Origin of the sequence: Lentzea fradiae, from assembly GCF_900100955.1 — a bacterium.
GTDB classification, from domain to species: Bacteria; Actinomycetota; Actinomycetes; order Mycobacteriales; family Pseudonocardiaceae; genus Lentzea; species Lentzea fradiae.
Map to the genome: position 1 here is coordinate 169,668 of NZ_FNCC01000001.1, position 57,671 is coordinate 227,338.

General features: G+C 72.2%; 47 protein-coding genes and 1 tRNA gene (2 of these 48 cut by a window edge). 20 read left to right on the forward strand and 28 right to left on the reverse strand.

What is annotated here, in order from left to right; translation table 11 throughout:
* The 3 genes from BLT23_RS00800 to BLT23_RS00810 form a co-directional block, all read left to right on the forward strand.
* A protein-coding gene (locus tag BLT23_RS00800) for a TetR/AcrR family transcriptional regulator C-terminal domain-containing protein (RefSeq protein ID WP_090044489.1) crosses the window boundary here: on the forward strand, positions 1 to 640 show its 3' portion. Its footprint begins 134 nt before the window's first position; 640 of the gene's 774 nt are visible here — the last part of the coding sequence; the start codon falls outside the window, past its left edge; its stop codon occupies positions 638 to 640.
* A gap of 45 nt (positions 641 to 685) precedes the next feature.
* A complete protein-coding gene (locus BLT23_RS00805) occupies positions 686 to 1,105 on the forward strand; it encodes a hypothetical protein (RefSeq protein WP_143035770.1) in 420 nt (139 codons plus the stop codon).
* A 73-nt stretch (positions 1,106 to 1,178) separates the two neighbouring features.
* Positions 1,179 to 2,726, forward strand: a complete 1,548-nt coding sequence (locus BLT23_RS00810) for an outer membrane protein assembly factor BamB family protein (RefSeq protein WP_090044492.1) — start codon at positions 1,179 to 1,181, stop codon at positions 2,724 to 2,726.
* Here the strand turns inward: BLT23_RS00810 and BLT23_RS00815 are convergent.
* Positions 2,706 to 5,312, reverse strand: a complete 2,607-nt coding sequence (locus BLT23_RS00815; RefSeq protein ID WP_143035771.1) for an AfsR/SARP family transcriptional regulator — start codon at positions 5,310 to 5,312, stop codon at positions 2,706 to 2,708. The two genes, BLT23_RS00810 and BLT23_RS00815, sit on opposite strands and share 21 nt — an antisense overlap.
* A 31-nt stretch (positions 5,313 to 5,343) precedes the next feature.
* Positions 5,344 to 6,420, reverse strand: a complete 1,077-nt coding sequence (locus tag BLT23_RS00820; RefSeq protein WP_090044494.1) for an epoxide hydrolase family protein — start codon at positions 6,418 to 6,420, stop codon at positions 5,344 to 5,346.
* Positions 6,421 to 6,463: 43 nt separating this feature from the next.
* Between BLT23_RS00820 and BLT23_RS00825 the strand changes: the two genes are divergently transcribed.
* Positions 6,464 to 7,402 carry a helix-turn-helix transcriptional regulator gene (locus BLT23_RS00825; protein WP_090044495.1) on the forward strand — a complete coding sequence of 313 codons (939 nt, stop codon included), beginning with the start codon at positions 6,464 to 6,466 and terminating at the stop codon, positions 7,400 to 7,402.
* Positions 7,403 to 7,471: 69 nt separating this feature from the next.
* Positions 7,472 to 8,116, forward strand: a complete 645-nt coding sequence (locus BLT23_RS00830) for a PP2C family protein-serine/threonine phosphatase (protein WP_245743402.1) — start codon at positions 7,472 to 7,474, stop codon at positions 8,114 to 8,116.
* Between the two features lies 1 nt (position 8,117).
* Here BLT23_RS00830 and ku read toward each other — a convergent pair whose 3' ends face one another.
* A complete protein-coding gene (ku, locus tag BLT23_RS00835) occupies positions 8,118 to 8,888 on the reverse strand; it encodes a non-homologous end joining protein Ku (RefSeq protein WP_425434335.1) in 771 nt (256 codons plus the stop codon).
* A 102-nt stretch (positions 8,889 to 8,990) separates the two neighbouring features.
* On the opposite strand from ku, the gene BLT23_RS00840 reads away from it, so the two are divergent.
* Positions 8,991 to 9,512 carry a metallophosphoesterase family protein gene (locus tag BLT23_RS00840; protein ID WP_090044499.1) on the forward strand — a complete coding sequence of 174 codons (522 nt, stop codon included), beginning with the start codon at positions 8,991 to 8,993 and terminating at the stop codon, positions 9,510 to 9,512.
* On the opposite strand, the gene BLT23_RS00845 is transcribed toward BLT23_RS00840, so the two are convergent.
* The 4 genes from BLT23_RS00845 to BLT23_RS00860 all read right to left on the reverse strand — a co-directional run bounded on the left by BLT23_RS00845 (position 9,404) and on the right by BLT23_RS00860 (position 16,351).
* Complete coding sequence (locus BLT23_RS00845) at positions 9,404 to 10,198, reverse strand: esterase/lipase family protein (protein WP_245743404.1); 795 nt, start codon at positions 10,196 to 10,198, stop codon at positions 9,404 to 9,406. The two genes, BLT23_RS00840 and BLT23_RS00845, sit on opposite strands and share 109 nt — an antisense overlap.
* 16 nt (positions 10,199 to 10,214) lie before the next feature.
* Positions 10,215 to 13,094, reverse strand: coding sequence for a discoidin domain-containing protein (locus tag BLT23_RS00850; protein ID WP_218133591.1), 2,880 nt, complete (start codon positions 13,092 to 13,094; stop codon positions 10,215 to 10,217).
* The gene (locus tag BLT23_RS00855; protein WP_090044502.1) at positions 13,088 to 15,640 is read right to left on the reverse strand and encodes an NPCBM/NEW2 domain-containing protein; all 2,553 of its coding nucleotides are present in this window, start codon (positions 15,638 to 15,640) and stop codon (positions 13,088 to 13,090) included. The genes BLT23_RS00850 and BLT23_RS00855 overlap by 7 nt, the downstream gene beginning before the upstream one ends.
* A 96-nt stretch (positions 15,641 to 15,736) precedes the next feature.
* Positions 15,737 to 16,351: a hypothetical protein gene (locus tag BLT23_RS00860; protein ID WP_090044503.1), complete on the reverse strand. Its 615-nt coding sequence runs from the start codon at positions 16,349 to 16,351 to the stop codon at positions 15,737 to 15,739.
* Between the two features lie 19 nt (positions 16,352 to 16,370).
* Between BLT23_RS00860 and BLT23_RS40430 the strand changes: the two genes are divergently transcribed.
* The 3 genes from BLT23_RS40430 to BLT23_RS00870 all read left to right on the forward strand — a co-directional run bounded on the left by BLT23_RS40430 (position 16,371) and on the right by BLT23_RS00870 (position 18,412).
* A complete protein-coding gene (locus tag BLT23_RS40430; RefSeq protein ID WP_176946531.1) occupies positions 16,371 to 16,529 on the forward strand; it encodes a hypothetical protein in 159 nt (52 codons plus the stop codon).
* 244 nt (positions 16,530 to 16,773) lie between these two features.
* Entirely contained in the window at positions 16,774 to 17,694 is a 921-nt protein-coding gene (locus BLT23_RS00865) for an ArsR/SmtB family transcription factor (RefSeq protein WP_090044505.1), read from the forward strand.
* A gap of 10 nt (positions 17,695 to 17,704) precedes the next feature.
* A complete protein-coding gene (locus tag BLT23_RS00870) occupies positions 17,705 to 18,412 on the forward strand; it encodes a hypothetical protein (protein ID WP_090044507.1) in 708 nt (235 codons plus the stop codon).
* Between the two features lie 785 nt (positions 18,413 to 19,197).
* Here the strand turns inward: BLT23_RS00870 and BLT23_RS00875 are convergent.
* The 9 genes from BLT23_RS00875 to BLT23_RS39800 all read right to left on the reverse strand — a co-directional run bounded on the left by BLT23_RS00875 (position 19,198) and on the right by BLT23_RS39800 (position 34,884).
* Positions 19,198 to 21,000 carry a hypothetical protein gene (locus tag BLT23_RS00875; RefSeq protein WP_218133592.1) on the reverse strand — a complete coding sequence of 601 codons (1,803 nt, stop codon included), beginning with the start codon at positions 20,998 to 21,000 and terminating at the stop codon, positions 19,198 to 19,200.
* On the reverse strand, positions 20,997 to 22,103 hold the full coding sequence (locus BLT23_RS00880) for a VWA domain-containing protein (protein ID WP_090044508.1): 1,107 nt from the start codon (positions 22,101 to 22,103) through the stop codon (positions 20,997 to 20,999). Before BLT23_RS00880 ends, BLT23_RS00875 begins: the two co-directional genes overlap by 4 nt.
* Positions 22,100 to 24,544 (reverse strand): DUF5682 family protein, encoded by a 2,445-nt coding sequence (locus tag BLT23_RS00885; RefSeq protein ID WP_090044510.1) that lies wholly within the window; start codon positions 24,542 to 24,544, stop codon positions 22,100 to 22,102. The genes BLT23_RS00880 and BLT23_RS00885 overlap by 4 nt, the downstream gene beginning before the upstream one ends.
* On the reverse strand, positions 24,544 to 25,614 hold the full coding sequence (locus tag BLT23_RS00890; protein WP_218133593.1) for an ATP-binding protein: 1,071 nt from the start codon (positions 25,612 to 25,614) through the stop codon (positions 24,544 to 24,546). Before BLT23_RS00890 ends, BLT23_RS00885 begins: the two co-directional genes overlap by 1 nt.
* On the reverse strand, positions 25,611 to 25,778 hold the full coding sequence (locus BLT23_RS40435; RefSeq protein WP_176946532.1) for a hypothetical protein: 168 nt from the start codon (positions 25,776 to 25,778) through the stop codon (positions 25,611 to 25,613). The genes BLT23_RS00890 and BLT23_RS40435 overlap by 4 nt, the downstream gene beginning before the upstream one ends.
* A 90-nt stretch (positions 25,779 to 25,868) precedes the next feature.
* Positions 25,869 to 29,441, reverse strand: coding sequence for a DUF4132 domain-containing protein (locus BLT23_RS00895; RefSeq protein WP_090044512.1), 3,573 nt, complete (start codon positions 29,439 to 29,441; stop codon positions 25,869 to 25,871).
* Positions 29,442 to 29,533: 92 nt separating this feature from the next.
* Positions 29,534 to 33,040, reverse strand: coding sequence for a DUF4132 domain-containing protein (locus tag BLT23_RS00900; protein ID WP_090044513.1), 3,507 nt, complete (start codon positions 33,038 to 33,040; stop codon positions 29,534 to 29,536).
* Between the two features lie 92 nt (positions 33,041 to 33,132).
* Positions 33,133 to 34,674, reverse strand: a complete 1,542-nt coding sequence (locus BLT23_RS00905) for a glycoside hydrolase family 13 protein (protein ID WP_090045644.1) — start codon at positions 34,672 to 34,674, stop codon at positions 33,133 to 33,135.
* 24 nt (positions 34,675 to 34,698) lie between these two features.
* Positions 34,699 to 34,884: a hypothetical protein gene (locus BLT23_RS39800; RefSeq protein WP_143035772.1), complete on the reverse strand. Its 186-nt coding sequence runs from the start codon at positions 34,882 to 34,884 to the stop codon at positions 34,699 to 34,701.
* 82 nt (positions 34,885 to 34,966) lie between these two features.
* Here BLT23_RS39800 and BLT23_RS00910 point away from each other — a divergent pair.
* A tRNA-Gln gene (locus tag BLT23_RS00910) sits at positions 34,967 to 35,039 on the forward strand.
* Positions 35,040 to 35,147: 108 nt separating this feature from the next.
* On the opposite strand, the gene BLT23_RS00915 is transcribed toward BLT23_RS00910, so the two are convergent.
* Positions 35,148 to 35,885 carry an inositol monophosphatase family protein gene (locus BLT23_RS00915; RefSeq protein ID WP_090044515.1) on the reverse strand — a complete coding sequence of 246 codons (738 nt, stop codon included), beginning with the start codon at positions 35,883 to 35,885 and terminating at the stop codon, positions 35,148 to 35,150.
* Positions 35,886 to 35,941: 56 nt separating this feature from the next.
* On the opposite strand from BLT23_RS00915, the gene BLT23_RS00920 reads away from it, so the two are divergent.
* Together BLT23_RS00920 and BLT23_RS00925 are read left to right on the forward strand one after the other, a co-directional pair.
* Entirely contained in the window at positions 35,942 to 36,916 is a 975-nt protein-coding gene (locus tag BLT23_RS00920; RefSeq protein WP_090044517.1) for an ArsR/SmtB family transcription factor, read from the forward strand.
* A complete protein-coding gene (locus BLT23_RS00925; protein WP_090044518.1) occupies positions 36,913 to 37,659 on the forward strand; it encodes a DUF1684 domain-containing protein in 747 nt (248 codons plus the stop codon). The genes BLT23_RS00920 and BLT23_RS00925 overlap by 4 nt, the downstream gene beginning before the upstream one ends.
* Before the next feature lie 6 nt (positions 37,660 to 37,665).
* On the opposite strand, the gene BLT23_RS41240 is transcribed toward BLT23_RS00925, so the two are convergent.
* From BLT23_RS41240 to BLT23_RS00950, 5 genes are all read right to left on the reverse strand, one after another.
* On the reverse strand, positions 37,666 to 38,571 hold the full coding sequence (locus BLT23_RS41240) for a hypothetical protein (protein ID WP_090044520.1): 906 nt from the start codon (positions 38,569 to 38,571) through the stop codon (positions 37,666 to 37,668).
* Between the two features lie 142 nt (positions 38,572 to 38,713).
* Entirely contained in the window at positions 38,714 to 39,730 is a 1,017-nt protein-coding gene (locus tag BLT23_RS00935) for a LacI family DNA-binding transcriptional regulator (RefSeq protein WP_090044522.1), read from the reverse strand.
* Positions 39,731 to 39,886: 156 nt separating this feature from the next.
* A complete protein-coding gene (locus BLT23_RS00940) occupies positions 39,887 to 41,380 on the reverse strand; it encodes a sigma-70 family RNA polymerase sigma factor (RefSeq protein ID WP_176946533.1) in 1,494 nt (497 codons plus the stop codon).
* 397 nt (positions 41,381 to 41,777) lie between these two features.
* Positions 41,778 to 42,662 carry a trypsin-like serine peptidase gene (locus tag BLT23_RS00945; protein ID WP_090044525.1) on the reverse strand — a complete coding sequence of 295 codons (885 nt, stop codon included), beginning with the start codon at positions 42,660 to 42,662 and terminating at the stop codon, positions 41,778 to 41,780.
* 67 nt (positions 42,663 to 42,729) lie between these two features.
* Positions 42,730 to 43,392, reverse strand: a complete 663-nt coding sequence (locus tag BLT23_RS00950) for a GntR family transcriptional regulator (RefSeq protein WP_218133594.1) — start codon at positions 43,390 to 43,392, stop codon at positions 42,730 to 42,732.
* A gap of 75 nt (positions 43,393 to 43,467) precedes the next feature.
* On the opposite strand from BLT23_RS00950, the gene BLT23_RS00955 reads away from it, so the two are divergent.
* The 3 genes from BLT23_RS00955 (at position 43,468) to BLT23_RS00965 (ending at position 46,479) form a co-directional block, all read left to right on the forward strand.
* Entirely contained in the window at positions 43,468 to 43,986 is a 519-nt protein-coding gene (locus BLT23_RS00955) for a YbhB/YbcL family Raf kinase inhibitor-like protein (protein ID WP_090044527.1), read from the forward strand.
* A 74-nt stretch (positions 43,987 to 44,060) separates the two neighbouring features.
* Complete coding sequence (locus BLT23_RS00960) at positions 44,061 to 45,239, forward strand: mannosyltransferase (protein WP_090044529.1); 1,179 nt, start codon at positions 44,061 to 44,063, stop codon at positions 45,237 to 45,239.
* Between the two features lie 22 nt (positions 45,240 to 45,261).
* A complete protein-coding gene (locus BLT23_RS00965) occupies positions 45,262 to 46,479 on the forward strand; it encodes a glycosyltransferase 87 family protein (protein ID WP_245743407.1) in 1,218 nt (405 codons plus the stop codon).
* On the opposite strand, the gene BLT23_RS00970 is transcribed toward BLT23_RS00965, so the two are convergent.
* Together BLT23_RS00970 and BLT23_RS00975 are read right to left on the reverse strand one after the other, a co-directional pair.
* Positions 46,454 to 47,218 (reverse strand): MHYT domain-containing protein, encoded by a 765-nt coding sequence (locus BLT23_RS00970; RefSeq protein ID WP_245743409.1) that lies wholly within the window; start codon positions 47,216 to 47,218, stop codon positions 46,454 to 46,456. The two genes, BLT23_RS00965 and BLT23_RS00970, sit on opposite strands and share 26 nt — an antisense overlap.
* Before the next feature lie 35 nt (positions 47,219 to 47,253).
* Positions 47,254 to 48,336, reverse strand: coding sequence for a VanZ family protein (locus BLT23_RS00975; RefSeq protein WP_090044532.1), 1,083 nt, complete (start codon positions 48,334 to 48,336; stop codon positions 47,254 to 47,256).
* Between the two features lie 189 nt (positions 48,337 to 48,525).
* Here BLT23_RS00975 and BLT23_RS00980 point away from each other — a divergent pair, with 189 nt between their 5' ends.
* Positions 48,526 to 51,537, forward strand: coding sequence for an AfsR/SARP family transcriptional regulator (locus BLT23_RS00980; protein ID WP_245743411.1), 3,012 nt, complete (start codon positions 48,526 to 48,528; stop codon positions 51,535 to 51,537).
* Here BLT23_RS00980 and BLT23_RS00985 read toward each other — a convergent pair.
* The gene (locus BLT23_RS00985; protein WP_090044534.1) at positions 51,527 to 51,967 is read right to left on the reverse strand and encodes a hypothetical protein; all 441 of its coding nucleotides are present in this window, start codon (positions 51,965 to 51,967) and stop codon (positions 51,527 to 51,529) included. The two genes, BLT23_RS00980 and BLT23_RS00985, sit on opposite strands and share 11 nt — an antisense overlap.
* Before the next feature lie 155 nt (positions 51,968 to 52,122).
* On the opposite strand from BLT23_RS00985, the gene BLT23_RS00990 reads away from it, so the two are divergent.
* The 3 genes from BLT23_RS00990 (at position 52,123) to BLT23_RS01000 (ending at position 54,862) form a co-directional block, all read left to right on the forward strand.
* Positions 52,123 to 52,983 carry a DUF4394 domain-containing protein gene (locus BLT23_RS00990; protein ID WP_090044535.1) on the forward strand — a complete coding sequence of 287 codons (861 nt, stop codon included), beginning with the start codon at positions 52,123 to 52,125 and terminating at the stop codon, positions 52,981 to 52,983.
* Between the two features lie 89 nt (positions 52,984 to 53,072).
* Positions 53,073 to 53,936, forward strand: coding sequence for a DUF4394 domain-containing protein (locus BLT23_RS00995; protein WP_090044536.1), 864 nt, complete (start codon positions 53,073 to 53,075; stop codon positions 53,934 to 53,936).
* A gap of 335 nt (positions 53,937 to 54,271) precedes the next feature.
* Positions 54,272 to 54,862 (forward strand): NPCBM/NEW2 domain-containing protein, encoded by a 591-nt coding sequence (locus BLT23_RS01000; protein ID WP_176946534.1) that lies wholly within the window; start codon positions 54,272 to 54,274, stop codon positions 54,860 to 54,862.
* Here BLT23_RS01000 and BLT23_RS01005 read toward each other — a convergent pair.
* A complete protein-coding gene (locus BLT23_RS01005) occupies positions 54,857 to 56,035 on the reverse strand; it encodes an FAD-dependent monooxygenase (protein WP_090044539.1) in 1,179 nt (392 codons plus the stop codon). The two genes, BLT23_RS01000 and BLT23_RS01005, sit on opposite strands and share 6 nt — an antisense overlap.
* 111 nt (positions 56,036 to 56,146) lie before the next feature.
* Between BLT23_RS01005 and BLT23_RS01010 the strand changes: the two genes are divergently transcribed.
* Positions 56,147 to 56,611 carry a MarR family winged helix-turn-helix transcriptional regulator gene (locus BLT23_RS01010; protein WP_090044541.1) on the forward strand — a complete coding sequence of 155 codons (465 nt, stop codon included), beginning with the start codon at positions 56,147 to 56,149 and terminating at the stop codon, positions 56,609 to 56,611.
* Positions 56,612 to 56,681: 70 nt separating this feature from the next.
* On the opposite strand, the gene BLT23_RS01015 is transcribed toward BLT23_RS01010, so the two are convergent.
* The gene (locus BLT23_RS01015; RefSeq protein ID WP_090044542.1) at positions 56,682 to 57,548 is read right to left on the reverse strand and encodes an HpcH/HpaI aldolase/citrate lyase family protein; all 867 of its coding nucleotides are present in this window, start codon (positions 57,546 to 57,548) and stop codon (positions 56,682 to 56,684) included.
* 39 nt (positions 57,549 to 57,587) lie between these two features.
* A protein-coding gene (locus BLT23_RS01020) for an IclR family transcriptional regulator (protein WP_090044544.1) crosses the window boundary here: on the reverse strand, positions 57,588 to 57,671 show its end. The gene runs 666 nt beyond the window's last position; the window shows 84 of its 750 coding nt (coding positions 667-750); its start codon lies beyond the right edge, outside the window — the gene reads right to left on this strand; the stop codon is at positions 57,588 to 57,590.

Consider the following 57,671-nt stretch of genomic DNA (forward strand, 5'->3'; position numbering starts at 1 on the left):
CGCCGACGAGCAGGGCCTCGCGTTCTCGATGCGGGCGGTCGGCGAACGGCTCGGCCGCACCGCCATGGCCCTCTACACGTACGTGCCGGGCAAGAACGAGCTGGTCGATCTCATGTACGACCGCGCGCTGGCCGGGCTGCCCGGCTCCTACTCCCTGGACGAGGGCTGGCGTGCGGCCGTCACGCGGTGGGCACACGACACGTGGGAGTGCTACGTCCGGCACCCGTGGGTGTTGCAGGTGTCCCAGGCGCGACCGGTGCTCGGCCCGCACGAGTTCGCCACCACCGAGGCCCTCGCGGCGATCCTGGTGTCGACCGGCCTGCCCGGACGCAGGCTGCGCGGCATCGCGGGCGCCCTGCACTACTTCGTGCGCGGAGCCGCCCAGACCGTCGCCGAGGCGCGGGCCGCGAGCGGTGCGACCGGGGAGGCCGACGAGGAGTGGTGGTACGCGCGGTCCGCCGTGCTCGTGGAGCTCGAACCGGACCTGGAGAAGAAGTACCCCATGCTGCACGTGCTGGAGCACGACCGGGAACCCGCCGACCCCGAGCTGCCGTACCTGGAGAACGACGCGATGGAGAACTTCCGCGTCGGGCTGCGCGTGCTCCTCGACGGTGTCGAGGCGGCTGTGACACAACCGTGACACAGTGCGGACGTTCAGAGCACATGGACTCGATGAGATCGAGGCATGGCAATCCGCTCCACAGGAGTCGGGGGAATCCTTGCGGTCGCCCTGTTCTCGATGCTGCTGACCTCACCGCTCACCGCGGCCACCACGCCGCCGCACACCGGCTACCGGCCCGCTGTGACGAGGATGGCGTACGAGACCGGTGACCTGGCCGCGGTGGTCCACTCGCCGCGCACGCTCGTCGGCGTGCGGCAGGTCGTGTTCAGCTTCCGCGGCAACGACGCGTACGCGGAGGAGCTGGCGCGGCAGGGGTACGTGGTGGTGCTGCCGAGCGACCGGCTGGTCGCGGACGCGCACCGCGACCTGTGGCGCGCGCTCGCCAGGGGCGAAGGCCCGCTGGCACAGCGGTTCGGCGGGTTCGCGGGCCACGTGACCCTCGCGGAGGTCCGGTCACCCGAGCCGCATCAACCGATCGGCTGACTTTGTCGAGACGTTGAGGGGAAGAGCCGGGGGTGCCTCCGCTACCAGAATCGCCGGTGGAAGGGGGCTACTCATGCTGAAAACGACGGCGCTGCTGACCGCGGCGCTGACAGTGCTGACAGCGGGACCGGTGACGGCCCGCGCGAACGGCGACTGGAACGGGTGGCAGAAGGACCTCGACGGATCGCGGCACAACGCCGCCGAGTGGCGCATCGACCGCGGCAACGCGGGCAAGCTGAAGCTCAAGTGGGCGTTCACCTATCCCAGGGGCGAGGTCAACGGTGTCCGCAGCCAGCCGGCGGTCGTGGGGGACACCGTCTACTTCGGGGGCCCCGACGGGAAGTTCCGGGCCCGTGACGCGCGCCGCGGCGGAGCCGGGTGGGAGTTCACGCTCCCGCCCGCCGAGCGGCACGTGTCCGTCTCCGACAGCCCGGTCGTCTCCGGTGGCAAGGTGTTCTTCGGCGACAGCGTGAGCCGGTTCTACGCGCTCGACCAGCGCACCGGGCGGCTGAGGTGGCAGGTGCGGCTCGACGACGGCATCGCCTCCACCACGACCAGCTCGCCGATCGTCCACAACGGACTCGTGTACGTGGGCGTGTCCAGCGCTGAGAACACGCTGCCGATCTCGCACGACTGCTGCACGTTCCGCGGCCACGTCGACGCCTACGACGTCGACAACGGCGCGCTGGTGTGGCGCCACCACACGGTGCCGGAGCCGGTCGAGGTCGGGACGTGGCCCAACGGCGCCAAGCGGTTCGAGCCGTCCGGCGCCGGGGTGTGGAGCTCACCGGTGATCGACAGGAGGACGGGCACCCTCTACGTCGGCACGGGCCAGAACTACACGGGCAAGGGCGGCGAGTTCGACTCGCTGCTCGCGCTCGACGCCCGCACCGGCGCCGTGCGGTGGACCCACCAGGTCACCGACGCCGACACGTGGCGCGACGCCTGCAACACCCCGGACGCCGAGGGCTACTGCCCCGGGCTGAAGGACGGGACCAACCTCGACTACGACATCGGCGCCACGCCGAACCTGTTCACCGCCGGCGGCAGGCGGCTCGTCGGCGTGGGGCAGAAGTCCGGTGTGTACCACGTGTTCGACGCCGCGACGGGCCAGGTCGTGTGGCGGCGCCAGCTCGGCGTGCCGCTGCCCAGCGGCGGCATCTCCGGCATCCAGTGGGGATCGAGCTACGACGGCAAGCGGCTCTACATCGCCACCTACTACGCGGGCCCCGGCACGTTGTTCGCGCTGGACCCCGCCACCGGCGAGGTGCTGTGGCAGACCCCGGCGCCCGAGGACGGCTGCTCCACGGGCGGCGCGGCCGGTCAGCCCGTCTGCGAGCGGGCGCACGGGCTCCCGGTGTCGAGCTCACCGGGTGTGGTGTGGCTCGGCGCGGCCGACGGCAAGTTCCGCGCGTACGACGCGAGGAACGGCCGGATCATCTGGTCGCACGACACGATCCAGGACGTCCGGGGCGTGAACGGGCTGACCGGGCGTGGCGGCACCATGTCGGGGCCGGGCACCGGGGCCGTGGTGGCGAACGGGATGGTGTTCGTGAACTCGGGCTACTACCCGGAGTACGAGAGCCCGCACGGGCACGTGCTACTGGCCTTCGGTCTGTAGCTTGCGGCGCACCGGGCCGGTCGGCAGACCGGCCTCGGTGCGCACCTCGACCGCCAGGAGCCAGGCCCTGCGGGCGGCTTCGCCGTCTCCCGCCGCCGCGTGGGCGTCGCCGAGCCGTTCGCGGGCGGCGGCTTCGAGGGCCCGGTCTCCGCCAGCCCGGAAGTGCTCGACGGACCGGGTGAACGCCTCGACGGCCTCGGCGGGCCTGCCCAGGCCGAGGTGGGCGGAGCCGAGGTTGTCCCACGTCTCGCCCTCGCCCATGACGTGGCCCAGCGCCCGCCACATCGGCATCACGCGCTCGGCGTACTCGATCGCCTTCGCGTACTCGCCGAGCCTGACGTGGCTCCAGGCGAGCCCGGTCAGCGCGTTCGCCTGGCCGTAGCGGTCGCCGCACTCCTCGAACAGCGCGAGGCCGCGCCGCGTGTGCTCCACCGCCTCGCCGATCCGGTCGTCCGGGCACAGCATCGCGATGTTGAGCAGCACCCCCGCCTGTCCCGCCGGATTTCCTTCATAGGCTTCGAAAGCGCGTTCCAGCGCGGCCTGGGCGTCCTCCCGCCGTCCCACCCGGTCGAACGCGCGGCCCAGGTTGATCAGGGCACGCCCCAGCTCGGCCGCGTCGCCGAGCTGCCCGGCCGCGGCGACCGCGAGCTGTTGCGCGGTCAGCAGGTCCGCGTAGTGGGCCCGGCGGTCGAGGACGTCGGCGAGCGCCCAGCCGATCAGCCACGTCTGCACCGGGGTGGCGTGCGGCAGCGCGGACATCAGCGCCGGGTGCTCGGCCGTCAGCCACGCCAGTGCTTCCTCGTGCGTGCCGAACGACGTGACCACCACGCCCGGAGCCGGGTCCGGTGTGCGCGGGCGATGCCGGGTCGGGGTGAACGCCACGCCCGCCGCCACGCCCGTCAGCGCGAGGTGGTCGAGCAACCGGTGCAGTGCCTCGTCCCGTTCGTCCGCGGGCGCCAGCTCGGCCGCGTAGCCGCGCAGCAGGTCGTGGCAGGTGAACCGGCCGGGCTCCGGCTCGTCGAGCAGGTTCGCCCTGGCGAGCTCCGCCAGCAGCGCCTCCGTCTCGGCCAGGTCCAGCCCGGCGAGCGAGGCGGCGCCCGCCAGGCCGATGTCCGAGCCCGGTGTCAGGCCGAGCAGACCGAACAACCGCAGCGCGGCCGGGCTCAACGCCTTGCAGGAGTGGGAGAACACCGACCGCAGGTCCGCCGTGACGTCATCGTCGTCGGCGAACGCGTCGAGGTCGGCGAGCTCGTCCGCCAGCGCCGCCAGCGGGAACTCCGGCTGCGTCGCCGCCCGCGCCCCGGCCACCGCGAGCGCCAGCGGGAGCCGCGCGCAGCGGCGCACCACCTCGTCGACCGCCTCGGGCTCGGCCCGCGCGCGGTCGTGGCCGATCCGCGACGCCAGCAGCGCGCGGGCCTCGTCGGGCGGCAACAGGCCCAGCGGCAACGAGTGCGCGTCCGGAGGCTTCAGCGCGGTGCGGCTGGTGATCACGACGTGCGTGTGCGGCGTGTGCGGCAGCAGCGGCTCGATCTGGTCGGTGTCCGTGGCGTTGTCGAGCACCATCAGCACCCGCTTGTCCGCCAGCGCGTCGCGCAGCAGCTCCGACTGGCCCGCCAGGTCGTGCGGCACCTTCGCCCGCGGCACGTCGAGCGCGGACAGGAACCGCAGCAACGCCTCACCGGGGCTGACCGCCGCGCCGCTCGGGCCGAACCCGTGCAGGTTCACGTAGAGCTGGCCGTCCGGGAACCGTTCCGCGGCCTGGTGCGCCCAGTGCACGGCCAGCGAGGTCTTGCCGACCCCACCGGTGCCGGTGATCACGACGACGCCGCGCGGCGCCTGGTCGAGCGCCGCCAGCTCGACCGCCCTGCCGGTGAACGGCTTGGGCGGGGCCGGCAGCTGCCGCGGCGCCGACGTCGGCCGCAGCCGCCGGTACAGCGAGGACAGCGCCCGCGACGGTTCGGCGCCCAGCTCGTCGGCCAGCCTGCCCCGCACCCGCAGGAAGTGCTCGACCGCCTCGGTCGTGCGGCCGCAGCCGTGCAGCGCCCTGATGAGCTGGGCGGCCACGCGTTCGTCCAGCGGACGCCGGTCGGCGAGCGCGCGCAGCTCCGGCACCAGCTCGGCGTGCACGCCCTCGTCGAGGCGCGCGTCGAGGTGGTCGAGCCGCGCGGTGAGCAGCTCCTGCGCGAACTCCGCGCGTTGCCGCACCGCCCACGGCGTGTTCAGCCCGGCCAGCAGGTCGTCGCCGGCGAGGGCCAGCGCCGCCGCCGTCCTGCCGGTGCGCACCAGGTGCCGGAACAGGTGCAGGTCGACCTCCAGCGGGTCGACCCGCACCACGTACCCGCCGGTGTCGCGTCCGACCAGGCCGGGCAGCGTCTGCCGCAGCCTGGTCAGCCACGTCTGGGTCATCGCGCGGGCGCGGGGCGGTGGCGTGTCGCCCAGGACGCGCTCGACCAGCTCGTCGGCGCTCACCACGCGACCGGCGTCCACGAGCAGGACCCCCAGCAGGGCGCCCAGCCGCGTCGCGCCGAACTCGGTCACGCCGTCGTCCGTCCGCGCCGAGACACCGCCGAACACCGTGAACCGCACGATGATCACCGTATCCGGTCGGGACGGGCGCTCACACGCCGAACGACTCCCGCAGTTCGGCCACCACCAGCTCCGGCACCTCCATCGGAGCGAAGTGGCCACCGCGCGGCATCTCGGTCCACCGCACGATGTCGTGGTTGCGCTCGGCCATGCGCCGGATCGGTACCCCCACGTCGTGCGGGTACACGGCCACCGACGTCGGCGTGTCCGAGTCCGGTTCCAGCTCTCCCCACGTCTCGTCCCCCTCCTGGTAGTACCGCGCCGACGAGCCCGCGGTCCTGGTGAACCAGAAGATCGACGCGGTGGTCAGCAGCGCATCGACGGGTACCCCGATCCCGGGGTCGCTCCACGTGTGGAACGCCCATTCGATCCACTCCAGCTGTGCCACCGGTGAGTCGGTGAGCGCGTAGGCGACCGACTGCGGGCGGGTGCTTTGCATCGACACGTACCCGAACTGCTCGAACTCGTACTTGTACGCCTTCTCCACGCAGCGGCGTTCGGCCTCGACCTCCATGTCGGCGGTCTCCGCCGTGACGGTCGCGGAGAAGATCTGGTTGACGTGGATCGCGCGGACCTCGTCGCGCATCCCGAGCTGCCGGGTGAGCTTGGCGCCGAAGTCGTACCCGTGCGCCACGTAGCGGTCGTAGCCCAGGCGCCGCATGAGCTCCGCGAACACGTCGGCGACGCGCGGGATGGTCCAGCCGAGCTCCGGGGTGGGGCCGGAGAACCCGAAACCGGGCACCGACGGCACCACCAGGTGGAAGTCGCGGCTCAGCGGTTCGAGCACGTCCTGGAACGCGAAGCAGGTCGACGGCCAGCCGTGCGTGAGCAGCAACGGCTCCGCGTCCGGCTTCGGGCTCCGCACGTGCAGGAAGTGCACCCTGGTCCCGTCGATCTCGGTGATGAACTGCGGGATCTTGTTGAGCCGCCGTTCCTGCTCGCGCCAGTCGAAGTCGCGCCACCGCCGCACGAGGCCGCGGAGGTGGTCGGAGGGCGTGCCCTGGGCCCAGCCCGCGCCGCGCGGCGAGTCGGGCCAGCGGGTCTGGTCGAGGCGGCGGTGCAGGTCGTCGAGCTCGTGCTGGGGAATGGAGATGTCGAACGGCTTCATGCGGGCGACGCTATGAAGACTGTAGGACAGATATGGTCCTACAGTGTCGTCGAGTCGGTTGTTGAAGTTGCTCGGCCTGCTCCAGTCGCGGCGGGAGTGGTCCGGTGTGGAGCTGGCGGAGCGGTTGGGCGTCACCACGCGCACGGTTCGCCGTGATATCGAGAAGCTGCGCACGCTCGAATACCCCGTTCACGCCTCGATGGGGACGTCCGGAGGTGGCTACCGGCTGGGTCCGGGCGCACAGCTGCCGCCGTTGCTGCTGGACGACGACGAGGCCGTCGCGGTGGCGGTCGGGCTGCGCACGGTCAGCGGCATCGAGAACATCGGGGAGACGGCCGTGCGCGCGTTGCTGAAGGTCGAGCAGGTGTTGCCGTCGGCGTTGAGGCACCGCGTGGCGGCGTTGGACGTCTCGACGGTGCCGCACACCGGCACGGCGCCCGTGGTGGACGCCGCCGTGCTGACCACGGTCGGAACGGCGTGCCGTGACCGGCAGCGGCTGCGGTTCTCGTACGTCAGCCACGCGGGGGAGGAGTCCGAGCGGGAGGCCGAACCGCACCGGTTGGTGACGTGGGGCCGGCGCTGGTACCTGGTCGCGTGGGACGTGCGAAGGGATGACTGGCGCACCTTTCGACTCGATCGTATGACCGTGCGCACCCCGTTCGGGGCCCGGTTCACGCCGCGTGAGATCCCTGGTGGGGACCCTGGGGCGTTCGTGGCGGCACGAGTAGCCGATCGGTGGCCGGTGCAGGCCGTTGTGCGACTCGCCGTGCCCGCTTCCGAGGCGACGGAGTGGCACAGCTACGGCGAGGTCGTGGCGCTCGACGCCGAATCGTGTCATGTTCGTGTCGGTGGCGAGACCATGGACGCCGTGGTGTTCATGCTCGCGGGCACCACCGCGGAGTTCGAGGTCGTCTCGCCACCGGAACTGGCCACCGCGCTCGTCCGTGCGGCGGACCGGTTCCGCCGGGCGGCGAAACTCTAGAGCTCTTCTCAGGTTCCTGACAGCACACTCCCAGGTACGCCCGGCTCAGTGGAGGTCAGGAGGTCCGCCATGCTGATCGATCGCACCATGCCGCTGGGCACCGCGCTCACCGCCACCTACGCGTCGGAGCGGGGCCCGCGCACGTACAACGCCGACGCGTACGCCAACGGCCGCCGCACGTTCGTCGTCGCCGACGGCGTGGGCGACTCACCGGCCGCCGCCGAAGCGGCGCACGCCGCCGCCCAGGCCGCAGCCCTGCTCACCGACCCGGTCACCGCGGTGCTGGCCGCCCGCGCCGCTCTCCAGGTCCACTCCGGTGACGCGGTCATCGTCGTGGCCACCGCGCGTCCGGACGGCGGCTTCGACGTGGCGTGGGCGGGCGACGCGCGCGCGTACGCCACGGACGGCGAGGAGTTCGTGCAGCTCACCACCGACCACACGGTCGGCGAGTACTTCCGCGAGCGTGGAATCGTGGCGGAGCCGCGCATGGACCACGTCGTCACGAACACGGTCCGCAACGCGACCGCCGAGAACATCGGCCGTGCCGCGACCAGGGCCGCCCGGCTCGTCCTCGTGTCCGACGGCGTGTACGGGCCGTTGGGGCACAACGGGATCGAGGCGATCCTGTCCGGTCAGGCTTCGGCCGAGCGGCTGGTGCGAGCGGCCCTGTACGCGGGCGGAACGGACAACGCGACCGCCGTCGTGGTGAGCTGATCTAGCCGGCCTTCTTCTTGCCGCCGCCGCGCTTCTTCTTGCTCGCCTCGACGCTGCGCTGCAACGCCTCCATGAGGTCCACGACGTCCGTGGCGGCGGACGGCTCCTCCTCCACCACGATCTCGCGGCCCTTCTGCTTGTCCTCGATCAGCTTGTTGACGCGCTCGGTGTAGGTGTCGCGGTAGTCCTTCGGGCGCCAGTCGTCGGCCATCGACTCGACCAGCGACATCGCCATGTCGAGCTCCTTGCCGCGCGGCGCACGTCCCTCCGGCGTCACGTCGAGGACGTCCTCGGGCTTGCGGATCTCGTCGGCGAAGAACAGCGTGTGGACGGCCAGGATGCCGTTGTCCTCCTTCAACGCCGTGAGGTACTGCTTGCCGCGCATGACGAACATCGCGATGCCCGCGCGGTTCGTCTTCTTCATCGCCTGCGCGAGCAGCAGGTACGGCCGGGAGAACTCGGCCTTCGCCGGTCCCAGCCAGTAGGTCTTCTGGAAGTACACGGGGTCGATCTCGTCGAGGTCGACGAACGCCTCGATGTCGAGCGTGCGCGAACGGCCGGGCGCGATCTCGTCCAGCTCCTCGGGCTCCACGACGACGTACTCGCCGCTCTCGACCTCGTGCCCTTTCACGATCTTGTCGTAGGGCACCTCACGCCCGGTCCGCTCGTTGACGCGCTTGTACCGGATGCGGTCCGACGTGCCGCGCTGGAACTGGTTGAAGTGCACCGTGTGGTCCGTGGTGGCGCTGTACAGCTCCACCGGGATCGTCACCAGGCCGAAACTGATCGACCCGCTCCAGATAGCCCGTGCCATGAGGTGGACGTACCCGCTCCGTGCCGCGCCGAACCACCCGGCGGGTTACGGTCCCCGATCGTGAGAGTCGTCGTGCTGTCCGACACCCACGCGCCGCGGTTCTGGAAGCGGTGCCCACCGGCCGTGGCCGAACACCTGCGGCCGGCCGACCTGATCCTGCACGCCGGTGACGTCTGCGTCGCGCCGGTGCTGGACGAGCTGGCCCGGTACGCGCCGGTCATCGCCGTGAGCGGCAACAACGACGGGCCGGACGTCGCCGCGTGGGGCGCACGCGAGACCGCCGAGTTCGAGATCGACGGCCTGCCGGTCGCGATGATCCACGACAGCGGCCAGAAGACCGGGCGGTGGGCCAGGATGCGCCGCCGCTTCCCGGCGGCGCGCCTCGTCGTGTTCGGGCACTCGCACATCCCCTGGGACGAGGAACGCGACGGGTTGCGCGTGTTCAACCCCGGCTCACCCACGGACAAGCGCCGTCAGCCGCACGCCACCGTCGGGCTGCTGGAGGTGTCCGGCGGTGAGCTGCTGGACGCGCGCATCGTGCCGCTCGCCCACCCGGCGAGCAGGGGGCCGAGCAGCTCGTAGACGTGCGGGTCGAAGCCCATGCCGGTGTGCGTGCTGTGCACCTCGACGCAGTCCGCGCACGGGTCCTGGCACAGCTCCCACGGCACGACGCCGTCGGACCGCGAGAAGATCGAGACCGCCGGGACCCGCAACGGTTCCGCGAGGTGCTGGATGTGCTCGTCGAAGCACGGTCCGCGCAGGCAGTCGTCGTCGAGCAGGCCGGGGACGCCCGCGGCGGCGAGCCTGGTCAGGAACCGCACTATGCGCATGACGTTGGGATGCGCGCCGAGCGGGTCCAGGATCGGGCTGCCCAGCATGACGAGCCCGTGCACCAGGTCGGGCCGCCGGGCGGCGACCATGCGCGCGAGGCCGCCGCCGCGGCTCTGGCCGAGCAGCACCACGGGGCGGCCGGTGCGCTCGGCGTGCTCCTCGGTGCTGCGCAGGAGCGTGGACAACAGCTGCGCGGTGCAGCCGACGGTCAGCCCGACCCCCGAGCCCACCGGCCGGTAACCGCGGGCGCGCAGCCACCAGCCCGCGGGCCAGAGGCTGAACCCTCCCGCGCCGAATCCGGGCACGAGGACGACACCGAGGCCGCCTCCCTCGTCGGGATCGGCGTTGTGCCACACCGGGTGGCGCAGCAACCGCGGTACGTCCCACAACGCCCTGAACGCGCTTTCCCGCGCCACAGAACGCAATCCGTCGAACATGCCTGAGGTTTGCCGGTCAGCCGGGAGCTAAACCGAGATTCCGCAGCGAGGCGTGTCCCGGACGCCAGTGCGTCGACACTGCCACATATCTCGCGGTCGTTGCGGCACCGTAAGTCCTGCCGTCGACGCTGAACGTGACGGTGTGCGGCGGCGGCACGCCTTCGGTCCACTTCAGACGGACGGAACCGATCACGTGCGGCGCGCCGAGGTCGACGACCATGCGTCCGTCCCTGCCCGGCGTCCACGCGGTCCGCTCCGACCCGTCGACCGCGGCGGCCGGGTCGCTCATGCCGGGCGGCAGCACCGAGTGCGGGAAGGTCACGCGGCCCAGCGCGAGGTCGTCGAACGGGAACGCCTTCGCGCCGGGCACGGTCACCGTCCGGCTGCCCTTCCGGAGCACGACCCGCAGCGAGAAGCCGTCGCGGTGGGTCAGCGTGAACCGGGCGGGACCGCCGCGGAACGTGACGCGCCGGGCGTCGTGCACGACCGCCGTGACGCCCGGCGGGAGGCCCTGGGTGGTGAACCACGGCGCCTCCACCCGTGCCGTCGCGGCGGGTAGCGAGAGCGTGTAGGCGATGCCGGTGTCCGTGGTGACCTGCGTGCCGCGGTACAGGCGGGTGCCGTGCAGGTGGACCGTGCCGCTGACGTCGGCGTCCGAGAGGTTGAAAAGTGTCAGGAAACCGTCCGCGGTGCTCGCCCGCACGCTGTCGGGGGTCCGCGGTACCGGGTTCGCCGCAATCTTCCGCAGGTCGGCGCGGACATGGCCCTCGATCACCCCGGCGGGGAGCGTGATCGTGTCCCCGTGCACGGTGATCGGCTCGTCCGAACGCGCGACGAACCCCGCCCGTCCGTCCACGTCCAGCCATCCGGGGGTGCTGAGGTCGGGCCTCGGGTACTCGGCGACCGTCGTCCATTCCGTGCCGTCCAGGGACGTCTCGACGCGGTAGGCGACGGCAGCCGCTGTCTCCCAGCGCAGCCGCACGCTCCGCACGGTCGTCTCGGTGCCGAGGTCCACGGACAGCCAGCTGTCGGTCCGTCCGCGTTCGGAGCGGGCGACCGCCCAGCGAGTGGAGGGGTTGCCGTCGGTCGCCTTCTCCGGTTCGAAGCCGGGGTCGAACGACGACGCCGTGGGGTGGCCTTGCGCGGCATCGACCTCGAAGTCGAAGATCGAGTAGCCGTAGGTGGGATGCGGCGTGACGCCGAGCATGCGGACGTGACGCGCCGTCGTCGCCGGGAACGTCAGCTCGTCGACCCGGAACCCTTCTCTGGCCCGGACCGTGACGCGACCAGACGCTCCGGTGTAGGTGCGGGAACCGGTGAGACCGGGCATCCCGGCCATCGCGAGGTTGTGCACGTCCACGCGTCCTGGCCGGGGGAGCGCGCACACGACCGTGCCCGTGGGCAGCGTGGCCGTGCCGGCGAAACCGTCCGCGAACCGCAGCAGGCACGCCGTCGCGTCGAACCCGTCGCGAACCCCTTGGTACGCCACGGCGTTGCGTCCGGTCACCGTCGCGGACGGCAGCAGCGACGGCGCCGGGCCGCTGATCTTGAACAACCAGTCGTCGTGGTGCGGCTGCCACGCGAGCTTGGTGAAACCCGGCTTGGTCACCGTCCCCGCCCACGCCGCCGCGGACTGGTGGGTCAGCAGGCCGGGGTCCGCGCCGTGGTCGATCGTGATCGCCGCACGAGCGAAGAACTCCTCCTCCGGCACCGGTTCCGCCCCCGGGCGCAGCTCGTGCAGCAGGTAGCTGATCGCGAGCTCTGCCCGTGCCTCCGGCTCGTACTTGGCCTCCCCGGAGAACTTCGCCAGCCGGTGCACGGGCGGGTGCGCCTGGTAGGCGAGCAGCCGGGACGCGAGCGCGGCCTCGGCGCGGGCGGCCATCGGGTCGCGCAGCACGGTGGAGCGGAACGCGAGCGGCAGCACGTCCCGGCCGTACAGGTGCTCGCGGTCGGCGACCATCGGCATGAGCGGCTCACCGGCGTCGCTCATCGTGGCGAGGATGGTGCGCCACAACAGCTCCCCGTTCGGCTGGCGGGTCAGCACCTCGGGCAGCGGCCTGCCCGCGAGCAGGAAGTGCACGGCGTTGCGGCCGGAGGTGCGCCACAGCTCCTCCTGGTAGTGCGGGCCGAACGAGCCGTGGTTCTCGACGATGAACGTGTCGTGCAGGTTCGCCGCGGTGTTGGCCGACACCGGCACCCCGTCCACGACGGCCGTCGTGGCGAGGTCGGCCGCGGGCAGCCCCGCCTCGTTGCGGCTCCACCGGCCGAACGCCTCCCGCCAGCCCGGCCCGTCGCCGTGCCAGGCGATCCCGGGCGCCAGTGCCTGGGCGTAGACGCCCATCTCCTCCAGCTTCGTGTCGCCGCGGTAGCCACCGGTGAGACCGCGAGGCGTCCAGCCGCCCGAGCGCGGGTCGTCGGACGTGCCGAGCGACGCCGTGTACTCGGCCTGGCCGCGGGTGATCGCCTCGACGTCCGCGCGGGTCGCCGCGTCGAGGTCGGACCAGAGCAGGCGGGCGGCCAGCACGAAGTAGGACTGGAACGTGGTGTCCCAGAACAACGTCTTGCCCCACTCGCCGCCGCCCGCGAGGACGTTGCTCGCCGCGAAGTGCTTGATCGTGGCGAGTGTGTGCTGACGCAGCACGTCCTGCTCGACACCGGCGAGCGCCGCGTCGTAGGCGCCCCTGGTGAGCAGGACGGCGTTGCCGAGCACGACCGCGAACCCGAAGTCGGTGCGCCGGTACCACCCGGCCGCCGCGTCGTACTGCGTCTGCGCCCACCGCGTGTGCCGGAGCAGGGCCTCGTGGTAGACGTCCCTGGCCGGCGCTGCGGAGGCGACGGCCGGTGTCAGGGTGAGCAGACCGGTGGCGGCGAGGAAGGTCCTCCTGTTGATCAGCACGCGAGCGCGGCCTCCACCCAGTCGGCGTGGTCGAAGTTCTTGCCGTCGCCTCCGTCGGTGACGCGCAGGCTGAGCATCCGGACGCTGGTGACGTCCACGTCGATCGGTCGTGCGGCGCCCTTTCCGCTGATCACCCCGCTGTCGAAGAGCAGCTTGTCGTCGCCGAACACCTGGAACACAACGGAACCCGGCTGCTCGGTCTCGTCGTCGAGGCCGACCTGCGCGGTGAGGTGGTCGCAGCCGCGTCCGAGGTAGACCGACACCTCGGACGGCGCGTGCACGCCGAGCCCCTTGGCGTACGTGACACCGCCGATGGTCAACGTTTTGCCGTCACCACCGGAGTTCTCGCCGTTGGAGCGGTCGCGTTCGACCGGCCCCCAGCCGTTGGACTCGCTCATGAACGGCAGATCGCTCACCCACGCGCCATCGGCGGGTACCGGTGGCGGCACGAACGCCTTCGCCGCCTGCTCGACGTGCACCCCGTCGCCGAAGGTCGCGACGACCGGCACGTCCACCGGCCCGATGCCGCTACCCGCCGTCAGGTGCCAGGCACCGCTGACCGACTCACCCGGCGCGAGCTCGCGGCGGGTGACCACGGGTCCGCTCACGCTCCAGCCCTCCGGGGCGACGGCCCGCAGCGTGACGTCGCGGATCTCCTGGTCGCCGTTGGTGAACGTGCCGGTGACCTCCAGCCGTGACCCCGGCGGGGTGTCGGCGGGAGTGTCCGGCGTGACCGTCAACGTCGTCGCAGGGACCTGTCGGATCGGCTCGTCGCACGTCTGAAGACCCGGCCGGTAGCGGCAGACGACGGCGGCGAACCCGCCGTTGCGCCTGGCCGGGACGGAGAGCGCGTCGGTGCGACCCAGCACCTGCCGGTCGCGGACGACGTCGGCGCGCGTCTCGGGGTCGCGGACCGTCTCGACCAGCCACTGCCCGCCGCCCAGGAACCCGAGCGGCGCCGTCAGCGTGCGTTCCGGACCCGTGATGCCGCCGATGAACCACCTCTCGCCGGCACGGCGGGCGACCACCGCGTGGGAGTCAGGGTCACCGTCGAGCAGCCGGGTCTCGTCCCAGACCGTCGGCACCTGGTCGAGGTAACGCAACGCCTGCGGATGCCGTCCGTACGCCTCGGGTTTGTCCGCGAAGTGCGTCCAGCCCGAATCGTAGACGACCGGCAGCGCGACCTCGTGCGCGACCGACGCCTCCTTCGTGCCGACCTCCAGCGACACCGGCGTGTAGTCCATCGAGCCGACGACGTTGCGGGTGAAGAACTGCACCGGGTTGTCGGCGGCGGGCGGGAAGTTCTCGGCGCCGCGCACGGCCTCCATCGTGAGCACGTGCGGCCAGGTCCTGGCGAGACCGTGCGGGATGGTCGAGCCGTGGAAGTTGACCATCAGCCGCAGGTCGGCCGTCTTCCGCAGCACCGCGTCGTACCAGCGGTAGCGCTCCTGCGAGTCGGACTCCATGAAGTCGAGCTTCACGCCCTTCGCGCCCCACTGCTTCACCTTCGGCAGCAGCGCGTCGCGTTCCTGCTCGGTGTCGAGGTCGCTCCACCTGATCCACAGCAGGACCTCCACGCCCCGCGCACGGGCGTAGCGGATCAGCTCCGGCACCCACGCGGCGCTCCAGCCCTCGTCGACCAGCGTGTACGGCCAGCCGTTGCGGGCGGCGAAGTCCACGTACCGCTTCTGCCGCTCGAAGTCGCCGGGGCTGGAGTGCTCGCTCAGCCACGACCACGCGACCTTGCCCGGCACCACCCACGACGCGTCCCCGAGCTTCGACGGCGTCGCGAGGTCGTCGACCAGCGTCGAGGTGCTGACGGTGGCCAGGTCGCCGACGATCGCCGTGCGCCACGGCGTGGTGCCCGCCGACTCGACCCGTTCGTCGGCCAGGACGACCTGGAACCCGCCACCGGCGGCCCGCAGCCTGCTCCCCGTGTACCGTCCGTCCACATCGGACTCGGTGAGCAGCGCGAAGTCCGGCCCCGACTGGAAGAGCGACGGGTAACCGAACTCGCCGCTCGCCGCTCCCGCCGTCGTGCGCACGCGGTTGGCCTCGTACCAGGCGTTGTAGGGGAGCAGCCACGCCTTCGCGTCGGCCGGGAGGCGGAAGCTCGACGCCTCCGCCGTGACGCTGTCCGGGCCGGGCAGCACGTAGCGGTAGGCGACGCCGTCCGGTGCCGCCCGCACGACGAGGTCGAAGCTGCCGTGGGCGTTGCGGAAGCCCAGCCGCGTCTCCGTCATGCGGGTCGCGCGCTGCATCCGCTTGCCGTGCGGCATCGAGTACCGCTCCTGGACAACGCGGTCACGGCGTCCGGTGAACACCAGGTCCGTCGTGAGGTCGGCGGTGGCCGTGGTGAGCCCGACCGCGGCGGGGTGCAGGACCGTTCTGCCTTGACGGCGCACGGCCAGCGTCAGCTTTCCGCCGGTCAAGGCGATGTCCGCGCTGACCTGACCCGGTCCGGCGACGGTCCAGCCGACGGGTGCGGCGACCGCGGGGACGGCGGGCAACAGCAGGGCGAGCACCAGTACGAGCAGTCGTGACATCGTTGTCAGCTCCCGGGGTGAGACCGCTCCCATCGTGTTGGGGGCGATCACGCCCGGTCAAGGGGCTGATTTTCATCAGTCCTCTTGCGGACAGCGTCAGAGCACGACGATCTCGATCTCCTTGCCGAGCTTCGCGCCGCCGAGCAGGTCGAGGTCGTCGCCGCTCCAGAACCGGCCGGGGTCGTACCAGTTGGGCCTGCGCCGCGGCAGCAGCCCCATCTCCTCGTACGTCACGGCCACGATCTCCGCGCAGAACGCGCTCTCCAGCGAGGCTTCGGCCTTCGGGCCCACCGGAACGCGCCCGCGCAGCCACCGCGAGGCCAGCTTCGCCGTCGACGGGAACGGCGTGCCATCGAGCCGTGCCACCGTCTTCAGCGCCGCGTCCTCCATCTCGCGCGTCACCTCGTGGTCGAGCTGCCGCAGCCACGCCCGTTGCCCGTACTTGTCGTGCCACGTCACCACGGCGTCCCGCAGGTCGTGCAGCTGAGCGCCGCGCTGATGCGTGCCGCTCCACATGTCCCGCAACGACTTGCCCAGCTCCGCGTGCCACATCAACGGCGGCAGGTCGTCGATGACGATCGCCATGCCGACGTGGTTGACCGGGCTGTTCGTCATGGCCTGGATCGCCCGGTCCGCCGGGCTGCGCCCGCGGAACACCCACACGTCGCCGGTGCGCGTCATCTCGACGGCTTGGTCCAGAGTTGTCGGCATAGCCGACTACCCTAGGCACATGAAGCTCTGGAAGCTGCTCGGCATCGCCGCTTTCGCGGGTGTCGCGGCGAGCGGCGTGGCCGTCGCCCGCAACCAGCGCCGCCGGGCCGCGTACACCCCGGACGAGATCAGGGACCGCCTGCACGCGCGGCTCGCCGAGGCCGATTCCGCGAAGTGAGGTTCCGGAATCGGCGAAGCACCGCCACCGTTACCGGCCGGCACCCGCGGTGAAGCTCCGGTAATCGATTCCGCACGCCGGTTCCGGAGCGTGATGATCGCATTTCCCGTTCATCCGATGGTGTGACGTTTGCGCAGCCCACACGCCTGGAATCGTCCACCGATCGTTGTCAACCCGAGCGTTTCCGACATCGGACAACGAAATCTGCGTACCTTCGGAAGTGGTTGCACTCCGGGGGGAAGCAATGCCGATCGTGCTGTCCGAATCCGCGTCCAGAGGCCGCGGTCTCACTATTCTGTTCGAGCTGGAAGACCTCGCGCGAACCCGGTTCGCGCCGGCACCGCTGCCGATGTACGAGCTCGTCTTCGCGATGCACCGGGGCGACTGGGACCGCCTCCTGCTGCCGCGCATCCGCCCGCTCGCCGAACTGGTCAGGCCGGGCAGGTTCGTCCCCGACTTCTTCGACTCCGCGCGCCCCGACTTCGACGAGGCCGTGCGCGAGGTGCTCGACGTACCCGCGACACGGGTCCGCGACCAGATCGTGAGCATGCTGGGCACGACGTCGCCGTGGCTGCGGTCGTACGCGGCGGGCACCCCGGCCTCGCGCCAAGAGCTGCGCTCAGCGCTGACGACGGCGTTCCGCGAGCTGCTCGCCCCGAACTGGGCGCGCACACGGCAGGCGTTCGACGCGGAGGTGCGGCTGCGCTCGGCCCAGGCCGTGAGCCGCGGCCTCGGCGACCTGCTGGGCCACCTGCACCCGTCGATCTCGTGGACCCCGCCCGCACTGCACGTCGAACTGGCCTGGGAGGCGGAGATCTCGCTGCGCGGCACGGGCATGCTCGTCGTCCCCGTCCTGAACGGCCTGACCAGACCCGCCGTGTCGATGTTCGCCGAACCGCAGCCGCTGCTCTTCTACCCCGTGACGGCACCGCAGCCGAGCGGCGGCAGCCTCGAACTGGCCCTCGGCCGCACCAGAACCCTCGTGCTGCGGGCGCTGACGTCCGAACGCACCACCACCGAACTGGCCCGGCACGTCGGCATCAGCCTGCCGACGGCGTCACAGCACGCGACGGCCCTGCGCACCGCGGGCTTCGTCTCCACCCACCGCAACGGCAGGTCGGTCCGCCACCGCCTGACCAGACGCGGCTGGGAACTGCTGAACTGAGGAGGCCCGCATGACCGCGCTACCGCGGTACCGCACCGACCCGAGCCCTCGCGCACTGGCCGCACGCCTGCGCGCCCTGCGCACCGCCGGCGTCCCTGTCGCCTGCGGCGTCTACGCGGGCCTGACCGCCCCCGCTGACACCTCCGCGCTGCACGCCCGCATCACGTACGCGCTGGCCCAGTCGTTCGTGACCGGCACTCCCACACCACGCTTCGAGCCACCGCCGACGTTCCAGCTGCGCCTGCTGACAGCCGCGAGCCAAGGCCACCTCGACCACGGCACCGACATGACGACGTTCCCCGCGGACTTCACCTCCGAACTCTGGCGGCGCGTCCACGACCGCACCCTCACCGCCCTGCACCCTGCCGACCGCCGAACCGCCTGCGACCTGCTGCTGCGCCTGGGCTACCCACAACAAGCCGCGTCCGTGACCGGCCTCAACACGACCGCCCTCAGGGCGATCGACGGCCGCGCCAACGTCCTCTCGCCCGACTGGCCCTGGAACAACTCGCCGTCCTCCGCCACCACCTCCCGGCCTCCACCGCCGAGGCACTGGCACTACGCGCCGCCCGCTCCTCCCTGCCCGCCACCACCCGCCGCGACCTGGCACTGCACGTGCTGTTCCGCCACGCTGCCCGCGGCGCCGACTCACCGTCCCTGCGCGCTGCCGCCGCCCTCGCCGTCAAAGCCGCCTCCGAACTGCCGCAGGACCCGCTGAACCGCGTGCGGCTCCACCGCGCGATGGCCGCCGTGGCGTTCGTGCGGCACGACATCGGGGAGACGCACCAGCTGCTCGGCCGGGCGATGGACTGCCTGGTGGCGGCGGCGCCGGCCGGTGGGTGGGCGGCGGTGGAGGGGGTTGTCTCCGGGAAGGGCTGGGCGGGTGCGTCGGGCGGGATTGGTGGGACGGCGGCGGTGGCGAGCGGAGCGGCTGTGGTGGGTGGGACGGCGGCTGTGGTGGGTGAGGTGGTGGCTCAGCCGGGTGGGGCGGTTGCCGACCAGGGCGGGGCGGTGGTCGCCGCGCTCTTGGCCACGCCTGCCTCGTGCCCGTCCGCATCCGCCGCGCAAACGGCCGTGATCGTCCCGGCTCCGCCGATGTCCGGCCCGCCCTCGGCCACGACCTCGCGTCCGGGCGCCGCCCCGGACCCGGCCGTTCTCGACCGGCTCGCCTGGGCGGACGAGGCGTACGTCCTGCACTGCTTCCTGGTCCGCAGCCACCTCGCGGCCGGGCTGGTCCAGCGCGCCGCCGAGTACGCCGAGGACCTGGTGCGGCTCAGTCCCGGCGACGACCGGACGTGGGCGTTGCGCGGGGACGCGTTGGTCGCGTGCGGCCGGCTTGACGAGGCGGAGCGGGCCTACGGGTGTGGTGTGGCGCTGGGTGGGTGGGGTGTGGCGCGGGCGGCTTACCTCCGGGGGTTCGTGTTCGAGCGGCTGGGGCGGGTGGCGGAGGCCGCCGAGTCGTACGTGCTGGCGCAGCGGGTCGACCCGACGTTCTCGGTGTTGTCAGCGGGCGTCGGCCGTGACGAGCAGCCTCAGGTGCGCGTCCAGCCAGGTGGGCGTGGCCGGGGCCTCGGCGAACGCCGTGAGGCGGGTCGCCGCCGTGCGCAGGCCGAGGCGGTGCAGGTGCGCGCCGACCTCTCGCACCCTGGCGAGCAGGCTGTCCGTCAGGTGGTCAAGACCTCGGTGCGCGGCCTCGGACAGGACGGTCAGCGCGCTGTCGACGGCCGCGCTCAGCGGGTCGGTCGTCGTGACGCCGTGCGGTAGCCGCTCCGGTTTCACCTCCGCCAGGTCGAGCACCACCACGCCCGACGCGGTGCGGACGGCGATCGGGTCGACGACCAGGGTGCCGCGGCGGCGGCGCACCGAGCCGGTGACCACCGCCGGTTCGGCGCGCAACGCCGCTGCCAGCGCGTCCAGGGAGTGCGGTGCCGCGGAGCGGTGGTCCGCTTCCAGGACGGCTGTGCCACCGGTGGGGCCGTGGAGGGTGGCGGTGAGGCGTTGGGCCGCTGGGTCGTACGCGAGCGCGGACACCTCGGTGACCCGGACCGCCCGGACCAGTTCCGCCTCGACGCGTGCACGGACCTGCCGTGGCGGGAGTTCGGCCAGCTGGGCGGCCGTGGCGTCGTAGTCGTCGACCACCAGCGTCTGCGGGAGGTGGTCCCACGCCGTGCCGACCGGGGTGACCGACGTCTTCGCGACCCTGCTGGTCTTCAGCGCGACCACTCGGCTCGCGCTGCGGGTGGCCGACTCCGAGACGACGTTCGCCGCGGCGAGGCGCTGGACGGTGCGCAGGGCGGTGTCTCGCTGCACCAGCACCACGTCGCCGGACGCGTAGTAGACGTCCGCCGTGGTCGTCGTCCGCAGCCGCGCGCCGAGTGCTGTCAGCCTGACTCGCCGCAGCGGGGTCTCCGCCGGCTCGTCCGGGCCGAGGACCTCGGCGCGCGGGCCTGTCGCGGTGATCCGCGCGTGCAGCTCGGTCAGCAGCTCGGCGAACCGCTCCGCCTCGTAGCCCGCGCCGCGGTCGCGGTACGCGGACAGCTGGCCCAGCAGGTCGGTGATCACCGCGGCGGGCCAGTGCAGGCGCTGGGCGATGAGGTCGCGGTGCAGGCGCTGCCACGCGACGTCCAGGACCTCGCTCGCGTGCGCGGCGCCGTCGAGCAGCAGCTGGTCGAGCAGGTCGCCGACGGCGGCCAGGTCCACGGCGGTGGAGACGGATCCGCCGACGTCGACGGTGTCGCTGCCCTGCGCGTCGGCCTCGCGGAACGCCCACACCGCCAGCGCCGTCGCCTCATCCTTGCCGACCGCGTCCGTGTGGACGTACGTCAGGTCGCCGGGGACGAGGAACGTGACCGTGCAGGTCGGCAGCTCCGCCTGGGCTGTCTGGTCCTCCCCGTTCGGCCGCCGGACCTTCGCGCGGTAGCCCGCCTGCAACACCCTGCGGGCGCGGCGCAGCGTCCGCTCGCCCATCAACGCCGCCAGGTCTTCGTCCGTCACCGTGCCCGGCGACCACAGCTCCGCCGGTGCCGCCGCCTCCTGAGTGCGTTGGTAGGCGAGGACGACGGCGATGCGGTGGCGGCACACGCCGGTCGCGCCGCAGCTGCACTTCGCCGCGTCGAGCGCGGTGCCGGGCGGCAGCGTCGTGGTCGTGCCGTCCGGGAACTTGCCTTGGACGGCACCGGCGGCGTCGGTCTCGAGCGCGGGCACCGTGCCCGCGTCGAGTTCTTTGACGGCACGTTTCACCAGACCGCGGTTGGCGAGCGCCGCGAGCGCGTCCGGGGTGAGCGCCATGAGATCGGTTCTGGTCACTTGAGCTTCTCCGCGACGAACTCCGCGAGCTGGCCGGGGGTCATGGCACCGACGTGGGCGCCCACGTTCGCGAGGCGTTGAGCCAGCTCGCGGTCGTAGTCCGGGTTCGCCTCCTCGTCCAGTGCGGCGAGGCACAGGACGTGCGTGCCCTGTTCGCACAGCCCTTTCACCGTCCTCACCAGGTCGAAGTCGTTGCCGCCCTCGTAGAAGTCGCTGATGACCGCGACGACCGACCGGCGCGGGCTGTCGATCAGGGAGGCCCCGTACGCCACCGCCCTCGCGATGTCCGTACCGCCGCCGAGCCGCACCTTCATCAGCAGCTCCACCGGGTCCGTCACGTCCGAGGTCAGGTCGACCACCTCGGTGTCGAACGCGACGAGGTGCGTCCGCAGCCCCGGCAGCCCCCACAGGCAGGCCGCCGTGACCGCCGAGTGGATCACCGAGCTCGCCATCGAGCCCGACTGGTCCACCAGCAGGACCACCTGCCACTGCTCGACGTGCCGCCGGGTGCGCGAGACGAACTTCGGGTGCTCGATCGCGAGCCTGCGCTCCTCGGGCTGGTAGCGCCGCAGGTTCGCCTTGATCGTGCCGCGGAAGTCGAAGTTGCGCGAGTTCTTGTGGATGCTCGGACGCCGGGACCGCGTGCCGCTGAAGGCGGTGCGCACCTCGGTCTTGAGCTTCTCCACCAGCTCCCTCACCACCGCCTCGACGATCTTGCGCGCCATCGCGAGGACGTCGGGGTTCATCAGGTGCTTGGTCCGCAGCACCGCGCGCAGCAGCGCCGGGTTGGCCTCGATCCGTTGCAGCACATCGGGGTTGGTGACGACCTCGGTGATCTCGTACCGCTCCACCGCGTCGCGTTCCAGCCGCTCGATCGTCTCCTTCGGGAAGAGGCGGTGGACCTCGTCCAGCCAGTCGACGGTCTGCACCACCGAGTCGCCGCCCCCGGCGGTCCTGCGCACGCCGCGCCCGGACAGCTCGGGGTCGCGCCCGTACAACCACTCCAGCGCGGCGTCCTGACGTGCCGCGTCGCCCCCGAGCCCGCCCGTGCGGCCGGTGGCGGGTTCGCCGAGGATGAGCCGCCAGCGCTCCATGTCCGTCATGCCAGCCCGCCCTTCACCAGCAGCGCGTCGACGCGCTGTTCCACCGCCATCGCCTCCGCCACGACCACCGGGTCGGCGGAGAGTCTCGTGATCCCCCTGCCGCTGCCCTCCTCGCCGCGGTGGCGCAGGACAGTGGCCGCGATGGTCTCCCGTTCCCTGGGCGGGAAGTAGCTGAACGCGAGCCGCAACGCGGGCAGCGCCACGAGGAACTCGTCCTGTGTCATCGCGCCGACCAGCTCGTCCAGCACCCCCACCAGCTCGGGGCTCGCCAGCACCTCCTCGCGCGCCACCGCGAACAACCCGGCGAGCCAGTCGCCGAGCGCCTCGACACCGCGGACCCTGCCCACGTCCGGCTGCGTGCCGAGCGTCCAGGCGAGCCCCAGCGCCGCGCCCCGCAGGTCCGGTGGCGCCTGGGCGTCCGCGCTCACCCGCAGCGCCACCCCGGCGACGTCCGCGGGGTCCAGCGACAACGCAGGACGCGCGTGCAGTACGGCGTCCCTCGTCGCCGCCATCGCCCTGAGCCGGTGCGGGTCGGCGGGCGCCGGGCCGCCGTGCAGGCCCTCGACCAGCCACAGCACCCTGGTCGTGCCCGCGTCGATCACCTCGCTCAGCAACGGGTCCCGCCGGGTGCCGAACAGCCGGTCGTGCCGCCACAGCCCGAGCACGCCGCTGAGCACCCGCCCGAGCGCCGCCAGGTCGCCCGTCTGCCGGACGCCCTCGCCAAGCGTCCGCTGGACCTCGCCGGACAAGGCGGTGATGCCGCACAGCACCGCGTCGAACAACACCGCGGCGAGGTCCTGCAGGGCCGCGTCCCGTGCCCGCCGTTCGAGCACCGCGCCGGCCGCCTCCTCCAGGGTGGCGCCGTTCTCGGCGGCCTCGATCAACGCCGCGAGCCGTGTCTCCGCCGACCGCAGCTGCCACTGCTCGTCCAGCTGCGGCGCCGCGCCCTCCGCGGGGCCGCTCAGCCGTTCGAAACCGGGAATCCGCAGCACCCGCAACCGGTGCAGGACCCTGCTGCGCTCCAGCCCGGCCGCGTCCGTCAGGTCGAGCGCGACCTTGCCCTCGCCGTCGAGCCCGTGCCTGCGCAACAGCTCGTGCACGGCCTTGACCAGCGGAGGGGCGGGCGTGTCCGGGTGCAGGCGCCCGGCCTTGTCGCCGCGCAAGGCGGCGATCATCTCGAGCAGCGCCGGGTGCGCGCCGGGCTGCGCCGTGCCGCGCCGCGTCCACGGCGGCGGCTGCGAGAGGTCCTCGGAGATCAACGCGCTGGTCAGCCCGTCCAGCACGTCCGTGCGCGCGGGATGTGCGTGACCGCGCAGCCGGGCGAGCGCACCGGCCTGGGTGTGCGCGGCGATCAGGTCCGCCGTGGACACCGGCTGCTGCCGGGCGCGCAGCCGCGTCGCGACCGACTCGACCAGCCAGTCCGCCGCCTGCCGCGGCCCGGTCTCCCACACCTGCTGGTAGTAGCCGGGGGAGGGCATGCCGGACTGGTAGCCGGTGAAGGAGTCGAGCCGGGCGTGGGAGTACGGCACGAGGTAGCTCGCGCCCCGCTCCCGTTCCGGCACCTCCGGCCACCCGGCCTCGTCTTCCGGCACCGCTCGCCCGGGCTCGTTCTCCGGCCCCGTCCGCCCGGTCCCGGTTGCCGGCTCTGCTTGCCCGGCCCGGTCTGCCGGCTCCGGCCGCTCGGCCCCGGCTGCCCGCCCGGCTCGGTCCTCCGCCGCCGTTCGCTCGGCCTCGTCTTCCGGCACCGCTCGCCCGGGCTCGTTCTCCGGCCCCGTCCGCCCGGCTCCGGCTGCCGGTTCTGCCCTGGCCTCGGCTGCCGGTTCGGTGGCGAGCAGGGCCCGGATCGCGGGTGTGTGGAAGCCTCCGGTGACCACCACGACCGGCCGGTCGCCCGCCTTGCGCAGTGCCGCCCGCACCCACCGGGCCATGTACGCCTCGCGCGCCGAGTCGCCGGCGTCGGCCGTGGCGGTGCCGCGCAGCAGGTCGAAGTACTCGGCCAGGCCCACGGGCGCCTCCTCGGACTCGAAGAGGTGGTCCCACAGCACGTCCACGTTGTCGACCGCGAACTCCCGGCACAGCCGCTCGACGACCTCGGCGTACCGCAGCTCCGCGTCGGCGTAGCGGTTGCTCACGTCGCGGAAAGCCTCGTGCCACGCGGGCAGGTCGATGAACCTGACCTCCGCGCCCGCCCGCCTGCCCTCGGTGATCGCCACCCACTCCGGCGAGTAGTCGCAGAACGGCGACCACGACGCGTGCGAGTCGGAGTAGCTGAACAACGCGACCGGCAGCTCGTGCCCGAGCAGCAGCTCGTCGATGCGCTCGTTGAAGTCGGCGGGACCCTCGACGAGCACGTACGCGGGCCGGTGCTCCTCGATGGCGGCGGCGACCAGCCGGGCACAGGCGGGACTGTGGTGCCGGACGCCGACGAACACGGCCCCCATCAGCCGGGGAGCAGGTGACGGGCCTGGTGCAGCGCCTGCCACTGCGCGCCCCTGCGCCGCGCCGCGTGTTGTTCCAGATACCGCCGCAGCCTCGCCAGGTCCTCCGCGTTGTCCTTCGCCGCGGTGCCCGCCAGGCACTCGACGACGTCCGCCGCCGTGCCCGCCTCCCCGCGCAGGAACCAGCCCCGCAGCCCCACCGCGTGCGCCACCGACACCGCCTCGGCCGTGCTCATGACCGTGGTGAGCCGGTCGGTGCCCTCGCGCAGGTCGCGGAACGTCCTGACGAGCACCTCCAGCACGTCCCGCTTCGGGGCGAGCTCCACCCCGGACCGTTCCAGCAGCTTCGCCGCCTCCTGCTCGACCAGGGCGAGCTCGGTGTCGAAGTCCGCGATCGGGAACACCGTCTCGAAGTTGAACCGCCGCTTCAGCGCCGCGCTCATCTCGTTGACGCCCCGGTCCCGCGTGTTCGCGGTGGCGATCACGTTGAACCCGTCCTGCGCGAACACCATGCCGTCGGGGCCGGACAGCTCACCGACCGCCATCACCCGGTCGGACAGCATGGACAGCATGCAGTCCTGCACCTCCAGCGGGCAGCGGGTGATCTCCTCGAACCGCACGATCTTGCCCTCGGCCATGCCGCGCAGCATCGGCGCGGGCACGAGCGAGCGCGGCGACGGCCCCTCGGCCACCAGCAGCGCGTAGTTCCAGGAGTACTTGATCTGGTCCTCGGTCGTCGCCGCGCCGCCCTGGATCGTGAGCGTCGACTCGCCGCACACCGCCGCCGCGATCAGCTCCGACAGCAGCGACTTGGCCGTGCCCGGCTCGCCGACGAGCATCAGTCCCCGGCTGGTCGCGAGCGTCACCAGCGCTCTGTCCACAAGGGACGGATCGCCGACAAACTTCTTCGTGATGCCGCGGCTTTCATCGCCGACGACGAACCGCCGGGCGGCGTCGAGGCTCAACGCCCACCCCGGCGGTTTCGGCGCCGTGTCGGTGTCGCGGAGCCGGGCGAGCTCGTCGGCGAAGCGGACCTCGGCGGGCGGGCGTTGCATCGTCTGGGTGCTGGTCATGACGACAGGGACTCCAGTTCGGAGAGGATCTCTGAGGTGGTGATCGGGTCGAGGCCCTGCGGGCCGGGGGCGTCTGCGGGTGCGGAGTGGCGGCCGGAACCGGTGGGGGAGAACCAGATCTCGCTGATCGCGATCTCCGGCTGGACGTTCACGTCGCCGGCCACGATGCCGGGGCGAAAGACTCGTCGCGAAATCCGTCCGCGACGAGTCCCCACCTGTGCACCGCTGCCACCTCCGGGGTTTGCCGAACGCGCTCAGGCGCTCAGGGACTCCAGCTCGGTCAGGAGCTCCGACAGCGTGATCGGGTCGGGCTCGAACGCGGCCGACCCGCTGCGCTCGGACGACCAGTAGCCCTCGCCGGTGGGCGAGTACCACACCTCCGTGAACTTCACGTCGGGGAAGAAGTCGACGGCTCCCACCGCGATGCCGGGGTCCAGCGCGGCGACGAGGGCACCTCCCGAGGGCAGCGGGCGGGTGATCCAGCACTCGACGCCCGCGTCCTGCGGCTCGCCCCTGACCCAGCCCTTCTTGGTGAGGCCGAGGATCCTGCCGACCGGGTACGCGACGTCGCAGTACTTCTTCAGCTGGGGCAGCACGTCCCCGGCCGCGAGCACGTGCAGCGGGCGGCCGAGCTGGGGGAACGGCTGGAGGATCTCGTAGTCCGCGAACACCTCGCCCCAGGCTTCGAGGGCCCCGGCCAGGTCGGCCGGGTGGGCGACGCGGACGGTCGCGTCCGCCGGGAGGGTGTACTCGTCGTCGTGGGCGTCGGCGAGGGTGCGGTCTTCGGCGAGGCGGAACGACTGGCCGTCGGAGGTGACCCAGACGAGGCGGCGGACGATGTGCCACAGCAGCGGGTGGCCGGCGAGGACGGTGTGGAACTCCTCGGCGGTCCACGTGCGCTGGTTGACCATCGCCCGTTCGAGCCGGAGGATCTGGTCGGACGCGATGGTGCGGACGTCCTTCTTCAGCGCCGCGAACCTCTTGTGCTCCAACGGAGCCTTGTCCTGGTCGTCCTTGGCGCCCGGCTTGGGCAGGTCCTTGCGGCGCTTGCCGTCCTCGTCGAGCACGAAGGGCTTGAGCTGCTCGTCGAAGCCGACGGTGAACCGGCGGGCGCCGTAGTCGACCACCAGCGACGCCTCCTCGTCGAGGCCGAAGCGCGGCACCAGGCGGTCCGCGAGCTGGTCGCGGCTCAGGCCGAGCTCGGCGGCGATCTGCGAGACCTTTTCCTGGGCCTTCGCCTTGAGCCCCTTGAACTTCACCTTCTCCGCGATGCCGTTCAGGTGCGCCAGCGCGACCTCGGTGCCGATGGTGGCGAGGACGTCCAGGCCGGCGACGGCGCGGGTGTGCTGGCTCTCGCCCGGCCACGCGCGGATCAGCGGCGCGAGGCGGCGCACCGTGTCGTCGTCGCCGAACCAGCCGAGCGCGGTGAACGCCCAGCTCTCCTTCGACGGCGCGCCCATCTCCTGCCAGCGCCGGAAGAGCGCCCAGGCGAACTCGGCGAGCGACGTGCGGTCGCACGCCTCGACGGCGATCGGCAGACCGGCGTACGCCTCGTCCGGCTTGGACAGCGCCGCCGTCATCAGCAGGTTCCTGGCCGCCTCCGTGGACAGCGCCTGCCGGCGGTCCGCGAGCAGGACCTGGGGCAGCAGCCGGGTGTCGGCCCACTCGCCGAGCACCGGCACCCTCGCGGGCAGGATGTCCACGGGGTCGATCGCGAGGAACGCCTCCAGCGCCGCGGCCGCCTCCGGCGTGGGAGCGAGCGCGACGACGTCGACGCCCATGCCGTGCAGCTGACGCAGGGCCGCCTCGGCGTTGCGGCGCGCGGCACCGGGCTTGCCCAGCGCCTGCGGGATGAGCAGCCGCGCGGCCGTGTCGCGGTGGCGGGACAGCCACTCCAGCGCGATCTTGCGCACCTGCTTGAGCCGCACCAGCCAGTCCGCCATCAGCGCCGCCACCTCCGGCGTGGCGAACGGCAGCACGACCAGGGCGTCGGCCGAGCTGGACTCGACGATCCGCACCAGCGGCGCCATCGCGGCGAACCCGAACCGCGCGGCCAGCAGCTTGCCGACGCTCTCGGAGTTGTACCCGAGCTTGGGCTGCCAGTCGGGGAACAGGGGCAGCAGCTCCTCCTCGGGAGCGAGCGCGACCAGGTCCCGCACGAGGTAGGAGGCGATCCGCTTCGCCTTGAACTCCTTGAGCAGCTGCTGCCAGGCCATGTGGTCGCGGACGTACCGCGGCGTCAGCTCGAGCCACTTCTCGCGCTCACCCGGCGCCCAGACCAGCGACGGCGGCGGCACCGGGAGGCCCTCCAGGACCACCGGCTTCGCGGCGGACTTGCGCCGCAGCCACGGCGGCGACGCGAGCACCGGCGGCAGCGCCTCCGGCGGCGCCTCGGGAACCAGGGCGGACTCGACGTCCACGAAGCCCTCCGGCGTCTCCAGCTCCGGGTACGTCTTCAGGTGCACGCTCAGGAGCTGGCGGAACTCGGGGTCCGACGACCGTGCGCCGAGCAGCCGCGCCGCCCGCCGCGGGAACGCCGCCATCGCCGAGAGCAGCGCCGGGCGCACGTACTTGCCGTCGACCCGGTCGAGCAGGATCGTGAACGCCTCGTCGGTGGGCAGCGCCGCCAGCACCTTCAGCGCCTGCTTGCGCCGGTCCGCGAGCAGCGAGGAGTCGAGCACCTCGGCCAGCAGCGGCGCGATCGCCGTCCCCAGCACGGACACGGCGGAGTTCAGGATGAACGAGGAACCGGTGACGGACAGCTGGTGGGTCCGGAAGTCCTCGGCCGTGGTGGCGCTGCAGGGGAGCAGCCACCAGCTGGTGTAGGAGTTCCGCGCCTGGCACGCCTGCGCGAGCCAGGCGGAGTTGCCGGGGAGCAGGAACGTCCGCACGTGCTTCGCGGTGGACTCCGTCTCGCCGGCCAGCACGACCGGCTTCTCCATGGCCGCCTCCACGGCCCGCAGCTCGGTGTCGCCGGCGACCGCGAGCGCGGAGCGCAGGGTCACCAGCATCTTGCCCTCGCCCTTGTCGATGTTGATGTGGAAGTAGTTGCTGCGCGTCCTCAGGTTCTCGTTGGTCTGGGCGTGCGCCCGGTACTCCGGGGCGGAGAGCAGCTGCATGAACGCGACGGTCGCCTCCGTCGCGAACGCCAGGCCGTGGTCGGCGATCCAGGCGTGCAGGGACTCCAGCCCGCACCGGGTGATCGCCGCGAGTGCCGCCGCACCGACCGGGTCGGGCCGGCCGGCGAGGTGCGTGCGGGCGGCCGCGACCAGCTCGGGGTGGGACGCGGGCTCGGAGAGGACCCGTTCGATCGTGGTGGCCGTCTGCTTGCCGATCCGGCGTCTGGACGTCTCGGCGAGCTCCGTGTCGACGGTGAAGACGGGCGCCGGTTCGAAGCCGCGGCGGCGCACCACGTCGCGCTGGAACGCCTTCGGGAGGACCCAGGTGTCCTCGTCGGCGGGGAGCGGCTTGGTGGCGGCCGACGCGGGGGAGGTGGTCGCGGCGGTCTGGGCGACGGTGCCGCCGGTCGGCTGGGCTGCGGCCGCGGGTGCGGGTGCGGTGGTGCCCGCGGGGTTCGATCCGGCGGGCCGGGACGCGGGCGCGGTGACGGGCGGTGCCGTGGTGGTCACCGGGAGGTAGCCCTTCTTCTCCTTCTCCGCCACCAGCTTCGCCACGTGGGCCTCGGCCGCCTCGGCGGAGGCGAGCGTCTTGGTCTGGGTCTGGCCGTTCGTGTCCAGCCGTCCGAAGCGGACGGTGACGTCCGAGCCGTCCCTGTCGATCTCCCAGAACTTCGCCGAGTTCCCGGAGACGAGCTCCCACCTGCGCACTGATCACTCCCTGCGTTCGTTTGGCGACTGTGTCCGTCGGGGACCACGCCCTCGCCGGTCCGACGTCGGCGGACGGCCGGGCGTTCCCCGGGTCATGCGTGCAATGACTCGAGTTCGGAGAGGAGCTCCGAGGCGGTGACCGGGTCGATGTCGAAAGTGGCGGGGCCGCCACCGGAAGGGGCGGACCAGTCGCCGTTTCCCGTTGCGGAGTACCAGAGGGACTCGAAGGTCATCGTGGGATGCATGTCGACCACGCCCACCACGATGCCGGGGTCCACACAGGCCACCAGCGCGCCGCCGGACGGCAGCGGGCGGGTCATCCACGGCTCGACGCCGTTGTCCTGCGGCGTGCAGCGTTCCCAGCCCCGCTTGGTGAGGCCCAGCAGCCTGCCCACCGGCATCGGCCGCTGGACGTACTTCCGCAGCTGCGGCACCACGTCCTCGCCGGGCGTGAAGGCGTACGTGGGACGGCCCAACTGGGGGAAGGGCTGGAGGATCTCGTAGTCGGCGAAGACGTCGCCCCACGTCTTCAGCGTGTCCGAGATGGTGACCGGGTGGGCGACGCGGACGGTCGCGCCCGGCGGGAGGGCGTACTCGTCGTCGGCGGCGTCGGCGAGGGTGCGGTCCTCCGCGAGGCGGAAGGACTCGCCGTCGTCGGTGACCCAGACCAGGCGGCGCACGATGTGCCACAGCAGCGGGTGGCCGGCGAGGACGGTGTGGAACTCCTCGGCGGTCCACGTGCGCTGGTCGATCATCGCGCGTTCGAGGCGGTGGATCTGGTCGGACGCGACGCCCCGGACGTCCTTCTTCAGGGCGGCGAAGCGCTTGTGCTCGGCGGCGGCGAGCTCCTGGTCGTCCTTGGCCCCCGGCTTCGGGAGGTCCTTGCGGAGCTTGCCGTCCTGGTCGAGCACGTACGGCTTGAGCTGTTCGTCGAAGCCGACGGTGAACCGGCGGGGACCGTAGTCGATCACGGACGTCGCCGCGTCGTCGAGGCCGAGGCGGGGCACGAGGCGGTCCGCGAGCTGGTCGCGGCTCAGGCCCAGTTCGGCGGCGATCTGCGTAACCTTCTCCTGGGCCTTCGCCTGGAGTCCCTTGAACTTCACGCGTTCCGCGATGGTGTTGAGGTGGGTCAGGGCGGTCTCGGTGCCGATGGTGGCGAGGACGTCGAGCCCGGCGACGGCGCGGGCGTGCTGGCTCTCGCCGGGCCAGACGCGGATCAGCGGGGCGAGGCGGCGCACCGTCTCGTCGTCGCCGAACCAGCCGAGCGCGGACAGCACCCAGCTGTCCTTCGCCGGTGCCTCCACGTCCTGCCAGCTGCCGAGGACGGCCCAGGCGAACTCCGCCAGCGACGCGCGGTCGCACGCCTCGACGGCCTGGGGCAGTCCGGGGTACACGCTGTCCGGTTTGGACAGTGCGGCCGTCATCAGGAGGTTTCTCGCCGCCTGGAAGGACAACGCGGCGGAGCGGTCGGCCACCAGCACCGGGGGGAGCAGCCGCGGGTCGGCCCAGTCGCCGATCACCGGGAGCTTGGCGGGCAGCACGTCGAGCGGGTCGACCTCGATCAGCGTGCGAACAGCCGCCTCCACCTCGGGGGAGACCGCGGCGGCGACCGCCACGACGTCCACGCCGACCTCGAAGTGCAGGTGCAGGAGGGCGAGCTCGGCGTTGCGGCGCGCAGGACCCGCGACACCGAGTGCGGCGGGCAGCAGCAGCCGGGCCGCGGTCTCGCGGTGCCGGGCGAGCCAGGAGACGGCGAACGCACGGGCGGACTTGAGGCGCACGAACCAGTCCGCCATCAGCCCGGCGACCTCGGCGGCGGCGAACGGCAGCAGCACGACACCGCACAGCTGCGGGCTGCTCGCCGCCAGCCGCACCATCGGCGGCAGGGCGTCCACGCCGAACCTGGCCACGATGCGGCGGCCCCATTCCTCACCGCCCCACGCGTCCGGCGGGACCCAGTCCGCGAGCAGCGGGCGGACCGCGTCCTCCGGCGCCGACTCGAAGAGCCAGGAGGGGTGGTCGTGCCGGGAGGCCAGCCAGTCCAGGTCGCCGATGGACCCGGACCTGACGGCCCACCCCGACAGCGCCGACCACTCCTCCCGCTCGCCGGGCAGCCAGTCGAGACGGGCGGCGGGAACCGGAACGTCCTTCAGCACCACCGGCTCGGGCTGGGGACGCCGGTGCTCCCACGGCGGCGCGGCCAGCACCCGCGGCAGCGAGGCGGCGGGTGCGTCCGGCACTACCTCCGGCCACGTCAGCCCGGCGGGCAGCTCCAGGCGCGGATGGGACATCAGGTGCTGGCGGAGCAGGTTGCGCGCCTCCACGTCGGTTTCGGCGCGGGTGGCCAGCAACCGCGCCGCCCGTGCGGGGAACGCCGTCAGCGCGGAGCGCAACGCCGGCCGCACGTACCGTTCCCGCACCCGGTCCAGCAGCATCAGGAACGCCTCGTCGCTCGGCAGTGCCGCCAGCACGGTCAGGGCGAGCTTGCGGGCGTCCGCGCCCATCTCGACCCGCGACCGGAGGTTGGCGTCGAGCAGCGGGGCGAGCGCGGGACCGTGCAGGTGCAGCGCCGTGTACGTGCCGACCGGCGACCAGATGAACGGCCCGACCCGCAGGCGAGCCAGCTGGTCGAGCGTGCTCGCCGCGCACAGCACCATCCAGAACGGCGCGTGCTCGGCGGCGTTCGCCTCCTCGAACCAGTCGTGCCGGGTCGGCACCAGAAAAGCCCTCGCCGCGAGGGTGAACGCGTCACCGCCGAGCGGCTCCAGCGCCGCCTCCGCCGCGGCGTACGTCGCCTGGTCGGCCACCGCCAGCGCGGTGCGGACCTCGACCATCGCAGCGGCCCGGTACGTGTCGTCGCCGTGGTGCCGCCGCGATCCCCGGCGCAGCGAGACGCCGACCCACTCCGCGGTCTCCCTGTCCCGGCGGTCGAAGACCACGTCGACCACCGCGTGGTGCACGGCGGCCACCGCGGCGAACGGCAGCCCGAACTCGTCGATCCAGGAGTGCACCGGCGACACCTGCGGACCGGCCACCTCGGCGAGCGCGGCGGCACCCAGCGGATCGGGCGTGCCGGCGAGGTGGCCGCGCAGCGCACGCACCAGGTCGCCGTCCGACGACGGGTGCTCCAGCGCCTCGGCGATCTTCTCACCTGAGGCGGCGACGCGGTCGCGGAACTCCCGGACGAGGGCCGGGTCGACGGCGAAACCCGGGAGGGGGCGGGCGTCCCGGTGGCGCATCGCCCGGTCGAGCCACTCCCGGGGCATCACCCAGGTGTCCTCGTCGGGAGGGGAGAGGTGGGACGCAGGGGCGGGTGCCGAGTCCACCGCATCCGCCGCGGCAGCGGTGGCGGGCTCGGGAGCCGGCGTGGCGACGGGTTCGGCCTCCGGCGAACCCGGGACGGCGAGGTAGCCCTTCTTCTCCTTCTCCGCCACCAGCTTCGCGACGTGCGCCGCGGCGGCCGCCGCCGAGGCGAGCTCCTTGGTCTTGCTCTGGCCGGACGTGCCGATGCGTCCGAACCGGACGGTGACGGCGGCACCGTCCGCGGCGATCTCCCAGAACTTGGCCGAGCCATCGGAGACGAGCTCCCACCTGCGCACTGCGAAACCCCCTGGGGACGATCCGGAAGCTGATGTCCACGGACCGTACCCAGGGGGTCTGACAGTTTTGTTCGATCAAGAAGAACCGCAGGTCAGAGCTTCCACCACAGGGCGGTGTCCGGCGGGAGGAGCACCTGGCCGTCGCGCACGCCGTAGTACGACGAGGCGAGCAGCACCGAACCGGGATCGGGCAGCTCGACGACCGAGCCCGACAGGTTCACCGCGCACGCGATGCCGTCCCGTTCGAACCACAGGACGCCGTCCGGGCCGTCGATCCAGTCGAGACCCACGGTCGTGGCCGGGTTCTCCCGCCGGACGCGCAGAGCGGTGCGGTAGAAGGACAGCATCGAGTCCTGGTCGTCCTCCTGCGCCTCGACGCTGAGCTTCGCCCAGTCGGCGGGCTGCGGCAGCCACGAGCCGCCGGTGCCGAAACCGAGCGACGGGCCGGAGGACGTCCACGGCAGCGGCACGCGGCAGCCGTCGCGGCCCCGTTCGGTGTGGCCGGAGCGTTCCCACATCGGGTCCTGGAGGACCTCGTCGGGCAGGTCGAGCACCTCCGGCAGGCCGAGCTCCTCGCCCTGGTACAGGTACACGGAACCGGGCAGCGCCAGCATCAACGCCAACGCGGCGCGCGCACGGCGGACGCCGGTCTCACCGCCGCCGTAGCGCGTCACGTGCCGTTGCACGTCGTGGTTGGACAGCACCCACGTGGTCGGCGCGTTGACGGGTGCGACGGCGGCGAGCGACGAGTCGATGACCGAGCGCAGCGCGTCGCGGTCCCATTCAGCGGTCAGGTAGTGGAAGTTGAACGCCTGGTGCATCTCGTCCGCGCGCAGGTACATCGCGGTCCGCTCGGCGGACGGCGTCCACGCCTCGGCGACCAGCACGCGCTCACCGGGGTAGGAGTCGACGACGGCGCGCCATTCGCGGTGGATCTCGTGCACGCCGTCCTGGTCGAAGAACGGCAGCGGGTCGGTGCCCAGCAGCTTGAGCTGGTCCGGGTGCCCGATGTCGGGCAGCCCCTCCGCCTTGACCATGCCGTGCGCGACGTCCACCCGGAAGCCGTCGACGCCGAGGTCGAGCCAGAACCGCAGCACGTCGCGGAACTCCGCCCGCACCTCCGGCAGCTCCCAGTTGAGGTCCGGCTGCTCCGGTGCGAACAGGTGCAGGTACCAGGACCCGTCGGCGACGCGCGTCCACGCCGGACCGCCGAAGACCGACTCCCAGTCGTTGGGCGGCTGGTCGCCGACGCCTTCGCGGAAGATGTAGCGCTCGCGGTTGCGGCCGGCCAGCGCCTCCTGGAACCACGCGTGCTGGTCCGAGGTGTGGTTCGGCACGATGTCGACGATCACGCGGATGCCGAGCGTGTGTGCGTCGTCGACCAACGCGCGCACGTCGTCCAGGCCGCCGAACTGCGGGTCCACGGCGCGGTAGTCCGCCACGTCGTAGCCGCCGTCCGCCATCGGCGAGGCGTAGAACGGCGTGATCCAGACCGCGTCGACGCCCAGGTCGCGCAGGTAGGGCAGGCGTGAGCGGATGCCGGGCAGGTCACCGACGCCGTCGCCGTCCGAGTCGGCGAAGCTGCGCACGTAGACCTGGTAGATGACGGCGTGTCGCCACCAGTCCTGGGACATGTCCATGCCTTCCGATGGGGTGTGTCAGCGGTCCAGGAAAGACGTTGCAAAAGTTTTCCGCAAGTCGGCTTGAGATTTGGTTGAAGAACCGGCCAAAAACTGCAAACTTTTGCAGAGCTGGATAAACGTTTGCCCTCGTGTCACGTCATCCGTCAGAGTGGTGTCACCGAACGGAGAGGAGCCGGAGAAGTGATGCACCAACATCAGCACGACCCGGTGCTCCTCGGCACGAGCTGACCCTCGTGTCCCGGGGAGCCGTCCCGTCGCCGTCGCGACGAGGCGGCTTTTTTGATGCCCGTTGGTCCAATCGGCAGTGACGCCGCGCTCTGGACGCGGAGATCGAGGTTCGAGTCCTCGACGGGCAGCTGTGACCGAAGCCGAAGCAGTCGAGGCGCCAGGCCGTGACCCTGGTCGAAGCCGGTGCGAGTCCGGTCGGTCACCCCATCGCGCGGGATCCGGCGATCACCGGGGCCTCATGAGCCCGGGGTGCCTGGTTCGACACCAGGACGCGCGACCAGGCCGAGGAGGGCGTCGTGCAGCGGTCCGTTGGACGCCAGCACGACGTCGTCCCCGGCCGCCGTCACCCGGCCGCCCGCCTCCTCGACGAGCACCGGCAGGCACGCCAGGTCGAACTCGTCCAGACCCGCGCCGGCCGCGATCACGGCGTCGACCCCACCGGTGACCAGGCGCAGGACCGAAAGCGAACCGTCCACCACCACACCACGGCCGAGCACGGGCTTCCTCTTGCCGTGCAAGCACACGCGGGCGTGGTCGAGTGAGTCCTGTGTGGACACCCGAGCGACCTCTTCGTGCCTGCCGCGGAAGACGCGACAGCCCATCCCACGTCCCGCCGCGATCGTGATGCCCAGCGACGGCATCACCGAGACCGCCAGCGCCCCTTCCAGGGCGAGGTCCACCGAGTACGACGGCCGCCCGTGGACGAAGTCGGCGGTGCCGCTGATCGGGTCGACCAGCCACCGCCTGCCGGAGGTTCCCCGCCGCTCGGGCCGTTCCTCACCGTGCACGCCGTCGTCCGGCAGCAGTTCGGCCAGCCGCTGGCGGACCAGGTCCTCCACCGCGAGATCGGCCGCCGTCACCTCGCTGCCGTCGGCCTTGTGCCGCACCTCGGCGACGCCTTCCGCGAACGCTCGGTCCGCCACTTCCGCCGCCTCGCGGGCGATCCGCAACGCCAAGCACATGTCCGTCCACATGGAAGGCAGCCTCGCGGCAGTCCGGAGCGACCGGAACTGATGTAGCGTTCTGCTACATGGTCGAGTTCGTGCTCGGAGAGAGCGACCTGGCCGGCGTGAGGTTCGCCGTCTCGCCGCTGAACGAGCTCACGCTCAGCCTCCGCGTGCTGAAGGACCCGGCCAAGTACCCGCTGCACCTGCCGTGGCTGCGCCGGGTCCGCGAGGTCGACACCGAGGTCCTGCTCGCGCTGTCCGACGACCGCGGCTGGACGCCGGACTTCCTCAGCCCACGCCCGCGCACGCCGTTCACCCGCATCGAGGACGAGCTGGCCGCGCTCGACGAGGTCTCGACCCGTGCGATGCGACACGACTTCCGCGCCGTTCTCGGGGGCGTGCCCGCCGTTCTGCGCGACCGCGGCCGGGTGCTCGACGCGCTGCGGACGTACTGGCACGTCGCGCTCGCCCCGCACTGGGACCGGATGCGCGCGGTGCTGGAGGCAGACATCGCCCACCGGGGCCGTGAGACCTCCCGGCACGGCCTCGCGGCGGTGCTGTCCGGCATCTCCGGGCGGATCACGTTCGCCAGCCCCGTCGTGCGGGTGCGGATCGCGGGCGTCGAGTCGTGGCGGACCGAGGCCGGAGGACACGGGCTCAACCTGGTGCCCAGCGTGTTCATCCGCCGCACCGCCGTTCCCGTGAACCGGGCCGCGCCCCCGATGCTCATCTACGCGGCTCGCGGCGCCGGCACGGTGTGGGAGCGGGGACGCACCCGTGGCCCCGCCGCGCTGGCGGGAGTGCTCGGCCGGGTGCGGGCGGAACTGCTGGCGGGACTGGCCGAGCCGCGGTCGTCGACCGATCTGGCCCGGCTGGCCGGCGTCACGACGTCGGCGGTGAACCAGCACCTCAGGGCGTTGAGCGCGGCCGGTCTGCTGGTCTCGCAACGCCACGGCCGCAGCGTCCTGTATGTGCGCTCCGAACTCGGTGATGCTCTCGTTTCCCAGTCCGTGGAACCGGGAAGCCGCACCCCGGCCACGTCGTTGGCAGGAGCATGAGCGCATTCGCGGAGGACTGGCAGAGCTGGAAGACGGAGCGCGAGACCACGCTGGCCGACCCGTACGGCTGGCTGGCACTGGTGTCGCTCGACTGGCTGGAGACCACCCCACGGGCCTACGACGGCCTTCCCGGCGTGTGGTGGCAGGACGACGACGCGGCGTACTGGCAGCCGGACGGGGAGGAACCGCGGAGGTTCGAACTCGTGCAGAGCGGTCCCGGCGAACGTGTCGCCCTGGGTGACGTCGAGGTCGAGGTTGCCCGGCGCGGCGGTTACCTGATCCGCGTGCACGACCCGAAAGCCGAGGTGCTGAGGAACTTCCGCGGCGTGCCCGCGTACGAACCGCAGGAGAAGTGGGTGCTGGAAGGCGTGTACGAGCCGTTCGACGAGCCCGTGCCCACGACGGTCGGTGCGGTCGTGGAGGGGCTCAGCCACGTCTACGAGGCACCGGGCCGTGTGCGGTTCAGCCATGACGGCGCCGAGCACGTGCTCACGGCGTTCAACGGGCGCAACGGCGGCCTGAACATCCTTTTCACCGACGCGACCAGCGGCGTCACCACCTACGCGGCGAACCGGTCGCTGGCGGCGGCCGTGGACGGCGGCAGGGTGGTGCTCGACTTCAACCGGGCGACCAACCTGCCGTGCGCCTTCACCGACTTCGCCACCTGCCCGCTGCCGCCCGCGGGCAACCACCTGCCGTTCGGCGTCGAGGCGGGGGAGAAGACGCCGTACGAGCGCGGCTGACCGCTGCTACTCGCAGGCGATGCCGTCCTTGTCGTGGTCCAGGCCGTAGATGTCGGTGCCGACGACCCTGATCGGGCCCGCCACGTAGGCGGGTCCGTTCCCGCTGCCACCCGCGCAGTCCACGTCGGACGCGATCGGCACGCAGCCGGAGTAGTTGGGGTCGCACGCGGGCTGGGGCGCCGGTTCCGGCTGGGGCTGAGGTTGCGGCTGCGGCTGGGGTTGCGGCTGGGGGTTGGGCTGGGGTTGCGGCTTCGGCTGCGGGACGACGGGTGGGGCAACGGTGGTCGTCGTTGTCGTGGTCGTCGTGGTGGTGGTCGTTGTCGACGTCGTCGTGCTCGGCGGAGCGGCGGACGTCGTCGTGGTGGTGGCCGACGTGGTGGTGGCCGACGTGGTGAGCGCCGCGGCCTTGTCGACGTCAGGCGTCCCACCGTCCAACGCGGCGCCGACGACGGAAACCGCCACGAAGAACGCGAACACGCTCGCCGCGCCGATCACCACCGGTGCCACCCACGAGGGAGAGCTCGGCAGGGGGACCACCGCGCCGCGGGGAACCTCGCGGGGCAACCGCAGCACGACCTGCATCAGGCCGTTCTGGCCACGCCGCAGCAGCGCCGCGCAGCCGGTGTGGCCGCCGCCGGACTCGACCTGCATCAGCAGCGGCGCATACCGTTGGGACATCAGGAAGGTCAGCTCGCCGACGCGCTGCCCGTCGAGCCGCACCTCGATCCCGCGGTGGCCGCGGTACCTGCCCGCGCTGATCGAGCACCAGGTCAGGTGCACGGCGACCTGCCGCGTCACGCCGCCGGGGACCGCGTACCTCGCGAGCGCCAGCTGGTGGCGCTCCTCGCCCGTCACGGTCACCGGCACCTCGCCGGGCACCATCACCAGGCCGGCAGCCGAGTTCTCGATCACTGTCGCAGCTCCCTCGGGATGGGATACGTACGCTTCCCATCGAGAGACCGCCATCGGTGTTACCGGGAGTGCGACCAGGTTGTGCTGATCGGGTGAAAATCCGCGTGAACCTGTTACGCGGAGCCGGGAAACGCCGATGTACTCAGGCGCTCGCGCGTTTGATGAGGGAGGTCGGCAGCAGCAGCGACGGGGGCAGCCCCGCCTCCCCCGCGAGCTCCGCCAGCAGCCGCCACGTCATGGTGCGGCCGAGCTCCTCGACGTCCTGGCGGATCGTCGTGAGCGGGGGTGTCGCGGTCGCGGCGAACACCGAGTCGTCGAAGCCGACCACGGCGACGTCCTGCGGAATGCGCCTGCCCTGCGCGTGGAGCACCTGCATGGCGCCGAGGGCCATGATGTCCGCGGCGACGAACACCGCGTCGAGGTGCGGTTCCTTCTGCAACAGGCGTTCCATGGCCCGTGCGCCGCCCTCGGGCGTGAAGTCGCCGTGGACCACCAGGTCGTTCGCCATCTTGGCCTCGCTCAGCCCGCGCTTGAACCCGCTCAGCCGGTCCGCGCCCACGGCCATGTCCTTGGGGCCCGCCACCGTCGCGATGCGCTTGCGCCCCAGCGAGACCAGGTGCCGGGCGGCTTCGAGGGCGCCGCTGAAGTTGTCCGCGTCGACGAACGGCACGGTCCTGCCCAGCGGCCTGCCACCGGACACCACGGGCAGGCCGATCTCGGCCAGCATGGGCACCAGCGGGTCCTCGCCGTGCAGGCTCACCAGCAGCGCGCCGTCGACGTGGCCGCTGCTCAGGTACGAGACGAGGTCCTCGGTGTCGGTGGGCTGGCTCATCATGAGCAGCAGCTGCACGTGCCGTCCGGCGAGCTCCGAGTGCACTCCCCGCAGGACACCGGCGAAGAACGGGTCGCCCAGCACGCGGCCGCTCGGTTCCGAGACGACGAGCGCGATCGCGTTGGCCCGGTGACCGGCGAGCGCCCGCGCCGCCTGGTTGGGCGAGTAGCCCAGCTGCGCGATGGCGGCGTGCACGGCCTCCCGGGCCCTGGCGCTGACGTACTGCTCGTCGTTGATCACGCGCGAGACGGTCGACTTGGACACGCCGGCGACCCGCGCGACCTCTTCGATCCGCGGGCCGGGACGTCTTTTCGCCGTCTCGGTCATGCGGTCATCCTAAGCCGCCTGGCCCGTCCATGATCTGTGAATCGGCACCTCGGTTCCCCCTCGTCGCGGCGGTGTGCCACGAGTCTGGGAGATCGCTCGCACAAATCCCGCACAGGCGGCGCGCCGGTCCGGCGGCGGCAGCCCGTCCGAAGTGGACTACGAGATCGTGACGGGGATGCTGAGCCGCAGCGGTCCCGCGACGCCGGAGATCACGCCGTCCCCGGCCTTGGGGCCCGCCTGCAGCCGCGCGCGGTAGACGATCGTCTCGCCGGGGGCGAGGGTCTGGCCGCCCTCGCACGTCACCGTGCCCTTGCCGGCCGGGCATCCGATCATCCCCGCCGCCGGCTTGCCGGGGCCGACCGTCTTGATCTTGTCCGGCATGGTGAGGGTCAGCGCCGGCACCGTCGTGGGGGACGAGCCGGTGTTCGTGATCCTGATGTCCATCTCGTTGGGCGGGCCCTCGGTGGTCATCGCGACGCCGTCCGGCGCGCTGCCGGACAGCTGGGAGCTGGAGGCGGGCACGAACTCCGTCGGCGCCGCCGTCGTCGTGACCACCACCGTGCCGGTGCCCCCGCCGACGTCGGTCTGGACCTGCTGCGAGTCCGGACCGGACGCCGGGGCCGTGGGGGCGCTGCCCGCGTCCCGGGTGGTGCCCGGCTGGTTGACCTGCTGCGACGTGCCTGCCGCGGTGCTCGATGTGGCGGCGGGGGCAGCGGCCTCGGGGGTGGTGGCGCTGGAGTCGTTGGAGGTGACGACGCCCGAGGCGGCGACGACCACGACGGCCGCGGCGGAGGCCGCGACACCGAGCCAGGAGCCCGCGCTGAGGGTGATGGCCGCGCCCTTGGTCGCGGTGGCGGCCGTCGCCAGGTAGCCGGCGGTGCCCGTGCCGAGCACGATGGGCGCGACGAGTCCGCGCAGCGCGCCGTTGACGTCGGCGAGCTCACCGGCCAGCTTGCGGCACTCGGCGCACTCGTCCATGTGCGCGTCGAGCTGGACGGCCTCGCGCCCCTTGAGCCCGCCGCGAGTCCAGGCGCCGAGCTTGGTCACGGTGGGACGGCAGCGTTCCGAGGGTTCCTGGGCCACGTGCGCCTGAAGGAACGCCTTGCGCAGGCCCTCGCGGGCGCGGAACGCCATCGCCGACACCCCGTTGGGCGTCAGGCCGAGCAGCGGCGCGATCTCGCCGGGCGACTGGCCCTCGATCGCGGTGTGCCACAGGACCGTCTGCCACCGCTCGGGCAGCGAGGCGAACGCGCTGGCCGCGAGCGTCTGGTCGAGGTCCTCCACGGCCTTATCGCGGAACGGCACGCTGGTCGCCTTGGTGGCGCCGGGCACCTCCTCGACGTCCCCGGCGAGCTCGAGCCGCTTCTCCTTGCGGGTCTTGTCGTACGCCGCGTGCCGCACCGCCGTCAGCAGGTAGGGCCGGAAAGCGCTTCCCGGCCCACCGCCGGACTTCAGCGCGGCGAGGACCTTGGCGAACGCGTCGGACACCAGGTCGTCGGCGTCCGACGAGGACGAAGCCAGCTGCATCGCCAGCAGGTTCGCGGATCGGACGTGGCGCTCGTACAGCGTGCCGTATGCCTCGATCTTGCCGTCGCGAACGGCGTCGATGAGATCTGCGTCCGACGGCGTTCGATCACGCTGCCCGATCAAAGAATGCCGCCTAACGTCATGCCCGGAGTGATACGCGGACCCTATCGAGACTAGTCGACCCGAACAATCCACGCATCCGAACCTGATGCAATAAAAAGATGCGGTGGGCTGACCGGACGTGATCGATACGGGCCTGATGGCCCTGGTGCGACGGCTGTTGCCGCCGACCGGGTGCATCCGTCCGGAATTCGGACAGCCCGTCCGCGTGAATCGAACGTCCTGGGGCGAGAGGCGCCGGTGACCGTCCGAAAAGGACTGGACGGGAAGTGGACGAATTCATTTCGGACCCGATGGTGTTCCGGCACGGGGACCGGGAACGCGCGGCGCGGACCGGGTGGACGTGGAACGGGCCCGGCCCGCGGGAGGCGGACCGGGCCCGGTGCGGAAGCCGGAGAGGTCAGAGGCGACCGGCGCTCTCGTACAGCTCCCGCACGGCGGAGGTGAGCACCGACGCGTCCATCCCGGTCGTCACCAGGTCGGAGTTCATCGTGCCGCGGCTCGTGACGCCGAAGATCGTGCCCTTGCCGGTGGCCGGGTCGAACCCGCGCAGCCACGGGCCACCGCTCGACCCCGGTGCGAGGTCGCAGTCCGTCTGCCACACCGAGTACACGCTGTTCGCCCGCAACGACGCCGGGCGGTCGCACGCGAGCAGCGACTCGCCGTTGTCCAGCTGGGACACCGGGTAGCCCAGGAGCGTCGCATCGGCCGGTGAGGCCATCTCGTCGAACGAGATGTCCTGCGCGCCGGCGACGTCCTCGACGTGGCGGCCGCCGACCGGGTCGAGCGCCACGACCGCGTCGTCGTCGGCGCCGCTGCTCGGGCCGCTGTAGGTGTCGGACCAGGCGAACGCGCGGGCCGCGAACACCTCGCTCGCCCCGTGGTCGTAGCCGGGGGCGAAGACCACGTTCACGATCTTGATGGGGTTGTCCCGCCGGTCCCAGCCGCCGTGCAGGCAGTGCCCGGCCGTGAACACCACGTCCTTCGTGGCGCTCGGGACGACCGTGGCCGAACACGTGAGGTCGATGCCCTGCGACGTGGTCGCGAACAGCCGCCCGACGCCGGCGGGCGGCGGTCCCGGGTAGGGGCGGGCGATCTGCTCGGCGGGCGGCAGGGCGTCCTCGCCGGTCGCCCGCATCCGTTCCGGGGTCCAGTAGGCGAGGGCGGCGGTCCGGTCGGACTCGGCGACCCGCGTGACGACCTGGCCCGCCGCCTGGGCGGGGGACGCGGTGACGAGGACCGCGCCGATCAGCACACCGGTCGTGCTCAGTGCTTTCCAGCTCATGTCCGGGTGACGTGCCGTGGCGGAACGGCGTTGCACAGCCGGGCGCGAATCAGACCAGAGGATGAGATCAGTCGAGACGCACCTGGAGGCGGGCGGTCAGGGCGATCATCTCGCGCAGCCTCGCCTCCGCGCCGTCGGCGTCGCCCTCGACGGCGGCCGTCACCAGGTCCTGGTGCGCTCGCGCCAGCTCTTCCCGGTCCGGCAGGTCCGTGTCGCCGGGGGCGGGACGGGCCCAGCGCCGGTACAGCTCCGCCTCGTCCCGCAGCGCCTCGGCGGCCTCGCGCAGCAGCGGGTTGGCGCACCCGGAGAGCAGCACGTGGTGCAGTTCGGTGTGCGCGTCCAGCCAGTCCTGGCTCTCCGGGTCGTACGGGGTGTGCCGGAACGTGTGGTGCGCGGCGATCAGCCGGGACTGCCAGCCCAGGCCGCCTTCGGCGACCGCCCGCCGCAGCGCCAGCGACTCCAGCTCGGCACGCGCGTCGCAGACGAGCGCGAGGCCCTCTTGGGAGATCGTGCGCACCTGGAAGCCCAGGTGTGGTTCCGATGTGACGAGGCGCAGCGCCGACAGGCGGAGCAGGGCCTCGCGGACCGCGCCCGTGCTCACGCCGTAGCGCTCGGACAGCTGCGGGAACTTCAGCCGCTCACCCGGCCGCAGGCGGCCGCCGAGGATGTCGGAGCGGATGAGCGCCTGCACGCCTGCGCTGCGGGTGGCCGGGGAGCTCGGGTGCGACACGAGCTGATCATACGACAGTTGACAACGCTGCTAACTTTTAAAAGTCCTCATGAGCATCAAAAGTTGGAGTGAGTTGTGCACGATCCCTTCGCGTCGCTGCCCCCGGTGCCGAGCTTCGAGCTGACCAGCGCGGACGTCACCGCGGACAGCCCGCTGCCGCCCGCCCAGTACGCGGCCATGAGCGGCCGTCCGGGAGCCGCCGACGTGTCTCCGCAGCTGTCGTGGTCCGGCTTCCCCGAGGAGACGAAGAGCTTCGTCGTCACCATGTTCGACCCGGACGCGCCCACGCCGTCCGGCTTCTGGCACTGGGTCCTCGCCGACGTGCCCGCCTCCGTCACCGGGCTCGCGTCCGGCGCGACCCCGCCCGCACCGGCCTTCCACGTCGCCAACGACGCCCGCGTGCAGGGCTACCTGGGTGCCGCGCCGCCCGCCGGGACGAAGCACCGGTACGTGATCGCCGTGCATGCGCTCGACGTCGAGTCCGTCGTGCCGTCCGGGGTGAACGCGGAGTCCACGCCGGCGATGCTGTCGTTCGCGATCCTCGGGAACACGCTGGCCCGTGCGGTGCTCGTGCCGTGGGGCGGCGACGCCTGACCCGCGCGGAGGGCGAGGGGCACCACCTGTAGGTTGGATCTTGCCGGTGCTCCCTCGCCCGCGGGAGGAAAGACGTGATCGAGCAGCGGGCGCTGAGGTTCGCGCCGTTGCTGCTGGTGCTGTCCGTCGGCGCGTACGCCTGGACGCTCGGCGACCCGGCCGGCTGGCAGATGATCGACCTGAAGGTCTACTGGAGCCTCGCGCCGAACCTGCTGACCGGCGAGCTGTACTCGATCTCGATGCCGTTCACGGCCGACTTCCCCCTGCCGTTCACCTACCCGCCGTTCGCGGCGGCGGTGTTCCTGCCGCTGTCGGCGCTGCCGTGGGTCGCCGCGAAGATCGTGTGGCAGGTGCTGTCCCTGGTCTGCCTGTGGTGGCTGGTGCGCACCGCGCTCGCACTGGTGGCGGCCAGGCGGGGGGAGTCGTTCGACGGGACGTGGTCGCGGCGGGCCCTGCTGTGGACGGCGCTCGCGCTGTGGGCAGAGCCCGTGCGCAAGACCCTCGACTTCGGGCAGATCAACCTCGTCCTGGTCGCCGGGGTGTTCGCGGCGATGGTCGCGGCCCGCCAGTCCGTGGCGGGCCTCGGCGTGGGACTGGGCGCGGGGCTGAAGCTCACGCCCGCGATCTCCGCGCTGTACTTCCTCGCGACCCGCAGGTTCGCCGCGGCGGCGTGGTCGGTCGCGGGCTTCGCGCTCACGGTCGCCCTCGGGTTCCTCGCCTCTCCCGCCGACTCGTGGCGCTACTGGTTCGAGCTGCTCGGCGCGGCCGGCCGGGTCGGGCCGGTGGGCTCGGTGATCAACCAGTCGCTGCGCGGCGCGTTGTCCCGCTCCCTCGGCCACGACGTGGAGATGTCGTGGCCGTGGCTGCTCGCGGTCGCGGTGTCCGTCGTGCTCACGGCGCTGGCCCTGCGCGCCGCGGTCCGTGCGGCGGACACGCTCGCGGCCGTGGTCGTCGTGCAGCTGTTCGGGCTGCTGGTCTCACCGATCTCGTGGAGCCACCACTGGTTGTGGGTCGTCCCCCTGGTGCTGTGGCTGGTGCACGACCGCCGCGACGCGGTGCTCGCCGTCGTGTGGGTGGTCGCGACCGGCTCGGACCTCATCACCGTCCTGATCGATTCGCAGCCGTCGATCTGGGAGATCCCCCGGCCGTGGCCGCTCGCCGCGCTCGGCTGGGTTTACCCGGCGCTCGCGCTGCTCACCCTCGCGGTGGTTCCGAAGCTCCTGCGCGACCGCGTCGCGGTGCACCCCGGTTAGAAGGCAGACCACGTTGCACGTCTTGGGGAAGCTCGAACGGCCGTTGCTCGCCGTCGCGCCCTGGCTGTTGATGATCTCCCTGCTGCTGCGCACGTGGGTGGTGAACTCCGGCTTCGGCAACACCTCGATCGACCTGCGGGTGTACTGGACGCTCGCGCCGCACGTGCTCGACGGCGACCTGTACGACGTCGTCTCGCCGTACTCCCCGCCGGACTTCCCGCTCCCGTTCACCTACCCGCCGTTCGGGGCGCTGGTGTTCCTGCCGATGACGTGGCTCTTCTGGGGTGCCGCCCAGTGGGGCTTCCGCGTGCTGTCGGTGCTGTGCCTGTACTGGCTGGTGCGCACGGCGGTGCGCGCGGTCGCGGGGGAGGGGTGGCGGACGGAGCCCCGGCTGTGGCGGCGGAGGGCCCTGCTGTGGACCGCCGTGCTGCTGTGGATGATGCCGGTCTTCCACACCATCGAGTTCGGGCAGATCAACCTGGTGCTGGCCGCCGTCGTGCTGGCCTCGCTGATGGCGCGCGACGACCGCGTCGCGGGCGCCGGGATCGGGCTCGCCTCGGGGGTGAAGCTCGTTCCCGCGATCTCGGGGCTGTACTTCCTCGCGACCCGCCGGTGGGCCGCCGCGGCGTGGTCGCTGGCCGTGTTCGCGGCCAGCGCGCTGCTGGGCGCGCTGGTCGACCTCGGTCAGGCGGGACGGTACTGGTTCGGGCTCTTCGGCGACGCCGGTCGGGTCGGACCGGTCGCCACCGCGCACAACCAGTCGCTGCGCGGAGCGTTGTCCCGCTCGCTCGGCCACGACGTGGGGCTGTCGTGGCCGTGGGTGCTCGTCGCGGTACCGGCCGTCGTCGTGGCGCTTCTCGCCCTGCGCGCGGCCGTGCGCGCGGGTGACGCGCTGATCGGCGTGGTGACCGTGCAGTTCCTCGGTCTGCTGCTGTCGCCGATCTCGTGGGACCACCACTGGGTGTGGGTCGCCCCGTTGCTGATCTGGCTGGCCCACCGGCGGATCGCGTCGTGGGTCCGCGTGACGCTGCTCGCGCTGTGGTGCCCGGTGATGTTCCTGGACGTGATCGCGTTCCAGCTCGACCGGCAGCCGACGATCTGGACGATCAGCCGGCCGGGCTGGCTGTCCGCGCTCGGCTGGGCCTACCCGGCGCTCGCGCTGCTGACCCTGCTGCTCGTCGCGCTTCCCGTGCTGTGGGCGGACTCCCGGGTGGTCAGACCTGCCCGGTCCGCCGCATGACGCGGTCGAGCAGCTCGGCGTCCTCGCGCTGCTCCTCGTCCGAGGTGGTGAGGGCGAGCAGGAAGATGATGATCACGCTGAACCCGGCGCCCGCGACGATCAGCGACGTGATCAGGTCCTGCGAGTTGTCCGTGACGACCGGTGCGGCCGGGTCGAGGGTGACGTCCATGGCGAACATGCCGGTGTAGTGCATGCCGGTCACCGCGACGCCCATCACCAGGGAGGCGCCGGCGACCGCGAGCGGGCCCTTGACGGTCCGGGTGAACCACAGCGCGGCCGTGGCGGCGACGACGGCGATGACGAGCGACAGCGCGACGAACAGGAAGTCGTAGGAGACCGTCGCGCCGATCACGATCCCGGCCATGCCGGTGTAGTGCATCGCGGCGACGCCGAGGCCGGTGACGAGACCGCCCACGAGCAGCGGCCACCAGAGGTCGTGCTCGTTGTTGTCGAGGCGCAGGACGAGGAACAGGCCGATGCCGACCACCACGACGGCGACGAGCATGCTCAGCAACGTGATCGGGATGTCGTAGGCGACCGTCGCGCCCATCCACGTGCCGAGCATCGCGGTGAAGTGCATGCCCCAGATGCCGAGCCCGCCGATCGAGAGGGCGGCGACGACGAGCCACCACTTGCGTGTTCCACCGGTCGCGTTGCGTGCGCGCTCACTGGACAGAAGACCGAGAGCGGAGCCGAGACACGCGATGACGTATGCGGTGATCGGCGAAGCCGTTCCCATGTCCATGTCCATGCCCGGATGGAAACATTCCGAAACTATGTACGCAAGACCTGTTTGGACAGTCGTGATCTGTCTCGCTCAAGAAGAACAGCGCGGGTTCCGGCGGCGCGTTCGTGCCAACCCCGTTGATCTCGAAGGAAAACCGGGAGCACGAACGTCCACAGTGTGATCGACGCCATGACGACCAGGTCGAGGCGCACCATGTCGATCAGCGGCGATAAGACAGTCGCATAGGTGAGCAATCCTGTAACGCCCAGGATTTCGCGCACCGCGAGACGAAGCGGGTTCGCCCGGGAGCCGTCCACCGCGCGGATCCGGTAGCCCGCGAGCCACCCTCCGACCGTCATCCCGCCCGCGACCGCGGGCAGCACCACGCGCAACAGCACGAGCACGCCGAGTGCCCAGCGCGGATCCGGTGGCAGCACGAGCTTTGCGATCACGAGCACCACCATCGCGTCGGCGACGAGACCGACCAGCCGGCGCGGCACGGTGACCGTGCCGAGCGGCGCCGCGGAGGAGGCCGGGTCCGGCACCGTCGGCACCACGAGCGCGACGGGCGCGATCATCCAGCCCAGCAGCGCGCCGCCGGTGTTGGAGATCAGGTCGTCCACGTCGGCGATCCGGTACGGGCAGGGGTAGAAGCCGAGGTTCCCGGTGTACTGGACGACCTCCACCGCCAGCGAGATCGCGAAGCCGATGGCGACGACGGCGAACGGGCCCCTGCCGTACGCCTTGCGCAGCACCACGCCCAGCGGGACGAACAGCGCCACGTTGAACAGCTGCTGCAGGAAGGCCGACGACCGCACCATCGCGCCGACGCCGGACCGCCCGTAGGCCGCCATGTTGTTGCGCATGTCCGTGACCCACTGGAACGGCACCGTCGACAGCATCTGGTCGCCCGTGCACAGCTTCGAGACGTCGGACGGGAACGGCAGGAAGATCAACGCCAGCGCGACGAGGCCGTAGGCCAGCAGGCCGTACAGCACCAGCGCCCGGCGTGGCTCGACCCGCCCGAACCGCCAGTAGTGCAGCAACCCCAGGGGAACGAGCACCAGCAGCCCGACTCCCACGAACGCCAGGAAGCCCGTCCGAGCGGTCTCCCAGTACGACGCCACCATGTCCCACCGCTCCGAGCTAGTCTCCCGCGCCTGAGCGGATTTGTGCCCAGCCCGCTTCCGCGCCAAACCAGGCGGGGGGAAGATCCGCCGGACGCCGCGGCGGGCGACGCAGGTTCGCCCGAACAGACCGTGCGGGTGTGCCCGGAACAGTCCTAGTCGGGTGGGTGCGGGTGAATTAGTTTCGAACCAGTGGCGACGAACGCGGTGCGGGTCCAGGTGCTGGGATCGACGCGGGCCTGGCACGCCGGGACGGAGCTTCCGCTCGGTCCTCCCGGCCGGCGGGCGGTGCTCGGGCTGCTCGTGCTCGCCGAGGGCGAGTCGGTGACCGTCGCGGACCTGGTCGACGCGCTCTGGGGAGAACGGCCGCCGCGCAGCGCGATGAACGTGCTGCAGACGCACGTCAAACACCTGCGCCGGGTGCTCGAACCCGGCCGCACCTCGCGCACCAGCAGCTCGGTCCTGCCCTACACCAACGGCGGCTACGCGGTGAACGCGGACGCGGTCGAGGTCGACCTGCTCGCGTTCCGCCGTCTGGTCGCCGAGGCGAACCACGGCGACACCGGCAGTGACGGCGACCGGACCGCGGTCGTGGCGCGGCTGGCGGCGGCGCTGGAGCTGTGGCGCGGCAGGCCGCTCGCCGACGTGCCCGTGCTCGCCGCGCACCCGAAGGTCGTCGCGCTCGTCGCGAAGCACCGCGAGGTGCAGGCCAGGTACGCGGACGCGATGATCGAGATCGGGGCGGCGGCGGACGTGCTGCCCGACATCGCGGAGGCCGCGGCGGCCCAGCCGCTGGACGAGGCGGCGCAGGCCCGTTTGATCCGCGCCTACCAAGCTGTCGGGCGCAGGGCGAAGGCGTTCCGGACCTACCACGAGGTGCGCGACCGGCTCGTCGAGGAGCTGGGCGTCGACCCCGGCCCCGAGCTGCGCGCCGCCCACACCGCGCTGCTGCACGACACCGCGGACGACCCGGTGGACGGACGGTCGCGTCCCGCCCTGCGCGTGCCGCGCCAGCTGCCCGCCCAGCCGTCCGGGTTCACCGGCCGCGGCGCCCAGCTGGCCACGCTGGACGCCCTCGCCCCCGGGCCGGGGTCCGTCGCGCTGTCGATCACCGCGATCTCCGGCAGCGCCGGGGTCGGCAAGACGGCGCTCGCCGTGCACTGGGCGCACCGGGTGCGCGACCGGTTCCCCGACGGCCAGCTCTACGCGAACCTGCGCGGGCACTCGCCCGGCGGGGCGGCACCGCCGATCGAGGTGCTCGCCCAGTTCCTGACGGCGCTGGAGGTGCCCGCCGAACGCGTCCCCGTCGACGTCGAGACGGCCGCGGCGATGTACCGGACGCTGACCACGGACCGCAGGATGCTCGTGCTGCTCGACAACGCCGCCGGGCCCGACCAGGTGCGGCCGCTGCTGCCCGCCGGTCCCGCGTGCGTCCTCGTCACCGGCCGCGACCGGATGACCGGGCTCGTCGCCCTGCACGGCGCGCGCCAGGTCACGCTCGGCGTGCTCAGTCCCGAGGACGCGCTGGAGCTGCTCGCGCACGTTCTCGGCCGGGAACGGGTCAGGGCCGAACCGGTGGCCGCCGCAGAGCTGGCGAAGCTGTGCGCCTACCTGCCGCTGGCCCTGCGCATCGCGGCCGCGAACCTCGCCGACCACCCGCACCGCGGCCTCGACGACCACGTCGCCGACCTGCGGGACAGCAACGTGCTGACCGCGCTCACCGTGCAGGGTGACGAGAACGCGGCGGTGCGCACCGCGTTCGACCTCTCCTACGCCGCGCTCCCGGAACCGGCGCGGCGGTTGTTCCGCCTGCTGAGCCTGGTGCCGGGGACCGACGTCGGCACCGAGGCCGTCGCGGCGCTCGCGGGCACCGACCGGGAGACGGCGGCACGGCTGATGGACCGGCTCGCCGCGGCGCACCTCGTCGAGCCCAGGGGTCCCGGCCGGCACGGCTTCCACGACCTGCTGCGCCGCTACGCCGCCGAACGGGCCGGGCGCGAGGAGACCGCCGGGGACAGGGACGCGGCGCTGCACCGGTTGCACGACTGGTACCTGGGCGCGGTGGACGCCGCCGCCCGGTTGCTCTACCCGCACATGCTGCGCCTGCCCGTCCCCCCGCCGACCGCCGCGACGCCGTCCGGCATGACCGGCGCGGGGGAGGCGTCGGCCTGGCTCGACGCGGAGCTGGCGAACCTCGTCGCCGCCGTCAGGGCCGGACCGCGGCCGGCGGCGTGGCTGATCGCCGACTCGCTGCGCGGCTACTTCTGGATGTGCACGCGCCAGGTCGAGTGGCTCGCCGTGGCGGAGGCCGCGCTGCCCATGTCCGACGCGCCGAGGGAACGCGCGGCCGCCCGGCTGAGCCTCGCCGACCTCTTCTACCGGCAGGGCCGTTACGGCGAGGCCGTCCGGCACTACACCCACGCCCGGCTGGCGGCGCGCGAGGCGGGCTGGGTCGAGGCGCAGGCCGCGGTGCTCGGCAACCTCGGTGGCGTCTACTGGCAGTCGGGACGCCTGCGCGCCGCCGCCGTCCGGTTCCGCCGCTGCCTCGCGCTGAGCCGCGCCGTCGGGCAGCCCGCCGGGGAGGCCGTCGCCCTCGGCAACCTCGGCCTGGTGCACTGGGAGATGGGCGACCTGCCCGAGTCGGCCGAGCACTACGCCAGGGCGTTGCGGCGCTACCGGGAGATCGGGTCGCTCTACGGCGAGGCGCTCAACCTCGGCAACCTCGGGCAGACCCAGCGCGCCCGCGGCCTGCCGGAGGAGGCGGCCGAGGTGCTGACCCGCGCCATCGCGCTGCACCACGAGGCGGGCAACCGCAGCGGCGAGGCGCTGGCGCGCAGCAGACTGGCCGCGGCGTTCCTCGACCTCGGCAGGGACGAGGAGGCGCTCGGGCACGCCCGCGCCGGTCTCGCCCTCGCCCAGGAGACCGGCGACCCGCGCACCGAGGTGGAGGCGCTCGCCGCGCTCGCCGCCGTCGAGCTCGGGCTCGGCCGCCCGGCGGAGGCCGGGCGCCGGTACCGCCAGGCGCTCGACCTCGTCCGCAGCACCGGCGACCGGTATCCGGAGATCGAGGTGCTGATCGGCCTCGCGACGGTCACCCGTGACGCCGCACCGGCGCGGCAGGCGCTCGCCCTCGCCGAGCGCGCGGGCTACCGCGCCCTGCACCGGCGGGCGGAGAGCGCGCTCGCGGCACTGACTAGTCGATGACCAGGTCGCCGACCCCCTTGCGCACGACGCTGCTCGTCCCGTCGGGCAGGATCTCGATGACACCCCACGGGTTGATGCTCCCGTCGGTGCCGTCACCGGTCCTGCACCGGAACTCGCCCATGTTGAACGCCTGCCAGGCGCCGCGGCCGTCGTTCACCCGCAGGTGCGCCTCCTCGGCGCTGGCCGCCCAGGCGCACGTGGTGCCGTCCGCCGCGTGCGCGAGGTGCGGTGTGATGCTGACCGGGTCGATCACCCCGTCCACGACGCACCACGTGACGTGGTAGGAGTACGACCACTTGCCGGGACTGGCGAGCCGCACCGCCACGGACGTCTCGCACGTGGCCGCGTCCGCCGCGGCCGGTGCCACCAGCAGGCCGGTGATCATCGCCGCACCGCCGAGCACCGCCGCCGCTTTGTTGTTGAACCACATGGTCTTCGCCCCCTCGGACTTGCCGTTCCCCCAATCTGTCGGGTGATCTCGGCCTCCGCAAGGTCCTCGCGCAGCAATCCAACGGACGTCCAACCGACGTCCAGTCGCGCTGCATAGCTTGTGCCGCAACGTTTCCAACAGGGGAGAGTGGAACGATGAAGGCACAGCTGAAACGAGGCGCCGCGGCGGCAGCGGTGGCGGCGGTGGTGCTCACCGGGGTCGCGACCGGAAGTGGGAGCAGCACGGCCCAGCCCACCGGCCTGCGGGCGTACGGCATCTCGGCGGACGGCACGCTGATGGCGACGTTCACCACGGACCGGCCGACGGTGCTGGACTGGGTGCGGCAGATCCAGGGGTTCTCCGGCGACGTGACCGCGGTCGGCACGGACATCCGGCCGCAGGACGGCCTGCTCTACCTGGTGGGCGACAAGGGCGGGATCTACACGGTGAAGCTGCCGAGCTCGTCGAACTGGGACCCGGTCGTCACGAAGGTCTCGCAGCTGACGTACCCGTTGTCCGGCACGAACTTCGGCGTCGACTTCAACCCCGCGGCCGACCGCCTGCGGGTGATCAGCGACAACGGCCAGAACCTCCGCCACGACCTCAACACCCACTCCACGGTCAACGACACGATCCTGACGACGCCGCCGGCGGGCACGACGAAGGGCGTGACGGCCGCCGCGTACACCAACAACGACCTGAACCCGGACACCGCGACGACGTTGTTCGACATCGGCACGCTCACCGACCAGGTCCTCATCCAGTCACCCGCCAACAACGGCACCCTCGCGCCGACCGGCAGCCTCACCGTCGACGCCGCCGCGAACGCGGGCTTCGACATCTACAGCACCCTGAGCAACGGCAAGGCCGTCTCCTCCGCGGGCTTCGCCACCCTCGTCGGACCGGGCAGCGGCTCCTCCCTCTACAGCGTCAACCTGCTGACCGGCGAGGCGACCGCCATCGGCCGCTTCCCGATCCCGATCACCGACCTGGCCATCAGCCTCACCGGCAGCTGACGAGGGCTCACCACGGCCGTCCAGTCGCCGTCCAGTCGTGCCCAATAGCTTGTGCCACAAGGTTTTCCGAGCGGGGAGAAGTGGGGAACATGAGGGCACGGGCGAAGAGGGGCGTCGCTGCGGCGGCCGTGGTGGTGTCGGTGTCCGCCGCGATCGTGGGCGGCGGTGGGAGCAGTGCGGCACAGCCGTCCGGCCTGCGGGCGTACGGCATCACGGCGGACGGCACGCTGATGGTGACGTTCACGACGGACCGGCCGACGGTCCTTGACTGGGTGCGCCAGATCCAGGGCTTCTCGGGCGACGCCGTCGCGGCCGGCATCGACATCCGGCCGCAGGACGGGCTGATGTACCTGCTGGGGGACAAGGGGGGCGTCTACACGGTCAAGCTGCCGGCCTCACCCAGCCAGGACCCGGTGGTCACGAAGGTCTCGCAGCTGTCGGTCCCGTTGTACGGCACCAACTTCGGCGTCGACTTCAACCCGGCCGCCGACCGCCTGCGGGTCATCAGCGACACCGGTCAGAACCTGCGGCACAACCTCGCCGACCACACGACGACCGAGGACGCGGTCCTGTCCACCCCGCCCGCACTCGGCCCGACGCGGGGCGTCACGGCCGCCGCGTACACCAACAACGACCTGAACCCGGACACCGCGACCACGTTGTTCGACATCGGCACCGCCTCCGACGAGGTGCTGCTTCAGGTGCCCGCCAACAACGGGCTGTTGAGCGCCACCGGCAAGCTCACCGTCGACGCTCAGCCGAACGCGGGGTTCGACATCTACAGCCAGTTGAGCAACGGCAAGGCGGTGTCCAACTCGGGGTTCGCGGCTCTTTCGACCTCTGGTGCCGGTGCTGCGCTTTACAGCGTCAACCTGTTGAGCGGCGAGGTCACGAGTGTCGGCAGGTTCCCGTTGCCGATCGCCGACCTGGCGATCTCGCTGACCGGCAGCTGACGGAGGGAACCCCCGGAGGACCATCCGGCCGCCGCCGGATGGTCCTCCGGGGCCAGGACCGGCCCCGGCAGAAGGTGGCTCGGGGGCGCTTCCGGCGCCGGCCGGGTCTGGCGGATCGCCGTCGGCTCATCCTCCTCCAGGCGGGTGAGGAGGCGCTGACCTGCGGGAACGGAGCGTTCCGGGCGGTCGTTTGGCCCTGTGAACATCCGGGGGTTCCGTTGGGCGTGGAATTCCGAAAATCTGTGGCGATGGGGAATGTGACGCGGACCAAGCCTGTCACGTCGTCCCGTCGCGGCGGAAGCGGTGGGAACAGGCCGGTCAAGTGGATCTTCGCGGTGCTGGGAACGGGTGCCGTCGCGGCCGGGGTGTTCGTCGGGGTGGTGAAGTACAAGGACGCCGCGGTGGGCAGTCCTGCGTTGGAGACGTCTGTTCCCACCTCGACGGTCCAGCCCGCGGCGGTGACCACGGGGCCGTTGCGGTCCGGTGAGGGGTGGTACGACCTGTCGCTGCACGAGCCGTTGGAGATCGGGCAGGGGCAGGAGCTCGTGGCGTCGATCGTGATCGGGGTGGGTGGGCAGCCGTTCGAGAACAGCATTCGCGGTTACCTCGTCTCGTCGATGGCTCAGCAGACCAACGCGAGCACGTGGACCACCGACAGCCGGTGCACTCGGCTGTCGGTGTGGGTGGGCAAGGACGCTGCCTCGTCGTTGACCGGGGGTACCGGGGAGTTCGTCGTGGAGGCCGATGGTGAGGTGATCACCTCACGGGAGGCGACCAGCGGTGACGCGCCGCAGCACCTCGAGGTCGACGTGTCCACGGTTGACCGGTTGCGGCTGGTGGACGTTCGCGGTAGCCATGACGCCGACAACGCCTGGGGTACGCCGCGGGTCTACTGCACCGCGCCGCCCGGCAAGCTCCGGTCATGAGGAAGGGATGAACTCGGGGAGCTCCATTGCCGAGTGTTCCGGGCGGGGCTGTTCGGCGGGCATCGTCGCGCGGGTGCGCAGAGCGGCGTTGCGTGCGGCCAGTGCCTCGGCGGTGCCGGGGAGCATTTCCGACCTGCTCTTGCCCACGATGCCCTGGTTCGCCTCCACGAACGGGCGGGTCTGGCGTTCGTAGGCGTCGAAGGCCGCGGTGTGGTCGTGGGCGGTGGCGAGGTGGCCTGCCAGCACGTAGGCGCCCACCAGGGCGAGGCTCGACCCCTGCCCGGTCAGGAACGACGGCGCGTACGCGGCGTCGCCGACCAGCGCCACGCGGCCGGAGGACCAGCGGGGCAGGTGGATCTGGCTCACCGTGTCGAAGAACAGGTCGTCGGCCGTGCGCATCGTCTCGACCATGTGCGGCACCTCCCAGCCGTCGCCGGCGAAGACGGACGCCACCAGGTCGCGTTGCGCCGCCGGGTCCTTGAACGCGCCGAACGGTGCTTCGGGGAGGGCGAAGTTGAGGAAGCCGTGCACGGTGCCGCCCGTGCCCGCCGCGTACAGCGCGGCTGCCCTGCCTGGCTGGTTCCACATCACGCCCTCGTGTGCGAGGCCCAGCCGGTTCGGCATGGTGAAGCCCGCGAAGCAGTAGCCCAGGTAGTGGTGGAACTGTTCTTCCGGCCCGAAGACCAGTGCGCGCACGCCGGAGTGCAGTCCGTCGGCGCCGATGACGAGGTCGTAGGTGCGTTCGAGTCCGCTTCGGAACGTGACGTCCACGCCGTCCGCGTGGTCGTTCAAGGCGACGATGCTGTTGTCGAAGAGGAACTCCACGTCGTCGCGCACGGTGTCGTAGAGCATCGTGGTGAGCTCTCCGCGTGGGATCTCGATGTCCTCGTCACGGCTTCCCGTGAGTGCGACGGCGCTCATGGACGTGACGACGCTGCCGTCCGCGTCGAGCATCGTGATCCGCTGGGTGTCCACGTGGGCTTCCCTCAGCCGGGGGAGCAGGCCCATCCGCTCGACGACGCCGACCGCCGTGCCGCGGATGTCGATGGGGTAGCCGCCGCCGCGCAGCGTGTGCGACTTCTCGACGATCGTGACGTCGAACCCGGAGCGCCGCAGCCAGTGGGCGAGTGCGGGTCCGGCGATGCTGGCGCCGGAGATGAGGACGCTGGTCATGACGATCCTTCCTGATAACTAACTTAGGTATCCTTTTTTCGCACGTGGTGATCGCTAGCGTGTGTGCGGATGGCACGAGCATATACCTAAGTTAGGTAAGTAAGGTGTGAGATGAGCGAGGCGCTGGACCCCGCGGCGGTGCTGCCGCAACTGATGCGACTGGGCACCGTGCTCAACCGCAGCCAGCTGGTCGAACGCGCGATGGCGCAGGTCGGCGTCCCGCTGGAGCGGCCGGGGCTGAGCGTGCTCATCACGCTGCGGATGTCCGGGCGGCCGTTGCGGGTGGGGGAGATCGCCGCGCGGATGCAGGTCGTGGGCCCGCACGTGACCCGGCACCTGCACGACCTCGAACGCCTGGACCTCGTGCGTCGCGTCGTCGACCCGGACGACCAGCGCGCGCGCCTCGTCGAGCTGACGGACGGGGGTGCCGCGGCGGCGAACCGCTACCTGGAAGCGGTGCTCGGCTGGCTCGGGGGCGCCGTCGCCGACTGGTCGGAGGAGGACAAGGCGACGTTCGGCCGCCTGCTCACCCGGTTCGTGCACGACCTCGACGCACGGGTCGCCGACCTCGACTGACCCTTGGTGGACTCCCGGTCCCGGTCCCGGGAGTCCAGGGTGCTCGGACGGCCGAACCGTGGCGGACACGTCACCGTGCCCGGTCGAGCACCTCCTGAGCGCTGCGCACGACGGCCGGGTCGACCAGGCGCCCGGACGGGTCCACCGCCGTCGCCTGACCCTGGCGCTGCGCCTCGGCGAGCACGGCGAGCAGCTCGGTGGCCTCCTCGACCTCCTGCGGCGTCGGGGTGAAGACGGCGTTGATCACCGGCACCTGCCGCGGGTGCAACGCGGTGCGGGCCCGGAAGCCCTGGCGCAGCAGCAAGGTCGTGGTGGCGTGCAGCCGTTCCTCGTCGTGCACGGAGATCTCGACCGGCCCGACCGGCGGTGCGAGACCGGCGGCGGCGCTGGCCAGCACGACCGCGAGCCGCACGCCGTGCAGCTGGTTCGACTGCTCGTCCGGGCGCAGCCGCAGCTCACCCGCGAGGTCGGCCTCGCCGATGCCGAGCCGCACGACGCGGGGCGACCGGCAGACCTGCTCCACCCGAAGCACACCCTCGGCGGTCTCCAGCAACGCGACCACGGCGGTCGCCCCGGCGGGCACACCCGCCTCCCGTTCGAGGGCGGTGAGCCGTTCGTCGACCTCGGCGAGCAGCGCGGGCTCCGCCTTGGGCACCCACACGCCGGTGAGCGACGGCGACACCACGGCGGCCAGGTCCGCCGCCAGGTGCGCGGGGTGCGAGTTCACCCGCGCCCACACCCTGGCGCCGGCCGGCGGCCGTTCGAGCAGCCGCGCGCAGGCCGTGCGGGCCTCCTTTTTGGCGTCGGCGGGGACCGCGTCCTCCAGGTCGACGATCACGTCGTCGGCACCGCTGTGCACCGCGCGCTCGTGGCGGCTGTCCCGGTGGCCGGGGACGTAGAGGTAGCTCCGGCCCGGCAGCGCAGACCCGTTCGGCATGGCGCCCTCCCACTTTCCGGGCCTCGGCCCGGGTTCGGCTCAGCCGCTGCCCTTGAGCACAGCGGACATCTTCACGGCGGCCTCGGCGATCACCGGGCCGAACTTCTCGGGGACGGCGTCCTT

Bases quoted from the DNA above. Each gene is read 5' to 3' on its own strand.
- BLT23_RS00805 (WP_143035770.1), top strand. From the start codon at position 686: ATGGCAATCCGCTCCACAGGAGTCGGGGGAATCCTTGCGGTCGCCCTG.
- BLT23_RS00810 (WP_090044492.1), top strand. From the start codon at position 1,179: ATGCTGAAAACGACGGCGCTGCTGACCGCGGCGCTGACAGTGCTGACA.
- BLT23_RS00820 (WP_090044494.1), bottom strand. From the start codon at position 6,420: ATGAAGCCGTTCGACATCTCCATTCCCCAGCACGAGCTCGACGACCTG.
- BLT23_RS00830 (WP_245743402.1), top strand. From the start codon at position 7,472: ATGCTGATCGATCGCACCATGCCGCTGGGCACCGCGCTCACCGCCACC.
- BLT23_RS00845 (WP_245743404.1), bottom strand. From the start codon at position 10,198: ATGTTCGACGGATTGCGTTCTGTGGCGCGGGAAAGCGCGTTCAGGGCG.
- BLT23_RS00855 (WP_090044502.1), bottom strand. From the start codon at position 15,640: ATGTCACGACTGCTCGTACTGGTGCTCGCCCTGCTGTTGCCCGCCGTC.
- BLT23_RS00860 (WP_090044503.1), bottom strand. From the start codon at position 16,351: ATGCCGACAACTCTGGACCAAGCCGTCGAGATGACGCGCACCGGCGAC.
- BLT23_RS40430 (WP_176946531.1), top strand. From the start codon at position 16,371: ATGAAGCTCTGGAAGCTGCTCGGCATCGCCGCTTTCGCGGGTGTCGCG.
- BLT23_RS00865 (WP_090044505.1), top strand. From the start codon at position 16,774: ATGCCGATCGTGCTGTCCGAATCCGCGTCCAGAGGCCGCGGTCTCACT.
- BLT23_RS00870 (WP_090044507.1), top strand. From the start codon at position 17,705: ATGACCGCGCTACCGCGGTACCGCACCGACCCGAGCCCTCGCGCACTG.
- BLT23_RS00880 (WP_090044508.1), bottom strand. From the start codon at position 22,103: ATGACGGACATGGAGCGCTGGCGGCTCATCCTCGGCGAACCCGCCACC.
- BLT23_RS00885 (WP_090044510.1), bottom strand. From the start codon at position 24,544: ATGGGGGCCGTGTTCGTCGGCGTCCGGCACCACAGTCCCGCCTGTGCC.
- BLT23_RS00890 (WP_218133593.1), bottom strand. From the start codon at position 25,614: ATGACCAGCACCCAGACGATGCAACGCCCGCCCGCCGAGGTCCGCTTC.
- BLT23_RS00905 (WP_090045644.1), bottom strand. From the start codon at position 34,674: ATGTCCCAGGACTGGTGGCGACACGCCGTCATCTACCAGGTCTACGTG.
- BLT23_RS00915 (WP_090044515.1), bottom strand. From the start codon at position 35,885: ATGTGGACGGACATGTGCTTGGCGTTGCGGATCGCCCGCGAGGCGGCG.
- BLT23_RS00920 (WP_090044517.1), top strand. From the start codon at position 35,942: ATGGTCGAGTTCGTGCTCGGAGAGAGCGACCTGGCCGGCGTGAGGTTC.
- BLT23_RS00925 (WP_090044518.1), top strand. From the start codon at position 36,913: ATGAGCGCATTCGCGGAGGACTGGCAGAGCTGGAAGACGGAGCGCGAG.
- BLT23_RS00935 (WP_090044522.1), bottom strand. From the start codon at position 39,730: ATGACCGAGACGGCGAAAAGACGTCCCGGCCCGCGGATCGAAGAGGTC.
- BLT23_RS00945 (WP_090044525.1), bottom strand. From the start codon at position 42,662: ATGAGCTGGAAAGCACTGAGCACGACCGGTGTGCTGATCGGCGCGGTC.
- BLT23_RS00970 (WP_245743409.1), bottom strand. From the start codon at position 47,218: ATGGGAACGGCTTCGCCGATCACCGCATACGTCATCGCGTGTCTCGGC.
- BLT23_RS00975 (WP_090044532.1), bottom strand. From the start codon at position 48,336: ATGGTGGCGTCGTACTGGGAGACCGCTCGGACGGGCTTCCTGGCGTTC.
- BLT23_RS00985 (WP_090044534.1), bottom strand. From the start codon at position 51,967: ATGTGGTTCAACAACAAAGCGGCGGCGGTGCTCGGCGGTGCGGCGATG.
- BLT23_RS00990 (WP_090044535.1), top strand. From the start codon at position 52,123: ATGAAGGCACAGCTGAAACGAGGCGCCGCGGCGGCAGCGGTGGCGGCG.
- BLT23_RS00995 (WP_090044536.1), top strand. From the start codon at position 53,073: ATGAGGGCACGGGCGAAGAGGGGCGTCGCTGCGGCGGCCGTGGTGGTG.
- BLT23_RS01005 (WP_090044539.1), bottom strand. From the start codon at position 56,035: ATGACCAGCGTCCTCATCTCCGGCGCCAGCATCGCCGGACCCGCACTC.
- BLT23_RS01010 (WP_090044541.1), top strand. From the start codon at position 56,147: ATGAGCGAGGCGCTGGACCCCGCGGCGGTGCTGCCGCAACTGATGCGA.
- BLT23_RS01015 (WP_090044542.1), bottom strand. From the start codon at position 57,548: ATGCCGAACGGGTCTGCGCTGCCGGGCCGGAGCTACCTCTACGTCCCC.